This is a genomic window from Pseudomonas sp. LBUM1656 (genome assembly GCF_059716065.1).
Genome location: NZ_CP166800.1, coordinates 2,237,239 through 2,294,467, shown reverse-complemented (window position 1 = coordinate 2,294,467; position 57,229 = coordinate 2,237,239). Strand labels below are relative to the sequence as shown.

The following is a 57,229-nucleotide window of genomic DNA, read 5'->3' as shown; positions in this document are numbered from 1 at the left end:
AGAAACCCAGGGTGTCGGACAACGCCACGCCACTGAATCGGTTTTCGGTGTAGACCTTCGCATCCTGTCGCGTAGGCCTGCCCGGCGTGGGGGTTTCCACCGGGTTGTAGAGGTTACTGGGCGCCGCCGCGTAACGCGCGCCGCCATTCTCGAAGTCCATGTAGAAGTAGCTGGCGGCCAGGTTGACCTCATGGCTCACCGGGCCGGTATGAAACCAGTTGCGTACCCCTGCGGTGGCCGTCCGCACATTTTCATCGCGGGTGAAATCGCGCGGCTGCACGCTGAAATCGCCCCGGTCATTGGTGACTGCAACGGCATGCCGGAGAAAGTCATGGTTGCTTTTGCGCGCGCCCACACCGCCGTACAGCATGACGGAATCGCTGACATCAAACTCGCCGTTCACCGTGCCGAACGTGTCGTTGGTGCTCGCTTTGCTCCAGGGCTGTGCATAGTTATGGCGCACATCGCTGGCACGTGGAACCTGCGCGTTGGCGTTGACCTGCACGCGCTCCTGCGGCGCGTCGGTATCACGCTCGGTGCGCCCGATGTCCGTCGAGAGCCGCAGGCGTTCACCGCGAAAATCCAGGCCCAGCACGGCCATCTCGCGGTCGACATTCTGGTGGTCCCAATCGGTGTCGCCGGACTGTTTGACGCCGTTGAAACGAAGACCGAACTTGTTGTCTTCACCAAAACGACGACCGACATCCACGGCACCGCCGACCTGGCTGTCGGACGCGTAGCTGCCGGTGAACGAAGTGATGGGTTTGTCGGTTGCCCGCTTGGGCACCACGTTGATCCCGCCGCCCACGCTGCCCCGCGGCGAGATGCCGTTAATCAGCTGGCTCGGTCCCTTGAGGACGTCAACGCGGTCGGCCATCTCCATGTCGATCGAATAAGTCGGCAGAATGCCGTAGAGACCGTTGTAGGCGACATCACTGTTAAACAGGCTGAGCCCGCGAATGGTGAACTGCTCGTAGCGCCCACCCGCCGGGTTGGTGGCTCGAACTGACGGATCGTTGGCGATCAGGTCGCCCAAGGTCCGCGCCTGCTGGTTCTTGACCACCTCGCTGGTGTAGGTGGTCATGCTGAACGGCGTTTCCATGAAGTCTTTGGAGCCCAACAAGCCTTGCGAACCGCGACGCGCAACCTGGCCGCCGGCATACGGATCGCCGTCCACCGGGTCGATGGAGCCGAGAATCGAGGTGGCGCCCAGTTGCAGGCCGCTGCCTTCCGGCGCCGGGGTCAGGATGTAGGCCTGCTCGCCCACCGGTTGCAGTTGCAGGCCGGAACCCTGCAACAGCCGGGCAAAGCCCTCCTCCACGGCGAACTCGCCAGACAGACCGGGGCTGTTGCGACCGCTGACCAGCGCCGGGTCAACCGAGAGGTTGACGCCCGCCAGCCCGGCGAAACGGGTCAACGCAGCGCTGAGGCTGCCTGCCGGCACCTGATAACTGCGTCGAGGCGCGTCTTCGGCCCAACCGGCAGTGATGAACAACGGACAGGCACTGAGGCTCAGCAACAGGCTCAAGTGCATTAACGGGCGAAGGCGGGATGAAGCCAGACGCGGACTCGACGGGAACACTGCGGGCATTGAAGAAGCTCTCTTATTTCGTTCACTTGCCTTGAATGACAAGCGACGCGAAAAAAGGGGACACACTTCAAACACTATTTTTGCGCGGCAGCAGGGTTACCCAGTAACGCGTACGCGAATGCACCTCCAACGGCAGGCTGGCCGCCAGCAGCGCCAGGATACGATCGGTGTCTTCCAGACGAAAACTGCCGGTGACACGCAGGGATTCCAGCTCCGGTTCCCAGCGCAACACGCCTGGACGATAAGTGCTGAGTTCGCGCAGAAAATCCCCCAGAGGCTGGTTCTGCGCCATCAGCACACCGTCGCGCCAGCCTGGGGCGAGCACGTCGAAGGGCTCCACGGCGCCGACACCCGCAGCCTGAAGACTGACTTGCTGGCCGGCGCGCAAGGACAATACCGGTCCGTGCAAAGGCTGCAACTGCACCGCGCCGTTAAGCACCGACACCCTGCAACCCGTCTGCCACTGACGAACACACACTTCGCTTTGACTGACGACTACCTGGCCGAAGTGCGTCTGGATCGTCAGCGGCGAGGTGCCGGGGACTTTCAAGGCTATTTCGCCTTCCACAAGTTTCAGTAGCCGGTTTTTCAAATCGATATCGACGGCGCTCGCGGTGTTCAATTGCAGCGAACTGCCATCGGCCAACTGGACTTTCTTGCCCTCCCCGGTCGCCGTGCGCAGGTCCGCCCCCCAGACATCCAACGGCAACTGCCGACTGATCAGCCAGGCGGCCGGCACCAACGCCAAGGAGCCGACGGCGCGCTTGAGCACCGTGCGTCGGCTCGGCTGTGGCCGGTCCAGACTGGCCATCGCCAGTGTTGACGGCAGGTCGGTAAACCGTTGACGCAAGAGTTGCGCTTTCTGCCAGGCCTGTTCGTGACTGGAATGGCTGTCGCGCCAGCTCTGCAATTCGGCTCGGTCCCGCTCATTGGCGGTGCCCGATTCCATGAGCGCCAGCCATCGCGCGGCAGCCCGAATGACTTGGCGGGCGTCCGCCGAAGGGGCTGAACCGATCACAGGTCCACCAGCAGGCAGTGTTCGTAGGCTTGCGCCATGTAGCGCTTGATCGTGCGTTCCGAGACTTGCAGGCGCTCGGCGATTTCCTGATAGCCCACGCCTTCCAGTTGGCTCCAGAGAAACGCCCGTCGTACCGGGGTCGGCAACCCATCGAGCAATTCGTCGAGGGCTTGCAGGGTTTCCAACAAAATCCAGCGTTGTTCGGGGGATGGGACGCAGTCTTCAGGCAACAGCGCCAAGGCATCGAGGTAAGCCTGCTCGAGGCTGCGGCGTTTGTAGAAGTTGGTCAGCAGCCGTTTACCCACGGTCGCCAGGTAGGCGCGGGGTTCTTGAAGGTCTGCAATGCGCTGGGAACTGGCGAGCACGCGCACGAACGTATCCTGACTCAGGTCCGCTGCATCATGACCACTGCTCATGCGTCGTCTCAACCAGCTTTCGAGCCAGCCGCGATGGTCGCGGTACAAATCGTGGAAGGTTTGCTCCTCCGGCATCGCTGCATCGCTCATTTCAAGAAGCCCTGTGCCAAGGAGTTATCGTAAATGAGAGTGATTCTATTTAATGTCGGGTGTATGAAGGAAGCGCTTTATGCATCAGCTGAGCAGAAAGGTTCGTTTGGGAGGGCATGGAGGGAGAAAAGCCAAATCGCAGACACAAAAAACCCCGGTCTTTCGACCAGGGTTTTTGCTATCGACTCGAAGACAGCCAACGGCTTTCTTCGTAGCTCCAAGGCGTTCAGTGGGCCTTGAGGCAGATATGGCGCAGCGGACGGGACTCGAACCCGCGACCCCCGGCGTGACAGGCCGGTATTCTAACCGACTGAACTACCGCTGCGTATCGCTTTGGACTTTCGCCCAAGTAACTCGTCTGATTGAAAACTCAGAAGCTTTTCAATCTCGAACCAGATAAATCTGATTCGGAAAATATGGCGCAGCGGACGGGACTCGAACCCGCGACCCCCGGCGTGACAGGCCGGTATTCTAACCGACTGAACTACCGCTGCGCGTCGGTGGAGGCTTTTAAAAGCTTCCATCTTGCTTTCGCAAGACTCTCGGATTTGGTGGGTGATGACGGGATCGAACCGCCGACATTCTGCTTGTAAGGCAGACGCTCTCCCAGCTGAGCTAATCACCCGTTTGCATCTCCGAGGCCGCGAAATTTACGCAGGTAGCGAACCTAAGTCAATAGCAGGATTGAAGTTTTTCTGAAAAAGACAGAATCATGTCGTACGCAGTAGACCGCTTTCGCGAGCAAGCCCGCTCCCACTGGGGTTCTGCAGTGAACATCAGTTCTGTACTCGACGAAAACCAACTGTGGGAGCGGGCTTGCTCGCGAAGGCGGCGGCACATCCAACACAAATGCTGGCCAGGTCGCCGCTGGATTACTCGCTGTAAATCATCTTCTTGGTCATGCCGCCATCGACCACAAACTCCTGGCCTGTGACAAAACCGGCATTCTTCGACAATAACCACGCCACCATCGCCGCGACGTCTTCGACGGTCCCTACCCTGCCCGCCGGATGTTGGGCATGGTCGGCATCGGTCAGGGGTTCGGCACGTCGTGCCGCCGGATCCCGCGCATCGATCCAGCCGGGGCTGACCGCGTTAACGCGAATTTCCGGACCCAGGCTGATGGCCAACGCGTGAGTCAGGGCCAACAGACCGCCCTTGCTCGCCGCGTAAGCCTCTGTGTCCGGTTCGGACTGCCCGGCGCGGGTCGAGGCCAGGTTGACGATCGCACCGCTGTGAGCGCGCAGATACGGCGCACAGTGCTTGGCCAATAGCATCGGCCCACTGAGATTGACCGCCAACACGCGGTTCCAGTACGCCAGATCGAGGCTTTCCAGAGTGATGTTGTGCGGGTCGGCCACCGCCGCGTTACACACCAGCGCATCCAGACGCCCGAACTGCCCCAGCACCTCGGCGACGCCCAGCGCCACTTGCCCCTCGTTCGAGACATCCATGGCGATGAACCACGCGTTTGCGCCCAGCACCTTCGTCACTTTCGAACCGCGCTCTCGATCGAGGTCAGTCAGCACCACCTGCCAGCCTTCGCTGATCAGCCAGGCCGCGATCCCCAGCCCGATGCCGCGCGCGGCACCGGTCACCAGGGCAACGCGGCCATGGGTGCCCGTGCCCGGCGTGGACAACTCGATCACAAGGCAGCCAACCCGCGCGCCAGATCGGCTTGCAGGTCCGCCACGTCTTCCAGACCGACCGCGATGCGGATCAGGCTGTCACGAATGCCCGCCGCTTCACGCTCTTGCGGCGCCAGACGGCCGTGGGAGGTGGTGCTCGGGTGCGTAATGGTGGTCTTGGTGTCACCCAGGTTGGCGGTGATTGAAATCAGACGGGTTGCGTCGATAAAGCGCCAGGCGCCCTCTTTGCCACCCTTGACCTCGAAACTCACGACCGCACCGAAACCCTTCTGCTGACGCAGGGCCAGTTCGTGCTGCGGATGGCTCTCGAGGCCGGCGTAATGGACTTTCTCGATGCCGTCCTGCTGCTCCAACCACTCGGCCAGTTGCTGGGCGTTGGCGCAATGTGCCTTCATCCGCAGACCCAGGGTTTCCAGGCCTTTGAGGAAGATCCAGGCATTGAACGGGCTCAGGGTCGGCCCGGCGGTGCGCAGGAAACCCACCACTTCTTTCATCTGCTCACTGCGACCGGCGACAACGCCGCCCATGCAGCGACCCTGGCCGTCGATGAACTTGGTCGCCGAGTGCACGACGATGTCCGCGCCCATCTTCAGCGGCTGTTGCAACGCCGGGGTGCAGAAGCAGTTGTCGACCACCAGCATCGCGCCTTTGGCGTGAGCGATTTTCGCCAACTCGGCGATGTCCACCAGCTCGGCCAGTGGGTTGGACGGCGATTCGACAAACAGCAATTTGGTGTTGGCCTTAATCGCCGCATCCCAGCCGGACAGGTCCGCCAGAGGCACATAATCGACTTCGATACCGAAGCGCTTGAAGTACTTCTCGAACAGGCTGATGGTCGAGCCGAACACACTGCGCGACACCAGCACGTGATCGCCGGCGCTGCACAGGCTCATGACCACCGCCATGATCGCCGCCATGCCAGTGGCCGTGGCCACCGCTTGCTCGGCGCTTTCCAGCGCGGCAATGCGCTCTTCGAACGCGCGCACGGTCGGGTTGGTGTAGCGCGAATAAACGTTGCCCGGCACTTCGCCGGCAAAGCGTGCCGCCGCGTCGGCAGCGGTACGGAATACATAGCTGGAAGTGAAGAACATCGGGTCACCGTGTTCGCCTTCCGGCGTGCGGTGCTGACCGGCGCGTACGGCCAGGGTATCGAACGCTACGCCTTCGAGGTCGCTGTCCAGCCGACCGGCATCCCAATCCTGACTCATGCTGTCACTCCTTTCCCTATTCCCGTAAATGAAAAGCCAGATACAAAACCGGCCCCTCAGGGCCGGTAGAAACTCAGTTGTTGTACAGATCAATGATCGCGCTGACTGCCTGCGTCTTGACCTTGGAGGCATCGTTACGTGCCTGCTCGATCTTGTTCAGGTAAGCCTCGTCGACGTCGCCGGTGACGTACTGGCCGTCGAACACCGCGCAATCGAACTTGTCGATCTTGATCTTGCCGCCACCGACCGCTTCGATCAAGTCAGGCAAGTCCTGATAGATCAACCAGTCGGCGCCGATCAGGTCAGCCACGTCCTGGGTCGAACGGTTGTGGGCGATCAGCTCGTGTGCGCTCGGCATGTCGATGCCGTAGACGTTCGGGTAGCGAACGGCCGGGGCTGCGGAACAGAAGTAGACGTTTTTCGCGCCGGCTTCACGGGCCATCTGGATGATCTGCTTGCACGTGGTGCCGCGAACGATCGAGTCGTCCACCAGCATGACGTTCTTGCCGCGAAACTCCAGCTCGATGGCGTTGAGTTTCTGGCGTACGGATTTTTTCCGTGCTGCCTGGCCCGGCATGATGAAGGTCCGGCCGATGTAGCGGTTCTTCACGAAGCCTTCGCGGAACTTGACGCCCAGATGGTTCGCCAGCTCCAGGGCCGCGGTGCGGCTGGTGTCCGGAATCGGGATGACCACGTCGATGTCGTGCTCCGGGCGCTCGCGCAGGATCTTTTCGGCGAGTTTCTCACCCATGCGCAGGCGGGCCTTGTAGACCGATACGCCGTCGATGATCGAGTCCGGACGCGCCAGGTAGACGTGTTCGAAGATGCACGGCGTCAGGGACGGGTTGGTCGCGCACTGACGAGTATGCAACTTGCCGTCTTCAGTGATGTAGACCGCTTCGCCTGGTGCCAGGTCGCGAATCAGGGTGAAACCGAGCACATCCAGGGAGACGCTTTCGGAGGCGATCATGTACTCGACGCCTTCGTCGGTGTGACGCTGGCCGAAGACGATCGGGCGGATGCCGTGCGGGTCACGGAAACCGACGATGCCGTAACCGGTCACCATCGCCACGACTGCGTAACCACCGACACAACGGTTGTGCACGTCGGTGACGGCAGCGAACACGTCTTCTTCGGTTGGCTGCAACTTGCCGCGCTGGGCCAGTTCGTGCGCGAACACGTTGAGCAGCACTTCCGAATCGGAATTGGTGTTGACGTGGCGCAGGTCAGATTCGTAAATCTCCTTGGCCAGCTGTTCAACGTTGGTCAGGTTACCGTTGTGCGCCAGGGTAATGCCGTAAGGCGAGTTGACGTAAAACGGTTGGGCTTCGGCCGAGGTCGAGCTGCCCGCGGTCGGGTAACGCACATGGCCAATGCCCATGTGGCCGACCAGGCGCTGCATGTGACGCTGATGGAACACGTCACGCACCAGGCCATTGTCCTTGCGCAGGAATAACCGGCCATCATGGCTGGTCACGATACCGGCAGCGTCCTGGCCGCGGTGCTGGAGGACGGTTAGCGCGTCATACAGCGCCTGATTGACGTTCGACTTACCGACGATACCGACGATGCCACACATGCGACGCAACCCCTACTTAATGGATCTGAACTGAACACAACTCACTGAGGCGTTTTGGCCATCGGCAAGAGGTGCTCCTTGAACGGTATCTCAGCGGGTACGCTGATACCGCTGGCAAGCCACTGACTGCTCCACCCGAGGATCAGGTTTTTGGACCAGTCTGCGACCAATAGAAATTTTGGCACGAGCTGTGACTGTTGCCACCACCCGTCCTGCTGTACCGGCCCCAGGCTCAACAGCCCGACCGCCACGACCACCAGCAACACGCCACGCGCAGCGCCGAAGGCCATGCCGAGGAATCGATCGGTCCCGGACAACCCGGTGACGCGAACCAACTCGCCGATAAGATAATTGATCATTGCGCCTACGATTAACGTGGCGACAAACATGATGGCACAGCCCGTGATCACACGAGCCGATGGCGTTTCGATGTATCCGGCGAGGTACTCGGACAATGCACCACCGAACATCCAGGCGACGACTCCTGCAATGATCCAGGTCACCAGCGATAATGCTTCTTTGACGAAGCCGCGGCTCAGACTGATCAATGCGGAGATGGCGACGATTGCAACGATCGCCCAGTCAACCCAGGTAAATGGCACAGTGCAGCCTACAGACGGATAAGGCGGCGCATTTTAGCAGAGCCCATGGCTATCGGTAAGCTGCGATTGTCAGTGCATTTCAAATCGGGGCGATAGTTTTAACCGCGTTCAGGCTGGAAACGCACCACAAACCCCTTGAGGTTCTTCTGGCGGCCCAACAAGTCACGCAGACGATCGGCTTCGGCGCGCTCGATCAGCGGCCCGACAAACACCCGATTCTTGCCATCGGCCGTACGGATGTAGGCGTTATAGCCCTGACTGCGCAGGTCTTTCTGCAGGCTTTCGGCACTTGCACGGCTCGACAGGCTGGCCAGTTGCACCGACCAGCTGACCGACAGGCCATTTGCATCGACGCGGCTTTGAGTCGTGTCCGGCTTGCCCGGCGCAGCAGTGATTGGCTGAGACGGCGCGGTTGCAGGCTTGGCAGCCATAGCAGGAACAGGTGCAGGTGCTGGCGCGACCGGCTTGGCAGCAGGCACAGGCGCCACTGGCGCACTCGGTGCAATCGGCGCGGACGGTGCTTCTTGCTGAGCGATTTCATCATCGCTCGGCACAGGTTCTTGAGGCAACGCTTGCGGCTCAGGCACCACCACCGGCTCGACCTGAACTTGCGGCACCGCTGGCGCTTGCGGCGCAGCCGGGGCTTCGACCGTCACTTGACGCTGCTCATCCTCGCGGGAAAACAACATCGGCAGGAAAATCACCGCCAGCGCCACCAGAACCAGGGCGCCAACCATGCGCTGTTTGTATGCCTTATCCAGCAATGCCATTTGCCGCTTCCTCCGTGGAGCGCCGGGCCAGCCATTCAAGGGCCTCGGCAACACAATAAAATGATCCGAACAACAGAATCTCGTCGTCGCTCGTCGCCAGTGCACACTGCCCTTCCAGGGCGGCGGCCACACTGTCATAGGACGTTACCGCAGCGCCAAGGTTCTGCAACGCCGCCTGCAAATCGGCAACCGGGCGCGCACGCGGTGAATCCAGCGGCGCGACAGCCCATTGCTGGACACTAGCATTCAATTCACCGACAACACCATCCAGATCCTTGTCCGCCAACAATCCAAACACCGCCAGGCGCTTGCCGACCGGTGGACGGCTGGCCAGACGGCGCGCCAGATACTCGGCCGCATGCGGATTATGACCCACATCCAGCAACAGGTTCAGGCGCTTGCCCTGCCAGTCGAACTGACGGCGATCGAGACGACCGACCACCCGCGTTGCTGTCAGGGCATCAATAATCTGCGCATCCACCCACGGCAACCCGAGCAACAGGTAAGCCTGCAAGGCCAGTGCGGCGTTTTCCATTGGCAGATCGAGCAGCGGCAGATCGCGCAACTCAACCACACGCCCTTGAGCGTCTACACCGCGCCATTGCCAATTGTCATCGGTGATGCCGAGATCAAAATCGCGCCCACGCAGGAAAAACGGACAAGCCAGCTCGCGGGCTTTATCCAGCAGAGGTTGCGGAGGATTCAGATCGCCACAGAGCGCAGGCGCGCCCTGGCGAAAGATGCCGGCCTTCTCAAAAGCCACGGATTCACGAGTATCGCCCAGATAATCGGCGTGATCGACACCGATGCTGGTGACCAGCGCCATGTCGGCATCCACTACGTTGACCGTGTCCAGACGCCCGCCCAGGCCGACTTCCAGCACCACGGCATCAAGCCCTGCCTGCTGAAACAGCCAGAACGCCGCCAGGGTGCCCATTTCGAAGTACGTCAGGGACGTGCCGCCGCGGCCCGCCTCGACGGCAGTAAAGGCTTCGCACAGCGCGGCGTCAGTCGCTTCGACGCCATTGACCTGCACCCGCTCGTTGTAACGCAGCAGATGCGGAGAATTGTAGACACCGACGTTCAGGCCCTGCGCCCGCAGCAGCGAAGCCACGAATGCGCAGGTAGAACCCTTGCCGTTGGTGCCGGTGACCGTGATCACCCGAGGCGCCGGCTTGCCCAGTCCCATGCGGGACGCTACCTGTTGCGAGCGCTCAAGGCCCATGTCGATGGCCGAAGGGTGCAACTGCTCAAGGTAGGCGAGCCACTCGCCAAGGGTACGTTCGGTCATAGGTTGGCAGGTACCGGTGGAACCACGATCGGCTCGATAGGCGCGGCGACGAATTTCGGCGTCGGCAGGCCCATCATTTGTGCCAGCAGATTGCCCAGGCGTGGGCGCAGTTCCTGACGGTGAACGATCAAGTCGATCGCGCCGTGCTCCAGCAGGAACTCGCTGCGCTGAAAGCCTTCCGGCAGTTTTTCGCGCACGGTTTGCTCGATAACGCGCGGACCGGCGAAGCCGATCAGGGCTTTTGGCTCACCGACGATCACGTCGCCGAGCATGGCCAGGCTGGCGGAAACGCCACCGTAGACCGGGTCGGTCAGCACGGAGATGAACGGAATGCCTTCTTCACGCAGACGCGCCAGTACCGCGGAGGTCTTGGCCATTTGCATCAGGGAGATCAGGGCTTCCTGCATCCGCGCACCACCGGAGGCGGCGAAGCAGATCATCGGGCAACGGTTTTCCAGCGCGTAGTTGGCGGCGCGGACGAAACGCTCACCAACGATGGCGCCCATCGAACCACCCATGAAGGAGAATTCGAAGGCCGAGACCACCACCGGCATACCCAGCAGGGTGCCGCTCATGGAGATCAGCGCGTCTTTTTCGCCAGTCTGCTTCTGGGCAGCGGTCAGGCGATCCTTGTACTTCTTGCCGTCGCGGAATTTCAGACGGTCAACCGGCTCCAGGTCTGCGCCCAATTCGGCACGGCCTTCGGCGTCGAGGAAGATGTCGATGCGCGCGCGGGCGCCGATACGCATGTGGTGGTTGCACTTGGGGCAAACGTCCAGGGTCTTTTCCAGCTCCGGACGATACAGCACAGCCTCGCAAGACGGGCATTTGTGCCACAGACCTTCAGGCACCGAGCTCTTCTTGACCTCGGAACGCATGATCGAAGGGATCAGTTTGTCTACTAACCAGTTGCTCATGCTTTCTTTCTCCAGTACCGGCGGCCCGAACGCTCTGGTTCGCAGCCCCGCGTATGCCCTTGAGCTAAATTCATGTGTGTGGCGATGATCGATCGATTGCCGGGTCAGTGAACGTGACCGGCGTACAACCCAAAAATCCTCAGCCATGCGTGTGGACGGCGGCAGTGTGCCAGCCGTCACATCAACCTTGGACCTTGTAGGAGCTGTCGAGTGAAACGAGGCTGCGATCTTTTGATCTTGATCTTTTTAAAAGCAAGATCAAAAGATCGCAGCCTCGTTTCACTCGACAGCTCCTACAGGCTCCCGCGTACCGCCTTGATGAATGCCTGAATCTTTGCGTGATCCTTGATGCCCTTGCTCGCCTCTACCCCACCGCTGACGTCCACCGCGTAAGGCCGAACCCGGGTGATTGCCTCAGCAACATTCCCCGGCGTCAGGCCGCCAGCGAGGATGATCGGCTTGCTCAAGCCCTGCGGTATCAGAGACCAGTCGAAGGCTTCACCGGTTCCGCCGGGGACGCCTTCAACGTAGGCATCGAGCAGGATACCGCTGGCACTTGGAAACGCATCGCATGCCGCCGCGATGTCGTCGCCGGCCTTGACCCGCAGCGCCTTGATGTACGGGCGGTGCCAGCCTTCACAGTCAGCCGCGGTTTCATCACCATGGAACTGCAACAGGTCCAGCGGCACGGCATCGAGCAATTCGCCCAACTCGCAGCGGCTGGTGTTGACGAACAACCCCACGGTGGTCACGAACGGCGGCAGTGCCTTGATAATTTCGCGCGCCTGCTGAAACGTCACCGCCCGCGGGCTCTTGGCGTAAAACACAAACCCGATGGCATCCGCCCCGGCCTCGACCGCCGCCAACGCATCTTCTATGCGGGTAATCCCACAAATCTTGCTGCGAACGGCTGACATGTCGATAAAACCTCAGGGCAAATCCGAGAAAGTCCCGGATGGTAACAAAAGCGTTCGAGGGCGTCAGCCGTCAAGTTCAGAGAAGCCGGTGAGGAAGTGTGGGCCGATGTAACGCTCGGGCAATTCGAACTCGTCGCGATACTCGACCTGCACCAGATACAGGCCGTAGGGATGCGCCGTCACCCCTCCAGAACGACGGATCCGGCTTTCCAGCACTTCCTTCATCCACTCCACCGGACGCTCGCCGGCACCGATGGTCATCAATACGCCGGCGATGTTGCGCACCATGTGGTGCAGGAAGGCGCTGGCGCGAATATCCAGCACGATCATCTTGCCGTGGCGCGTGACACGCAGGTGATGCAGTTCCTTGATCGGCGACTTGGCCTGGCACTGACCGGCACGAAACGCGCTGAAATCATGGGTGCCGACCAGGTATTGAGCGGCCTCGGCCATGCGCTCGACGTCCAGCGGACGGTGGTTCCAGGTGATTTCTTCGTTCAGGTGCGCCGGGCGGATCTGATCGTTGTAGATCACGTAGCGATAGCGGCGGGCGATGGCCTTGAAGCGCGCATGAAAATGCGCCGGCATGACCTTGGCCCAGCTGACACTGACGTCGTGGGGCAAGTTGATATTGGCGCCCATGACCCAGGCCTTCATCGAACGCTCGACCTGCGTGTCGAAATGCACCACCTGACCGCACGCATGCACACCGGCGTCCGTACGCCCGGCGCAGAGCAGCGAAACCGGTGAGTCGGCGACTTTGGACAAGGCCTTTTCAAGGGTTTCCTGCACGGTAAGCACGCCGGAGGCCTGGCGTTGCCAGCCGCGATAACGTGAGCCTTTGTATTCAACGCCCAGCGCGATCCGGAAAAAGCCGTCGGCCGCCAGTTCGGCGGCCGGATTATCTATATTTGCCAAGGAGTGACAGCCTGCTGATGTGCGCAAAGGCGGGCATTATAAGGCTGCGGCATCGGGATGCCAGAGGCGCGTCATTTTTGGAACCTGTCGGGCGGGATTTGCGCCGGCACTGAGGGCCTCATCGCGGGCAAGCCCGCTCCCACAGGATCGGGACTGTCCGCATTACTTGTATCCGACCCGATCCCTTGTGGGAGCGGGCTTGCCCGCGATGGCAATCGCCCAAACACCATTACACCACCGGCTAAAAAAAAACGGCAGCCTCAATGGGCTGCCGTTCTGTTTACTGCTTACCGATCGCTCAAGCCAGATGCGAAAGCATCTCCTTGGCTTCGCTCTTCTGGCCAGCATTACCCTCGGCCACCACCTCATTGAGGATGTCCCGAGCCCCGTCGTTGTCGCCCATGTCGATGTAGGCCTGGGCCAGATCGAGTTTGGTGGCGACTTCATCGGTGCCGGAGAGGAAGTCGAAATCCGGCTCGTCTGCCGCCGAAGCCATAGCATCTTCTGCGGTAAAGGTCGGCTCACCCATGCTCTGGGACAGACGATCCAGCTCGGCGTTGACGTCTTCCAGCTCCGCTGCAAAGGCGTCCGGAGCATCAGGTTCGGCCGGTGTTGCGTCCATTTCATCGGCCAGCGACAAGTCGAAATCGGCTGGCAATTCCAGATCGTCCTGCGGAACTTCAGGTTTCACAGGCTCAACAGGCAAGTCCTTCACGCCTTCGTCGAGATCCAGCAGGAAATCGTCTTCCGCGAGCATCGCCGGCGACGGGTCTCCCCCCAGATCCATGTCCAGATCGAAGTCCGACAGGTCGTCGAGGTTTTCCTTGATTTCGGTCTGCTCTTTCAATACCGACTCGAAACTCAGGTCGTCGTCCAGCGGGAATTCTTCAAGGTCAGCGACCGATTCCGGCTCTGGCTCAACCACCGCCGGAGAAGCGGCTTCCAGATCATCCAGGCTCAGGTCGAAGGCACTGTCCAAGTCATCGGCCGGTGCTTGCGGCTCGTCCAGCAACAGGTCTTTGACGTACTGCGCGTCCAGCTCGGCGGCGATGGCGGCAGCCGCGAGACCACCCGCAGCGGCGATAGCCATGGCCGGGAAGCGGGTTTTAAGCTTCTCGACCTGGGCGAAGTTGTCACCGTTGGCTACCAGCTGGCGCTCCTGGGCGACAAATGCATCGCGATCGCCCTGCTGACCGTAGACTTCCATCAGCTTAAGACGCAGATCACTGCGCTGTGGCTCTTGTTTGATGCCGTCTTCGAGCAACGCGGCTGCCTGGTTCAAACGACCGGCGGCAATGTGCGACTGAGCCTTGGTCAGCACGTCGTCATCGCGGTCGGCTGCTGGCGATACCAGTGGCGCGGCGATCGGCGTTGTCATTACATCCGGGACTGGTGCCGGGACTGGGGCTGGCGCAGGTGGTGGCGTTGGTATCGGCGCGGGAGCGAGCGTTACGCTCGGCGGTGGCACTTCCAGGCCTTCGAAGCTGCTTTCCGGCAGTTCCTGCTCAGCGGAGAATTCCTTCTCTTCTTCCAGGGCACGTGCCATACGCAAGTGTTTCTCGGCTTCTTGCTGGGCCTTGCGGCGACGTGCCAGCAACAGCAGCAACAGCAACAGAACCACTGCACCGCCGCCCACCAGACCCAGCAGGACCGGATTGGTCAGCAGCTCGTTGAATTTCTGGTCATCGGAGGCCACTGGCGCCGGCTCGACTACCGGCTCGGCAGGCACCGGCGCCGGAACAGCTTCAGGTGCCGCTGCCTCTGAAGCAGGTGCAACCGGCTCAGGAGCCACTTCAGTCGAAGCCGCAGGGTTGGCAGCCAACTCCGCAGACATTGCCGGAGCGGTCGCGGCTGCAGCCGGTGCATCAGCAGCGCCTTCGGCCTGCAACTTGGCCAATTGATTGTTCTTCAGCTCGATCAGGCGTTGCAGCTTTTCCATCTGACTTTGCAGATCGGTCATGCGGCTTTTCAGTTCGGCATTGTCACGACGGGTCGTGTCGAGGCTTTCCTGGGTGACGGCCAGTTTGTTGCCCAAGGCTTTTGCATCGCCGGCAGGCCCCTTGCCACGGCCTTTGCCGGTGTCGGCAGAAACCAGACTCAGGTTGTCTTTCGCCGCTTGCGACGGGGCCACATCAGCGCGGCCACGCTTGGTGGCATCGAGTTGTTGTTGCCCGGTGCCAGGCTTCGCCACGTAACGACGCCCCTGGCGCCATGCGGTGTTCTGTGCAGCGACTTCAGCGATCGCTTTAGGCTGTGGCAGGTTGGTGCTCTGCGCCTGATCGGGCATGCGCAGCACCTGGCCGGTTTTCAGCCGGTTGATGTTGCCGTCGATAAAAGCATCCGGATTCAGCGCCTGGATGGCCAGCATGGTTTGCTGGACCGACCCGCCATTACGCGCCTTTGCGGCGATTTCCCACAGGGTATCGCGCGGCGTGGTGGTGTATTGAGCCGGTTTGGTAGCACCAGTCACCGGCGCAGTGACCGCTTGGGTCGGCGCAGGCTGCGCAGCCGCTTCAGCGGTCTGCGGGGAGAATTTGGACGGATCGAGCAGCACGCTGTAATCGCGCAGCAGACGACCATTGGGCCACATCACCTGAACCAGGAATTTCACCATCGGTTCGGACAGGGGTTTGCTGGACGTGACACGCAGGATGCTTTTACCGCTGGCGTTGAGTACGGGGGTGAACGTCAGGTCGTTGAGAAACGCCTGGCGATCGACACCGGCCTTGGCGAAATCTTCCGGTGAAGCCAGGCTCGGCACCACTTCCGCGGCGGTGAGGTCCTTGACGTCGAGCAGCTCGATTTCCGCCACCAGAGGTTGGTTCAGCGTCGACTTCAGGGTCAATTCCCCGAGCCCGAGGGCATGCGCCATACCGGAGGACAGCGCCGAGGCGGCCGCTATTGCTAACACCAGTTTGCGAACTTGAACCATAGCCTCATCCTTTGTTTGAACATTCCTCGGCCAGCGAGAAGGTGTTGATAGCCGCTGCCGTAAGGCATTGCGCGCGGCGACGAAGGGTCGTCACGCGCGATCATTTCATTCATGCCCTGGAAAGCCCCGCAGGGTGGCTCGCCATCAGCGATCCGGCCAAGCATAGCGCTCGGCAGGACTCATTCGAAAAATTGTTGCCAAGTATCTTTTACAGCAGGTCTTTTATCAACAATTCAGCCACCTGCACAGCATTGAGCGCGGCGCCTTTGCGTACGTTATCTGACGTCAGCCACACATTAAGTTCCGACGGGTCGTCGATACCAAGGCGAACCCGACCAACGTAGACCACATCCTGCCCCACCGCATCGCCTACCGCAGTCGGGTAATCGCCGGCTTCCACCAGCTCGATACCCGGCGCGTCTTCAAGCGCCGCGTTGACTTTCGCCAGGTCCACAGCACTCGCTGACTGCAAGGTCACGCTAAAGCTATCGCCAAAAAACACTGGGGCTTGAATGCAAGTGACGGAAATCTTTAATAAAGGCAGCGCCATGACCTGACGCAGCTCACGCACCAGGCGTTTTTCCAGCAGCGTATGACCCTGCTCATCCGGTTTGCCGACCTGGGCCAACAGGTTGAAGGCCATTTGCCGATCAAAGAAAGTCGGCTCCAGCGGACGCACGTTGAGCAGCTCGGCGGTTTGCCGGGCCAGCTCGGTCACCGCTTCGCGGCCCTGTGCGGAGACGGCCAGGCTGGCGGTCAGGTTGATGCGTTGCAGATCGAGCAAACCGAGCAACGGCGCCAGCACCACGGCCAGCGTGGTGGCGGACGGGCTTGGGCTGCTGACCTGGAACGGTTTTTTCAAACCGGTGAGTACTTGGGCGTTGGCTTCCGGCACGATTTGCGGTGCCTCATCCGCCGGCAGCGCGCCGGACAGGTCGATCAGCGAGCAACCCGCTGCACGGGCGCGCGTGGCGAAACTCAGGGTCACCGCCGGACCGGCGGCGAAGAACACCAGCTGGACTTTGCTGAAATCGAATTCATCGACTTCGCGCACCCGTACGTTTTTGCCGCGAAATGGCACCGAATGCCCAGCGGATTCGCTGCTGGCCAGCAGGTGCAGGTTGCCGACCGGGAAGTCGCGCTCTTCGAGAATCTGCACAAGCGTTTCGCCGACAGTACCGGTGGCGCCGATCACGGCAATATCAAAGGACTGGCTCATGGTTCTACCTCAGGCGAAACGGGGGGAGCGGCACTTTACCGGGTGGTGGGCATGCAGGCAATTTCTGCCGGGATTTGTGGCGGCTGTACCGGCCTCTTCGCGGGCAAGTCGAGTCGTCGCACCGCCGCTCCCACAGGTTTCAGTGGTGTACATAAACCTTGTGTTTGACACTGACCACTGTGGGAGCGGCGGTGCGACGACTCGACTTGCCCGCGAAGGCGGCCTATCTGGCAACCGATCAACCTCAGACTGCCGGGTATAAAAAAACCCGCACCTCTTTCAAGGCACGGGTTCTTTGTTTACTTCAATCGATCAACGCTCAAGCAGGATCCGCAGCATGCGACGCAGCGGTTCGGCAGCGCCCCACAGCAGCTGGTCGCCGACGGTGAACGCGCCGACGTACTGCGTGCCCATGTTCAGCTTGCGCAGACGGCCAACCGGTACGTTCAGGGTGCCGGTGACTTTCGTCGGGCTCAGTTCCTGAATGCTGGCGTCGCGGTTGTTCGGCACCAGTTTGACCCAAGGGTTGTGCTGGCTGATCAGCCCTTCGATGTCGGCGATCGGCACGTCTTTGTTCAGCTTGATGGTCAGCGCCTGGCTGTGGCAGCGCATGGCGCCGATGCGCACGCAGATACCATCGACCGGGATCGGGCTCTTGAAGCGACCGAGGATCTTGTTGGTCTCGGCCTGGGCTTTCCACTCTTCGCGGCTCTGGCCGTTCGGCAGTTCCTTGTCGATCCACGGGATCAGGCTGCCGGCCAGCGGTACGCCGAAGTTTTCGGTCGGGTACGCGTCGCTGCGCATGGCTTCGGCGACACGGCGGTCGATGTCGAGGATGGCGCTGGCAGGATCGGCCAGTTGGTCAGCGACAGCGGCGTGGGTCGCGCCCATTTGCTTGATCAGTTCACGCATGTTCTGCGCGCCGGCACCGGAGGCCGCCTGATAAGTCATGGCGCTCATCCACTCGACCAGACCGGCTTCGAACAGCCCGCCCAGGCCCATCAGCATCAGGCTGACGGTGCAGTTGCCGCCGATGTAGTTCTTGGTGCCCGCGTCGAGCTGCTGGTCGATGACCTTGCGGTTCACCGGGTCCAGCACGATCACCGCGTCATCCTGCATGCGCAGGCTGGAAGCGGCGTCGATCCAGTAACCCTGCCAGCCGGCTTCGCGCAGTTTAGGGAAGACTTCGCTGGTGTAGTCGCCACCCTGGCAGGTCAGAATCACGTCGAGGGTTTTCAGCTCTTCAATGCTGTAAGCGTCCTTGAGCGGAGCAATGTCCTTGCCCACGGACGGGCCTTGGCCACCGACATTGGAAGTGGTGAAAAACACCGGCTCAATAAGATCGAAATCCTGCTCTTCCAGCATCCGCTGCATGAGCACGGAACCGACCATACCGCGCCAACCGATCAGACCTACACGTTTCATCGCAACTACACCTTCTTTAAAAAGTGGGCCGCTGCTTTCATGGGTGAAAGTGGCAGCGGGCCCGAGAGATTACAGATTCCGCAGCGCGGCGACTACTGCGTCACCCATTTCCTGCGTACCGACTTTAGTGCAACCGTTCGACCAGATGTCGCCTGTGCGCAGGCCCTGGTCCAGAACCAGACTGACGGCCTTCTCGATGGCATCCGCCGCGTCCTGCAGATTGAAGCTGTAACGCAGCATCATCGACACCGACAAAATGGTCGCCAACGGGTTGGCAATGCCCTTGCCGGCGATGTCCGGTGCCGAACCATGGCAAGGCTCGTACATGCCCTTGTTGTTGGTATCCAGCGAGGCCGACGGCAGCATGCCGATGGAACCGGTGAGCATCGACGCCTGGTCGGACAGAATGTCGCCGAACAGGTTGTCGGTGACGATCACGTCAAATTGCTTCGGCGCACGCACCAGCTGCATGGCGGCGTTGTCGACGTACATGTGGCTCAGTTCGACTTCCGGGTAATCCTTGGCCACTTGTTCGACGATTTCGCGCCACAGTTGGCTGGACGCCAATACGTTGGCCTTGTCTACCGAGCACAGCTTCTTGCTGCGCACCATGGCCATGTCGAAACCGACACGGGCGATGCGACGGATTTCGCTTTCGCTGTACGGCAGCGTGTCGTAGGCCTGGCGTTCGCCGTTTTCCAGAGTACGGGTGCCGCGTGGCGCGCCGAAATAGATGCCGCCGGTCAGTTCACGGACGATCAGGATGTCCAGGCCCGCGACTATCTCCGGCTTCAGGCTCGAGGCTTCGGCCAGTTGCGGGTAGAGGATCGCCGGGCGCAAGTTGCCAAACAGACCCAGTTGCGCACGAATTTTCAGCAGGCCGCGCTCAGGGCGAATGTCACGCTCGATGGTGTCCCATTTCGGGCCGCCCACGGCGCCCAGCAGAACGGCATCGGCAGCGCGTGCACGGTCCAGGGTTTCGTCGGCCAATGGCACGCCGTGCTTGTCGATGGCGGCGCCACCGATCACATCAAAGCTCAGGTCGAAGCCCAATGCGTACTTGTCGTTGGCCAGTTCCAGCACCTTGACCGCTTCGGCCATGATTTCCGGACCAATACCGTCGCCTGGGAGAATCAGAATCTGCTTGCTCATGCTTTCCTCATGTCATCAGTCGGCGCGCCCGTGAGCGCGCCCGGAAAAATTCTATCGTTCTGCCATCAGTACCAGCACATCTGTACTGAACGAACCATCGGCCTCAATCTCAAAATATTCGCGTACTTCGTTGCCCATCGACTGCTGCAACTCGCGGATCGCCGCGCGCATCACCTCTGGCGTGCGCATGCGTTCGACCCAGGAGGTGTACTCCAGACGCAGGCGTTGACGCGTGGTGCTGCGAGTATGCAACCCCGCTTCGCTGACCTGACGCAACCACTCGCCGGCGGAATAATCGCGCACATGGCTGGTGTCGCGCAGCACTTCGACGCTTTGCAGGTAAGTGTCGAACAACGGACTGCCCGGTGACAACACGTCGACGAACGCCGCCACACCGCCCGGCTTCAGCACCCGGCGCACTTCGCGCAAGGCCAGACCGAGATCGCTCCAATGGTGCGCCGAGTAACGGCTGAACACGAAGTCGAACTCGCCATCGGCGAACGGCAGGTGCTCGGCGGCGCCGAGGACCGTGGTCACATTGCTCAAACCTCGATCAACGGCTGCGGCGGCGACCACGTCGAGCATCTGTTGGGACAGGTCGTAGGCCACCACTTCCTTGACCAGCGAGGCCACTTGAAAACTGACGTGACCGGCGCCGCACCCTAGATCCAGTACCCGTGCATCGCCCTGCCCGGCCAGTTCGGCCTGTAGCAATGCGAACTCGGTGCCTTGAGCGTGTACGGCGCTGCTCAGGTAGGCTGCGGCCTGTTCACCGAATTGCTTTTGGACTACCTGGCTGTGCTGGGCGGTGCTGGTCATGGGACTTCCTTTTTGGGGTGAGTCTTGGGGTGCCTCTACTGCCGCCATCGCTAGCAGGCTAGCTCCCACATTAGATCTATGGCGTACACAAATCCCTGTGGGAGCTAGCCTGCTAGCGATGAGGCCGCAGCGGCCTACATCAATCTCGGCTCAATCAAGCGTCGCGAAACAACCACGGCTGGCTCGCACGATGCTTGGCTTCAAACGTCGCAATCGCCTCGTGGTCCATCAACGTCAGGCCGATATCGTCCAGACCATTGAGCAGACAATGCTTACGGAACGCGTCGATTTCAAAGCTCAACACCTTGCCATCCGGACGGGTCACGGTCTGCGCTTGCAGATCAACCTGCAACTGGTAGCCAGGATTCGCTTCAACCTGCTGGAACAGCTCATCAACCTCAGCATCGCTCAAGATGATCGGCAGCAAGCCGTTCTTGAAGCTGTTGTTGAAGAAGATGTCGGCGTAGCTCGGCGCGATGATGCTGCGGAAACCGTATTCTTCCAGGGCCCACGGCGCATGTTCACGGCTCGAACCACAACCAAAGTTCTCACGGGCCAGCAACACGCTGGCGCCTTGATAACGCTCGGCGTTGAGCACGAAGTCCTTGTTCAGCGGACGCTTGGAGTTGTCCTGATACGGTTGCCCGACATCCAGGTAGCGCCACTCATCGAACAGGTTCGGGCCGAAACCCGTGCGCTTGATCGACTTCAAGAATTGCTTCGGGATGATCTGATCGGTGTCGACATTGGCACGATCCAAAGGCGCGACAAGACCAGTGTGCTGGGTAAAAGCTTTCATGCTGCGCTCCTTTAGATCAATTCACGGACGTCGACGAAACGACCGTTCACAGCGGCGGCGGCGGCCATGGCCGGGCTCACGAGGTGGGTACGACCACCGGCGCCCTGACGGCCTTCGAAGTTGCGGTTGGAGGTCGAGGCGCAATGCTCGCCCGACTCCAAACGGTCCGGGTTCATCGCCAGGCACATCGAGCAACCCGGCTCACGCCACTCGAAACCGGCGTCGAGGAAAATCTTGTCCAGGCCTTCCGACTCCGCCTGGGCCTTCACCAGACCCGAGCCCGGCACCACGATGGCCTGCTTGATGGTCGACGCCACTTTGCGGCCCTTGGCGATGACGGCAGCAGCGCGCAAATCTTCGATTCGCGAGTTGGTGCAGGAACCGATGAATACGCGGTCCAACTGGATATCGGTGATCGCCTGATTGGCGGTCAAACCCATGTATTTCAAGGCACGTTCGATGGAGCCACGTTTGACCAGGTCCATTTCCTTCGCCGGGTCCGGCACGTTCTGATCCACGGCCAGGACCATTTCGGGCGAAGTGCCCCAGCTGACTTGCGGCTTGATCTGGGTCGCGTCGAGTTCGACGATGGTGTCGAACTGGGCGTCTTTATCGGTCACCAGGTCTTTCCAGGCTTCAACGGCCAAGTCCCATTCCGCGCCTTTCGGGGCAAATGGACGGCCCTTCACGTAGGCCACGGTTTTTTCGTCAGCGGCCACCAGACCTACGCGAGCGCCGGCCTCGATGGACATGTTGCAAATGGTCATGCGGCCTTCGACCGAGAGATCGCGAATCGCGCTACCGGCGAACTCGATGGCATGGCCGTTACCGCCGGCGGTGCCGATCTTGCCGATCACGGCGAGGACGATGTCCTTGGCCGTCACGCCGAACGGCAATTTGCCTTCGACCGACACCAACATATTCTTCATCTTTTTGGCGACCAGGCACTGAGTGGCGAGCACGTGCTCGACTTCGGAAGTGCCGATACCGTGAGCCAGAGCGCCAAACGCGCCGTGGGTCGAGGTGTGGGAGTCGCCGCAGACCACGGTCATGCCCGGCAAGGTTGCGCCCTGCTCCGGGCCGATGACGTGGACGATGCCTTGGCGCACGTCGTTCATCTTGAACTCGACGATGCCGTATTCATCACAGTTGTCATCGAGGGTCTGAACCTGCAAACGCGAGACCTCGTCGGCAATGGCTTCGATGCCGCCCTTGCGCTCCGGGGTGGTCGGTACGTTGTGGTCCGGGGTCGCGATGTTGGCATCGATGCGCCAAGGCTTGCGCCCGGCCAGACGCAGGCCTTCAAAGGCTTGCGGCGAGGTCACTTCGTGGATGATGTGACGATCGATATAAATCAGCGCAGAGCCATCGTCGCGCTGTTTGACCAAGTGCGAATCCCAGAGCTTGTCGTAGAGCGTTTTGCCGGCCATCAGACGTTTTCCTCATCAGCTTGTTTCTATGCCCCGGGCTTTGACGATTTCAATAACCCTTTGGCTTGTGAGGTCGATCCTAGGGGGTTACATTAAATAACTCAAATTCATATTTTTTATGCTTTGGATAACCAACTGGAATACCGCAATGGACCTGGCCAACCTCAATGCCTTTATCGCGATTGCCGAGACCGGAAGCTTCTCCGGCGCGGGCGAACGGCTGCACCTGACGCAACCGGCGATCAGCAAGCGCATCGCCGGCCTGGAACAACAATTGAAGGTGCGGCTGTTCGATCGCCTGGGCCGTGAAGTCGGCCTGACCGAGGCCGGACGCGCCTTGCTCCCGCGGGCCTACCAGATCCTCAATGTGCTGGATGACACCCGCCGCGCCCTGACCAACCTGACCGGCGAAGTGACCGGGCGCCTGACGCTGGCCACCAGTCACCACATTGGCTTGCACCGTCTACCGCCTTTATTAAGGGAATTCACCCGACGCTACCCACAAGTGGCGCTGGATATTCAGTTCCTTGATTCGGAAGTGGCCTACGAAGAAATCCTCCATGGCCGCGCCGAACTGGCCGTCATCACCCTCGCGCCGGAACCCCACGCACTGGTCAAGGCCACGCCGGTGTGGGATGACCCGCTTGATTTCGTGGTCGCCCCGGAGCATTCGCTGGTCAGCAACGGAGCGGTCAGCCTGGCGGACATCGCCCTGCATCCGGCGGTGTTCCCTGGCGGCAACACCTTTACACACCACATCGTCCACCGGTTGTTCGAATCCCAAGGCCTGACGCCGAACATCGCCATGAGCACGAATTATCTGGAAACCATCAAGATGATGGTCTCGATCGGCCTGGCCTGGAGCGTGTTGCCGCGCACGATGCTCGACGATCAAGTTGCGCGAATACCTTTGCCGGGCATACAACTCACTCGCCAGCTAGGCTATATCTTGCACACCGAACGGACGCTGTCGAATGCGGCTCGGGCCTTCATGGCCTTGCTGGATGCACAAATCGATCTGCCAGGGACACAAGGCTAACGTGCGCTACTGCCATCGAGCCGCGAACCCCTGTGCCTAACGCCCAATTCAGCCCAAGGCCTGCCAATGCCGAAATCTGTTGACCGTATTCCGCCGATGCCCCGCATTCAGGCGCTTGACCCGAAACGGTCCGAGCAGAGCTGGGAAAGTGCGCCGCAGTTGCTGGCCGCCCTCAACGGCGCGCGTCTGGGCGCCTGGTATTGGGACATCGAGCGCGGGCAGATCAGCTGGTCGCGGGGCACTCAGGCGTTGTTCGGCTTCGATCCCCGGCAACCGTTGCCGGCCGATCTGGAATACCTGGACTTGCTGCCCCCGGAGGATCGGGCAAAAACCATCCGCGCCTTTCATGCCGTGATTGCCGGCGCCCCGCTGGAACAGGCGATGCACCACCGCATCCGCTGGCCCGACGGCAGCTTGCACTGGCTGGAGATCAACGGCAGCCTGCTGCCGGACAAACACGGCCGGCCACGGATGATTGGGGTCATTCGCGAAATCACCCACCAGCGCCAGCGCGAACAGGCGCTAAGCAGCTCGGAAAAACGCTTTGCCACGCTGTTTCACCTGTGCCCGAACATGGTACTGCTGACCCGCCAGGAAGATGGCCTGATCACCGAAGCCAACCAGTATTTCGAAAGTCTGTTCGGCTGGCCGGTGCAGGACGCGATTGGCCGAACCACCGTCGAACTGGGCCTCTGGGTGCACCCGGAACAACGGGACGTGCTGGTCAAGGCGACCAAGGCCAAGGGCGAACTGACCAGCATGGAGGTGCAGTTTCGCGCCAGCAATGGCCAGATCCACGACGGCATCCTCAGCGCACAGAAAGTCGAACTCGAAGGCCAGCCGTATCTGCTGAGCACTTTCCTCGACACCACGGAACGCAAAGCCGCCGAACACGCGCTGAAAGACAGCCAGGAACGCCTCGACCTGGCGCTGGATTCGGCGCAACTCGGCACCTGGGACTGGCACATTCCCAGCGGCATGCTTTACGGCTCGGCGCGTGCTGCGCAGTTGCACGGGCTGGAGGCCATACCCTTCCATGAGTCCTTCGACGCGTTTTTCGAAGGCGTGCCCGACGAAGAACGCGGCTCCATGCGCGACGCTTATCGCAGCCTGCGCGAAGGGCCGGCCGGCAATTATCAGCTGACCTATCGCGTGCAGCTACCGGACGGCAGTTCACGCTACCTGGAAAGTCGTGCCCGCCTCTACCGCGATGAACACGGCGCGCCGCTGCGCATGGCCGGCACATTGCTGGACATCACCGACCAGGTAGAACGTGAGCAGCGGCTGGTGGCCTCGGAAGAGAAATTCGCCACGCTGTTCCAGGTGAGTCCGGACCCGATCTGCGTCACGCGCCAGGACACCGGCCAGTTTATCGAGATCAACTCCAGCTTCACCCAAACCTTTGGCTGGAGCGCCGACGAGGTGATCGGTCGCAGCGCCGACGAGATAGGCCTGTGGGACGCTTCGTCGAAAAGCCTGCAGCGGATCGAGCAAGTCATCCGCGAACAGGGACTGAACAATGTAGCGATCGTCGCCCAGCACAAAGACGGGCAGCCCCTGACCTGCGTGATTTCCAGCCGGCAGATCAGCGTCGGCGAACAGCCCTGCATCGTCACCACCCTGCGCGACATCACCCAGCAGCAACGCTCTGAAGCGGCACTGAAGGCCAGCGAAGAGAAGTTTGCCAAGGCGTTCCACTCCAGCCCTGACGCGATCACCATCACCGAGCGCGATACCGGACGCTATCTGGAGGTCAACGATGGTTTTTGCCGCCTGACCGGTTACCGCGCCGACGAGGTGGTGGGCCGCACGGTGTATCAGGTCGGCATCTGGGCTGAAGAGAAACAGCGCTCGGCGCTGTTGGCCGAATTGCAGCTCAAGGGCCGGGTGCACCATCAGGAAATGCTCGGCCGCAATAAGCGCGGCGAGCTGCTGACCGTCGAAGTCTCGGTGGAGCCGATCACCCTCAACGAAACCGCGTGCCTGCTGTTGACCGCCCGGGACGTCAGCCTGCTGAAAAATGCCGAAGCGCAGATCCGTCACCTGGCCTACCACGACCCGCTGACCAACCTGCCGAACCGCGCGCTGTTGATGGACCGCCTGAGCCAGCAGATCGCCCTGCTCAAGCGCCACAACCTGCGCGGCGCGCTGTTGTTCCTCGACCTCGATCACTTCAAGCACATCAACGACTCCCTCGGTCACCCGGTCGGCGACACGGTGCTGAAAATCATCACGGCTCGCCTTGAAGCCAGCGTGCGCATGGAAGACACCGTGGCGCGCCTGGGTGGCGACGAGTTTGTGGTATTGCTCAGCGGTCTGGAGGGCTCGCGCAACGAAGTCAGTGCCCAGGTCAGTGACCTGGCCGACACCTTGCGCGAACTGCTGTCGGAGCCGATGTTCCTCGATGGCCAACGCCTGCAAGTGACGCCAAGCATCGGCATCGCACTGATTCCTGACCACGGCTCGACCCCGACTGACCTGCTCAAACGTGCCGACATCGCGCTGTACCGCGCCAAGGACTCAGGCCGCAACACGGCGCAGATGTATCACAACACCATGCAGAAGGCCGCCAGCGAACGTTTGCGCATGGAAACCGATTTGCGCCTGGCCCTTTCCCGGGGCGAGTTTCATGTGCATTACCAACCTCAGGTCGACGCCCGCGGCAACCGCATTGTCGGCGCCGAGGCACTGGTGCGCTGGGACCACCCGGAACTCGGCCCGCAATCGCCCACCGAGTTCATCAAGGTGCTGGAGGACAGCGGGCTGATTCTGGAAGTCGGCACCTGGATCATCGACGAAGCCTGTGGCGCCTTCAAAAAGCTGGTTGCCAAAGGTCTGGTGAACCCGCTCAGCTTCAGCCTGTGCGTGAACATCAGCCCGAGGCAATTTCGTCAAAACGACTTCGTCGAACGCATCGAACACAGCCTCGCCAGTCACGGCTTGCCCTGTTCACTGTTGAAACTGGAGATCACCGAAGGCATCGTCATCCAGAATCTGGAAGACACCATCAACAAAATGCGTCGCCTGAAAAAACTCGGCGTGAGCTTTGCGATGGACGACTTCGGCACCGGTTACTCCTCGCTGACCTACCTCAAGCGCCTGCCGGTCGACACGCTGAAAATCGACCAGTCGTTCATCCGCGATGCCACCACCGACCCCAACGACGCCGAAATCATCCGCGCCATCGTGGCCATGGCCCGTAGCCTGGAACTGAAAGTGATCGCCGAAGGGGTGGAAACGCCGGAGCAGCTGGAGTTTTTACAGGGGCTGGGCTGCCATTTTTATCAAGGGTATTTGCACAGTCGGCCGTTGCCGGTGGAGGAGTTCCAGAAACTCCTGAAATAACGCTTTCCTGTAGCAGCTGCCGAGCAGCGCGAGGCTGCGTTCGGCTGCGGAGCAGTCGTAAACCTGCAATTGAGTTTTAACTGAAACACTGCGGTACCTGGACTCACGACTGCTTCGCAGCCGAACGCAGCCTCGCGCTGCTCGGCAGCTGCTACAAAGTGTGCAAACGGTTGGAGATTGCTGACAAAAAAGGGCGCCAAATGGCGCCCTTCTTATTGCTCTGGTCTATTACTGCAGAGCTGGTTTCTGCGTCCCGTTGATAGGGATGCGTTTGGCTTTCGCCTCTTCCGGAATGACCCGCAACAGGTCGATGCTCAACAAACCGTTGCTCAGACCGGCGGCCTTGATTTCAATATGGTCCGCCAGACGGAAGGACAGTTTGAAGGCGCGCTGTGCGATGCCTTGGTACAGATAGGTAACGTCTTCGTTCGCGTCACGCTTGCCGCCACTGATGGTCAGCACACCTTTTTCCACTTGCAGTTCCAGGTCTTCTTCCTGGAAACCGGCGGCCGCTATGACGATGCGGTATTGGTCATCGCCGTGTTTTTCCACGTTGTAAGGCGGGTAGGTGCTGCCTGGCTCGTTGCGCAGGGCGGTTTCGAACAGGTCGTTGAAACGGTCGAAACCCACCGAGGAACGGAACAGTGGTGCCATCGAAAATGCAGTACTCATGATTCAAATCTCCTGAAAACATATCAGCAAGTTTTTTTGTCTCCGCGACCCGAATTCGGCATCGCGTAATCCCTAGATAGGGATCGCTGATTGCTTTTCAAGAGATTATTTGCAGATTTTTTCAGTTTTTTCTCAGGCTGCTTCAGCCACCTGAAGACCCAGCAAACGCGAGACCTGATCCAATTCGGTTTCCCGGCGAAGGACGGTGAACAGCTCGACCGCCTCAGGGTAATTGCGGGTCAACATCGCCAGCCATTGCTTCAAACGACCCGGCGATTGGCGGGCTGTCATCTGCGCCTTGGCTTGCAGCCAGAAGTCCTGAATCAGCGGCAGCAACTCCGCCCACGTCATCTCGACCACTTCTTCACCGGCCCGCGCCGCTGCGATTTGTCGGGCCAGGTCCGGGCGCGAAACCAGGCCACGACCGAGCATGATGTCTTCCACGCCGCTGATTTCGCGGCAACGGCGCCAGTCTTCAACGCTCCAGATATCGCCATTGGCGAACACCGGAACTTTGACCACTTCCTGCACACGGGGGATCCATTCCCAATGAGCAGGCGGCTTGTAACCGTCGGTTTTGGTCCGCGCGTGAACCACGATGTGCGCCGCGCCGCCTTCGGCGAGCGCGGTTGCGCAGACCAGCGAACCGTCCGGGCTGTCGAAGCCCAGACGCATTTTTGCCGTGACCGGAATGTGCGCGGGCACGGCGCGGCGGACGTGCTCAACGATTTGGTTGAGCAACTCAGGTTCTTTCAGCAGGACGGCGCCGCCACGGGACTTGTTGACGGTCTTGGCCGGGCAGCCGAAGTTCAGGTCGATGACCTCGGACCCCAATTCGCAGGCCAGCGCGGCGTTTTCTGCCAGGCACACCGGATCGGAACCGAGTAATTGCACCCGCAGCGGCACGCCGGACGCGGTGCGGGCGCCGGTCAACAATTCCGGGCCGAACTTGTGGTAATAGGCAGGCGTGAGCAGTTGATCGTTGATCCGAATGAACTCGGTCACGCACCAATCGATACCGCCCACACGGGTCAGCACGTCCCGCAGGATGTTGTCGACCAACCCCTCCATGGGCGCCAAAGCAATTTGCATGAAAAACACACTCAACGAAAAACGTGCGGCAGTTTACTGGTTTCAGGGCGCAGAAGGTATTTCGTCTGACCGGGCGATGGTGTTTGTGCTGACGCCTTCGCGGGCAAGCCACGCTCCCACAGGTTTTGCGTCGTTCACCCATTATGCGAACGACGCAAAACCTGTGGGAGCGTGCGGTGCGGCGATCCGACTTGCCCGCGAAGGGATCAATTAGATCGCGACTTGCAACGCCGGGCCGTAGCCTTCAATGAACTCGACGGGCATGCGCTTGGGCTTGCCGGTGGACAGTTCAATGCAAACGAAGGTGGTTTGCGCGCGCAGCAACGTGGTGTTGTCGCTGGGGCGCTTCAACTGGAAGTGGCGGGTCATTTTCAAGCGTTGATCCCAATCGACAATCCAGGTTGCCAATTGCAACTCGTCGCCTTCGTAGGCGGCGGCCAGGTAATCGATCTCGTGTCGCACCACCGCCATCGCCCGGTCCAGTCGACGGTACTCGACCAGATCCAGGCCCAGCCGCTGCGAGTGGCGCCAGGCGCAGCGTTCGAGCCAGGTCACGTACACCGCGTTGTTCGCGTGCCCCAGCCCGTCGATGTCCTCGGCGCCGACTTCCAGATCAATGATAAATGGCGTTGCCCGATCCCAGCCCATGCCCCACTCCCGGTCAGATTATTTCGACCGGGGCAGTGTAACGGATGCTCAGGCCGATTGGCGCGAATGCAGACTGCGACCGGACAGCAGTGATAACACGCCATCAATTACCCGAGGATCCGCCAGCACGCGCTGATGCCCGCCCTCCTCCAGGCGTAACAGCCGACTGTCGAACCAGGCCTCGTTGATCAACTGGGATTCCTTGACCGAAACATAGCAGTCATCTTCGGCGTGAACGATCAGCCCCGGCATATCGAGCTGATAGTGCGCAACATCCAGCGTCGCTGCGCGCATGCCAACGTCTTTCTCGACCTGGCGAATGAACGCCGAACGCGCTTTGGGCGGCAGTCGCACATAGCGGGCAAACCCGCGCAGCACGCCGAGAATCCGCGCCGGTGCGGCGATGGTGACCAGGGTTTCGGTGCGCAAGCCCAACTGCACGGCGAGCATCGCACTGGCGCCGCCCATGGAGTGACCGATGACCGCTTGCAGCGGCGGCAACTCGGCCGCCGCCTCGAGCATGGCCCTGGCAAACAGCACGACATTCGCCTCGCTACCCGGCGAGCGACCATGCGCCGGACCGTCCAGAGCAACGACCGTGTAGCCGGCATCGACCAGCGCTGTGATGAGACTCGCAAACTGCGTCGGCCGGCCTTCCCAACCGTGCATCAGCAACACGGCCGGACCTTGCCCCCAGCGCAGCGCCGAGAGACCGAAGCGCAAGGTGATCCGTTCGGATTTTGCCAGCAGCGGCAATTCCCAATCACGTGGCGGCAGATCCCGCGGCGTCATGAACGCCAGTCGCATTTTGCTCGCGACCAGTTTCGGCGCGAACCAGCCCAAGGTGCCATTAACGCCACGAACCCACTTCAACGTGCTCATCGCTCTCACTCCTCAGGCCAATGCCTTCAGGTCATAGCACCGCCGACTTGGCGGCGCGCAGCAATCGATCGGACAACTCTCCTGGCCCCAGCGCCCGCGCCAGGGCCAGACCGCCGACCATCAAGGCCATGTCGGCCAGGGCTTTATCGGTGTCTTCCGGGCTGGCCGCCAACTGCGCGACCATCATTTCCACATGCTCATTCAACGCCACACGAAACGCGTCCGGCAGGCGACCCAATTCACCGACAGACGCCGGGATCGGGCACGCTGACTCAGAAGAATCACGGTGTTTGCGTGACAGATAAAACGCAGCCACCAACGCGCGACGCTCTTCGCCGGTCAATTCGGCGTCCATGTCGGCGATCAAGCCACGCCGGTGACCGAGCAGTTGCTTGAACGCTTCCAGCATCATTGCGTCCTTGCTTTCGAAGTGTGCATAGAAGCCGCCAACCGTCAGGCCGGCTGCACCCATCACTTCGCCCACGCTCGGTTCGGCCGGGCCACGCTGAATCAGCGCTGCGCTGGCGGCCTTGAGAATGCGTTCGCGGGTTTGAGCTTTTTTATCGTTCATCGTTGCCTCCGAATATTACGACTAGAATATTATTCTCATAATAATTTTCCGCAAGTCGTGGATGTGACCGCTGGTCTGAAGAACAGTTTGAAAGAAAAGGGGGATTTGGCCAAACGCCAGACAAACAAAAGGGCCATTCAATAATTGAATGACCCTTATAAAATCCCGCAGAGCGGGTAATCGTGGCGTCCCCTAGGGGACTCGAACCCCTGTTACCGCCGTGAAAGGGCGGTGTCCTAGGCCACTAGACGAAGGGGACGCAAAACCTTCTATACAACTGATCAGTGCTGAGAGCTGATCGATTCAAGGCCGGTGTGGCCAGACCTTGAACTGTAAAATTGGTGGAGCTAAACGGGATCGAACCGTTGACCTCTTGCATGCCATGCAAGCGCTCTCCCAGCTGAGCTATAGCCCCGGATTTTTCGCCTCGCGGCGGAGCGACATCTTGCAACATCGCTTCTGTAAAACTGGCGTCCCCTAGGGGACTCGAACCCCTGTTACCGCCGTGAAAGGGCGGTGTCCTAGGCCACTAGACGAAGGGGACGCAAACCCTTCTATACAACAGATCAACGCTGAGCGCTGATCGCTTCAAGGCCGGTGTGGCCAGACCTTGAAGTGTAAATTGGTGGAGCTAGACGGGATCGAACCGTCGACCTCTTGCATGCCATGCAAGCGCTCTCCCAGCTGAGCTATAGCCCCTCATCGCTGAGGACGGGGCGAATCTTAATGGCGCTTCGGAAAGCTGTCAAACTTATTTTTAAAATATTTCAAAGTTTTTTGCCGACATAACAATCACTTACCGCCGAACCCCGTAAATCCGAGGCCATATACGCCCCTGTAGCAGCTGCCGCAGGCTGCGTTCGAGTGCGCAGCACTCGCGATTCGACCACCCTGCCCTTTCAGACAGAATGTGTAGCGGCCACAAAGGGCCGCTACGCAGCACAACGCAGCCTACGGCAGCTGCTACAGGGAACAGTGGGAATCAGGCGATGTTGCCCAGGAGTTTTTCCCACTCCTTGTTTTCCTTCTTCGACACGCCGCCCAGCAGGTCGATGGCCTGGCGCAGACGGAAACGAGTCAGGTCCGGACCGAGGATTTCCATCGCATCAAGCACCGATACCGAACTGGCCTGACCCGTGATCGCTGCGAACATCAGCGGCATGGCGTCACGCAGCTTCAGCTCGAGGGATTCGACCACCGCTTGAATCGTCGCGGTGATGCTGTCCTTCTCCCACTGACGCAGGCTTTCCAGCTTCCACAGAATCAGTTGCATCAGCTGACGCACCTGGTCGCCTGAGAGTTTCTTCGATTCGAACAGCTTGGCATCCGGGTTCACGCCACCGGCAAAGAAGAAACCCGCCAGCGGTGCAACCTGACTGAAGGTCTCGACGCGGCCCTGCACGTGCGGCGCGATCTTCATCATGTATTCAGGGTTGAGTGCCCAGGTTTGCAGGCGCGAAGCAAACTCTTCCACCGGCAGATCACGCAGCCATTGGCCGTTGAGCCACGACAGTTTCTCGATGTCGAAAATCGGCCCGCCGAGGGACACACGGCTCAGGTCAAAGTGGTCGACCATTTCCTGCAGCGAGAACTTCTCGCGCTCGTCCGGCATCGACCAGCCCATGCGACCGAGGTAGTTGAGCATCGCTTCCGGCATGAAGCCCATGCGCTCGTAGAACGTCACCGAGGTCGGGTTCTTGCGCTTGGACAGCTTGCTCTTGTCCGGGTTACGCAGCAGCGGCATGTAGCACAGCTCCGGTTGTTCCCAGCCGAAGTATTCATACAACAGGATCAGTTTCGGCGCCGATGGCAGCCACTCTTCACCACGCAGAACATGGGTGATGCCCATCAGGTGATCATCGACCACGTTGGCCAGGAAGTACGTTGGCAGGCCGTCGGTCTTCATCAACACTTGCATGTCCATACGATCCCACGGGATCTCGACATCGCCACGCAGCATGTCCGGCACCACGCAAACGCCTTCGCTCGGCACTTTCATGCGGATCACGTGAGGCTCGCCAGCGGCCAGGCGGCGCGCGACTTCTTCCGCAGAGAGCAACAACGCACGACCGTCGTAACGCGGGGTTTCGCCACGGGCCATTTGCTCGGCGCGCATCTGGTCCAGCTCTTCAGCGGTGCAGAAGCACGGGAAGGCGTGGCCCATCTCGACCAACTGCTGGCAGTACTTCTGATAGATGTCGCCGCGCTCGCTTTGACGATACGGACCGTGCGGGCCGCCAACGTCCGGGCCTTCGCTCCAGTCGATGCCCAACCAGCGCAGGGCGTCGAAAATCTGCTGCTCGGACTCGCGGGTCGAGCGCAACTGATCGGTGTCTTCGATCCGCAGGATGAACTCACCGCCATGCTGCTTGGCAAAGCAGTAGTTGAACAAAGCGATGTAAGCGGTACCTACGTGGGGGTCCCCGGTAGGCGATGGCGCGATGCGCGTGCGGACGGTGGTCATGGCAAGTCTCGAAATGAAGATAAAACAAAGGGCGAATGGTAACAGGCGACAGCCGCCCGGCTCCAGTCAGCAGGGCATTTAAGCCAAGGTTGCGTCTACAACGGGCCTGAGCCGCGATGAATGACGGATTATCAGCCGATGGCATTTACCCACCATCGACTGTATGCCAGATTCAGCTGCTGATAACTTTCCTTACAATTTCTCGACTACAGTTTGCCCCATGCCTGCCCAACTCAAGCGTCGCCTGTTCATATTCCTGCTGATCGTCCTGCTGATTGCCGGGGGCTTTTTTGCCCAGTGGTTCTTCAAGGGACGGTTTTATGAAAGCACCGACAACGCCTATGTGCAGGGCGAGATCACCCGTGTCTCCAGCCAATTGGGCGCACGCATCGATCAGGTGCTGGTGCAGGACAACCAGCACGTCGAGAAAGGCCAGTTGCTGATCAAGCTCGAAGGCGATGACTTCCACCTCGCCGTCGACCGCGCCAACGCCACCCTCGCCACGCGCCAGGCCGAACGCCTGCAAGCCCAGAGCAAACTCACCCAGCAAGCCAGCCTGATTGCCGCCAGCGAGGCGCAAGTCGCCTCTAGTCAAGCGAGCCTCGGGCGTTCGCAGATCGACTTGTCCCGCGCACAAACCTTGCGCAAACCCGGCTACGTGTCGGAAGAACGGGTGACCACCCTCTCCGCCGACAACCACATTGCCCGCTCGCAAGTGACCAAAGCCCAGGCCGACGCCCAAAGTCAGCGCCAGCAAGTCAATTCCCTGAGCGCCGAGATCAAGCGCCTCGACGCCATGATCGCCAATGCCAAGACCGACCTCGCCCAGGCCGAACTCAACCTGACCCGCAGCGAGATCCACGCGCCCATCAGCGGCTTGATCGGCCAGCGCGCGGCTCGCGAAGGCCAATACGTACAGGCTGGCGCTTATCTGATGTCGATCGTCCCGGACCAGGACATCTGGATTCAGGCCAACTTCAAGGAAACCCAGATCGGCCACATGCAGCCTGGCCAGAAAGCCATGCTGACCTTCGACGCCTACAGCGACACGCCGATCGACGCGCGTGTCGACAGTCTGTTCGCCGCCTCGGGCGCGCAGTTCAGCCTGTTGCCGCCGGACAATGCCACGGGCAACTTCACCAAAGTCGTACAACGGATTCCGGTAAAACTGACCTTCGCCGCGGACAACCCGCTGCACGGCAAGATTCGCCCGGGCATGTCGGTCACCGCCAAAGTGAACATCAAAGACGCCCCTGTCGATGGCCGGTGATCAACTGATCCGCCCGGTCGGCGAACCGACCCGGCGGGACTGGATTGCGGTGATGAGCGTGATGCTCGGCGCCTTCATGGCCGTGCTGGATATCCAGATCACCAACTCGTCTCTCAAGGATATTCAGGGCGCACTGTCGGCGACGCTGGAAGAAGGCTCGTGGATTTCCACCTCCTACCTGGTCGCGGAAATCATCATGATCCCGCTGACTGCGTGGCTGGTGCAGTTGCTGTCGGCGCGACGTCTGGCGGTCTGGGTTTCACTCGGATTTCTCGCCGCGTCCCTGCTCTGCTCCATGGCCTGGAGCCTGGAGAGCATGATCGTCTTCCGGGCTCTGCAGGGCTTCACCGGCGGCGCGCTGATTCCGCTGGCGTTCACCCTTACCCTGATCAAACTTCCGGAACATCACCGCGCCAAAGGCATGGCGATGTTTGCCATGACCGCGACGTTCGCGCCGTCCATCGGCCCGACGCTGGGCGGCTGGCTGACGGAAAACTGGGGCTGGGAATACATTTTCTACATCAACATTCCGCCGGGGCTGATCATGATCGCCGGCCTGATGTACGGCCTGGAGAAGAAAGAAGCGCATTGGGAACTGCTCAAAAGCACCGACTACATGGGCATCCTCACGCTCGGTGTCGGCCTCGGTTGTTTACAGGTGTTTCTGGAAGAAGGCCATCGCAAGGATTGGCTCGAATCGAACCTGATCGTGACCCTGGGCAGCATCGCGCTGATCAGCCTGATCACCTTTGTGATCGTGCAATTTTCCAAGCCCAATCCGCTGATCAACCTCGGCATCCTGGGTAATCGCAATTTCGGTTTATCGAGTATTTCCAGTCTCGGGATGGGCGTCGGCTTGTACGGCTCGATCTTCCTGTTGCCGCTGTACCTGGCGCAGATCCAGAACTACAACGCCCTGCAAATCGGCGAAGTGATCATGTGGATGGGCGTGCCGCAGTTGTTCCTGATTCCGCTGGTGCCGAAATTGATGAAATACGTGTCGCCGAAATGGCTTTGCACGCTGGGCTTCGGGCTATTCGGCTTGGCGAGTTTTTCGTCGGGGGTGCTGAACCCGGACTTTGCAGGGCCGCAGTTCAATCAGATCCAGATCATCCGCGCACTGGGCCAGCCGCTGATCATGGTGACCATCTCGCTGATCGCCACCGCTTACATCCTGCCGCAGGACGCGGGGTCGGCGTCGAGCCTGTTCAACATCCTGCGCAACCTCGGCGGTGCGATTGGCATCGCCCTCCTCGCCACATTGCTGGATGCGCGGACCAAAACGTATTTTGATTACTTGCGTGAATCCATCGTGCCGAGCAATCCGCAGGTGGCGGAGCGGATGGCGTCGATGACGGACCGGTTTGGCAGTGAGACGGCGGCATTGGGCAAACTGAGCGAGATTGCGCATCAGCAGGCGTCGATCATGGCTTATAACGACGCGTTTCACTTTGTGGGGATTGCGCTGGGGATCAGCATGATTGCGGTGTTGCTGACCAAGGCATTGCCAGCTGGATTGAAGGCTGGGGAAGCGCACTAATTGAACATTGCAGTGCTCATTCGGACGCCTTCGCGAGCAAGCCCGCTCCCACATTTGACCGCGTCCGCCCGGACACCTCGATCTAATGTGGGAGCGGGCTTGCTCGCGAAGAGGCCCTTATAGTCACCACAAATCTCAGACGGTGATCAACCGCTCCCGCAACTTGGTAATTTCATCACGCATTTGCGCCGCCGCTTCGAACTCCAGGTCGCGGGCGAGCTGGTACATTTTCTCTTCCAGCGCCTTGATACGCTTGGCGACTTCTCCCGGCGAACGCAGTTCGGCTTCGTACTTGGCGCTTTCCTCGGCGGCCTTGGCCATGCCTTTGCGCTTCTTGCTGCGCGAACCCGGCACGGTGGCGCCTTCCATGATGTCGGCCACGTCCTTGAACACACCCTTCGGTGTGATGCCATTGGCCAGGTTGAAGGCGATCTGCTTGTCGCGACGACGCTCGGTCTCGCCGATCGCCCGCTCCATGGAACCGGTGATGCGATCCGCATAGAGAATCGCCCGGCCATTGAGGTTACGTGCTGCTCGGCCAATGGTCTGGATCAGCGAACGCTCGGAGCGCAAGAAACCTTCCTTGTCCGCATCGAGGATCGCCACCAAGGACACTTCCGGCATGTCCAGGCCTTCACGCAGCAGGTTGATCCCCACCAGCACATCGAAGGTGCCCAGACGCAAATCGCGGATGATTTCGACCCGCTCGACCGTGTCGATGTCCGAATGCAGGTAACGCACGCGCACGCCGTGGTCGGCGAGGTAATCGGTCAAGTCTTCGGACATGCGCTTGGTCAGCGTGGTGACCAGCACCCGCTCTTCCAGCGCCACGCGCTTGCCGATTTCGGAAAGCAAATCGTCGACTTGGGTCAGCGCCGGGCGGATTTCGATCTGCGGATCCACCAGGCCGGTCGGGCGCACCAGCTGCTCGACCACGCGCCCGGCATGTTCCGCCTCGTAATTGCCCGGGGTAGCCGAGACGAAAATCGTCTGCGGGCTGATGCCTTCGAATTCGTCGAAACGCATCGGCCGGTTATCCAGCGCTGACGGTAGGCGGAAGCCGTATTCCACCAGTGTCTCTTTACGGGACCGGTCGCCCTTATACATGGCGCCGACCTGCGGCACGCTGACGTGGGATTCGTCGATCACCAACAAGGCGTCGGCCGGCAGGTAGTCAAACAACGTTGGCGGCGCCTGGCCGGATTCACGGCCCGACAGGTAGCGCGAATAGTTTTCGATGCCGTTGCAATATCCCAGTTCGAGGATCATTTCCAGATCGAAACGGGTGCGCTGCTCCAGGCGCTGGGCTTCAACGAGTTTGTTGTTGGAACGCAGGTAATCCAGGCGCTCCTGCAACTCGACCTTGATCCCTTCGACGGCGCCGAGCAGGGTTTCCCGTGGCGTCACGTAGTGGCTTTTCGGATAGAAGGTGAAGCGCGGCAACTGACGGGTCACTTCGCCGGTCAACGGATCGAAGGCGGAAATCTTCTCGACTTCATCGTCGAAGAGTTCGATGCGGATCGCTTCGAAATCGGATTCCGCCGGATGGATATCGATCACATCGCCGCGCACCCGGAACGTCGCCCGGGCAAAATCCATGTCGTTGCGGGTGTATTGCAGGTCTGCCAGACGGCGCAGTAACGCGCGCTGATCGAGCTTGTCGCCGCGATCCACGTGCAGAACCATCTTCAAATAGGTTTCCGGACTGCCCAGACCGTAAATGCACGAAACCGTGGTGACGATGATTGCGTCTTTGCGTTCCAGCAGCGCTTTGGTCGCGGACAGCCGCATCTGCTCGATGTGGTCGTTGATCGAGGCGTCTTTCTCGATGAAGGTGTCCGACGACGGAACGTAGGCTTCGGGCTGGTAGTAGTCGTAGTAGGAAACGAAGTACTCGACGGCGTTGTTCGGGAAGAACGCCTTGAACTCACCGTACAACTGCGCGGCCAGGGTCTTGTTCGGCGCCAGCACCAGGGTTGGACGCTGAACCTGGGCGATCACGTTGGCAATGCTGAAGGTCTTGCCCGAGCCGGTCACACCGAGCAACGTCTGGTGCGCCAGGCCGGCTTCGATGCCCTCGACCATCAGGCGGATGGCTTCCGGTTGATCGCCGGCGGGCTGGAAGCGGGTGACTAGCTGGAATTCAGACATGCATACCTCTCGATTCTCGAAGCAGGGTATCGCGCCAGCGCGGTCAAGCCGGCTGCAACGAGAAAGGCCGCAAACGACTCACGTCGCCCGTGGAAAAAACTGGATTGTGCTCAATGTGGTGCCGATTGCCCGCGCTTTCAAGACAAACGTCCTACATCCCTTGAAGTCTTTGATGCCGACATTCGACTAACGGTCGAAAAATAATCGAAAAAACTTAGCCTAAAAGCCGATTCGGCTGTCGCCATCAATCGCAGATGGCCTCTATACTAGCTCCCCGTTTGTGCACCGCTCTAGTGCATTCGGCTGGAGCGCGACACGTCCCTCCACTCTCCATTCAGAGCCGCCGCAAAAATGAGCCTGTTCTCCGCTGTCGAAATGGCACCACGCGATCCAATCCTGGGCCTCAACGAAGCATTCAACGCCGATACACGTACCACCAAGGTCAACCTGGGGGTCGGTGTTTACTGCAACGAGGAGGGGCGAATTCCACTCCTGCGCGCCGTTGTCGAAGCCGAGACGATTCGCGTCGCTCAACACGCGTCCCGTGGCTACTTGCCGATCGACGGCATTGCCGCCTACGACCAGGCTGTGCAGAAACTGCTGTTCGGCAATGACTCGCCACTGATCGCCGCTGGCCGCGTCATCACCACCCAGGCCGTTGGCGGTACTGGCGCGCTGAAAATCGGCGCCGACTTCCTCAAGCAACTGCTGCCGAACGCTGTCGTGGCGATCAGCGACCCGAGCTGGGAAAACCACCGCGCCCTGTTCGAAACCGCGGGTTTCCCGGTTCAGAACTATCGCTACTACGACGCTGCGACCCACGACGTTAACCGTACCGGCCTGCTTGAAGACCTGAACGCCCTGCCGTCCGGCTCGATCGTTGTGCTGCACGCCTGCTGCCACAACCCGACCGGCGTGGACCTGAGCCCGGCAGACTGGAAAAACGTCCTCGACGTGGTGAAAGCCAAAGGTCACGTACCGTTCCTCGACATGGCCTACCAGGGCTTTGGCGATGGCATCGACGAAGACGCCGCTGCCGTACGCCTGTTCGCTGAGTCGGGCCTGACGTTCTTTGTCTCCAGCTCGTTCTCCAAATCCTTCTCGCTGTACGGCGAGCGCGTTGGCGCCCTGTCGATCGTCAGCGAATCGAAAGAAGAAAGCGCGCGCGTGCTGTCGCAAGTCAAACGCGTGATCCGCACCAATTACTCCAACCCGCCGACCCACGGTGCAAGCATCGTCGCTGCTGTGCTGAACAGCCCGGAACTGCGCGCCCAATGGGAAGAAGAACTGGCGGAAATGCGCCTGCGGATTCGCGGCATGCGCACCCAGATGGTTGACCTGCTGGCGAAAAACGCACCACAGCGCGATTTCAGCTTCGTCGGTCGTCAGCGCGGCATGTTCTCCTACTCCGGCCTGACCGTTGAGCAAGTGACCCGCTTGCGCAGCGAGTTCGGCATCTACGCCCTGGACACCGGCCGCATCTGCGTGGCTGCGCTGAACCAGAGCAACATCGACGCGGTGACCAAGGCCATCGTTGCGGTGATCTGAGTCTCGTACGGTACGAAAAACGGGAAGCCTTTTGGCTTCCCGTTTTTTATTTGTGTCAGATAATTTTCAAAGCGTTGACCGAGGGCTCTAGACTGCACACATATCAAATGTGGGAGTGAGCCTGCTCGCGATGGCGTCAGTTCAGTCAATGATGTGTTGAATCAGCTACCGCTTTCGCGAGCAAGTCGGATCACCGTGCCGTCGCCCCCACAGGTTTTGTGTACACCCGAGAATTCTTGAGAACCCACATGAAAAACGATGACCTACGCGCCGACCGTGACGAACTGGACGATTTCGTCCCTCGCACCCCGGCAAAACGCGGCAACAACCTGGTGCTGCAAGTGGCTGCCGGCGTATTCCTCGGCGGCCTGGCCTTGTGGCTGGTGCAACTGGCCGCCACGATGCTGTACGCCAAACTGATGCTCGCCACGGTCACGTTCGGCGGTTAAGCCAGTTCGCTGGCACGCTGAGTGGCGGCGTCGTCATAGGCGACGTAAAGCGATTCGGCGACCTGACTCTTGATCGCTTTGGCGCTTTCCAGACCGAGGACGAAACCTTCAGCCTTGCCGCCCGCGCGATTCAAATCGTCAGCGGTGCTGGCCTGAGTGATTGCGTCGAACAGCTTCTCGGCGTGCGGGCCGACACCTTTGGGCAGGCTGATCTGAGCGATGCTCATGCGAACACCCCGCTGTCTTGAGGGGTGAGGATTGGGTGATTCATGGCACGTACCTTTTCGGCGAATGGCCGGCAGCGCGTGTAACCACTTCCGGGCGGCCATGGTAGACCTCTGAGGCGATTCTGGTAACCGCCCATGGCCGATAAACCACCGTCCGTCTCCATGAATCCATCAAATTGCTAACAGATGCTTGACTTCTCTTTTTGAATCAGTAACATACACGCCATTCCGCGATAGCTCAGTTGGTAGAGCAAGTGACTGTTAATCACTGGGTCCCTGGTTCGAGTCCAGGTCGTGGAGCCATACAAGGTTCCAGAGAAGGCTTCCAAAATCTCTGAATCACCCGAAAAACCCGCCTTCTGGCGGGTTTTTTCGTTTTGGCGTTCCGTCGGATTCCGGTGGGTACACCACACCGTGGTGGTTCTCCCAAAGTGCGATTAGCGTCCGGCGGCTCGCACGGTCACAGCGATGTGATGGATGCCTACTTCTACCAGAGTGCCCACTGCGGCAACTCATATCCCTTCGTAGGTGCTCTGCAGCAACCTATCCGCTTGGCTACTTCATTGCGCCAACCTGCGCCGTCTCTTTCTCCCGGAAAGAGACGGGCGCTCCTGTCTCGACGATGCCTGACAGCAAGCGGTGCTGACATTCAACAGTCCAGTAATCGTCATCCCCATGAAGCGGTTCTCCTATTTTCTAAGACCAAATTATCAATACCTTCGATTGCGTTAATAGTGAAAATCAGTACGAGCACGTTGAATGCCTACCAACTGGATGGTAGCTTATTATCAAGTTTGAAAAACTGTAATCACCACCATCCTTATGAGAATCCCATGCAAGATTGGAAGCAAACCCGCAAAGACATCAACACTCGCTTGGTAGAACTAAACGGCCTGTCTCCGGAAACAATGAAAGGCATGGCGGCGCTCGGCGCTGCCGGCGGCAAAACCAATCACCTGGACGCGAAGACCCGGGAACTGATCTCCCTCGCCGTGGCTGTGACCACCCGCTGCGACGGTTGCATCGCATTCCACGCCGCCGAAGCCAAGAAACTTGGCGTCACCAGTGAAGAAGTCGCCGAAGCACTGGGCGTGGCAATCAACATGAACGCCGGTGCCGCGTTGGTGTACAGCACACATGTGCTGGACGCATTCGATAAGTCGTAAATCAAACGCTGACTTTCAACCTGTTAACGACTTCGAGACTAATCATGAATAAGCTGCTCACCCCTTACGATCTGTCCGGTATTGCACTAAAAAACAGGGTCGTTATGGCCCCCATGACCCGCACCCGGACCCTAGACAACATCCCTAACGAGTTCACCGCGCTGTATTACGCACAGCGTGCTTCTGCGGGTCTGCTGATCACCGAAGGCCTGCCGATTTCCGACGAGGCCCGTGGCTACCTGTACACCCCAGGTATTTATGCCGACGAACACTTGCCAGGCTGGCGTCAGGTCACTGAAACGGTGCATGCCAAAGGCGGGAAAATCTTCGCGCAGTTGTGGCACGTTGGCCGAATGTCCCATGTTTCGGTGCATGGCCTGGTTCCGGTTTCTTCGTGTACTCAGCTGGCGGTCGATACCACGGTGTATGCCTGGATCGAGCCTGGCGAGCCCGGCCCTGTGCAACCCAGCGTGCCCCGTGCCTTGGAAACGGATGAAGTGAAACGGGTCATCGCTGACTTTGTGAAGTCGGCGCGCATGGCGATGGAGGCTGGTTTTGACGGCATCGAAATCATGGCCGCCAACGGCTTTCTGTTTGATCAGTTCCTCAGCAGCGCCTTGAACACCCGGACCGATCAGTACGGTGGCTCGATCGCCAATCGCCAGCGCTTTCTGCTGGAAACCATTGACGCGATTTCTGCCGAAATCGGCGGCTCAAAGATTGGCGTACGGTTCTCGCCGTTTGGCCGCCTGTATGACTTTGGCGTGTACGAAGGTGAAGCAGAAACCTGGATGAGCATGGCGGCAGCGCTCAATGAGCGCGAACTGGCCTACGTCCACCTGAACTACCAACCGACCATTGTCGCCGCGCAAACGCCGCCTGGTTTTAGCGCTGCGTTCCGTGAAGCCTACAAAGGCACCTTGATGGCTGCCGGTGGGTTCACCCAAGCCCTCGCTGAGTCGGAACTGGCCAAAGGTGAACTCGACTTGATCGCCTTCGGTACGGCCTACATCGCCAACCCCGACCTGGTAGAGCGCATGCAGAACGGCTGGCCATTGGCAGAGGGTGATCGCGCGACTTACTACGGTGTCAGCGATCGCATTGCCAAGGGTTACACCGACTACCCGGAATACGTTGCAGCCAAAGCCTGATTATTCGCTGCTTCATCACTGCCCACTTCAGACCTCAAGGAGCACACCATGCCTCTCGTTACCATCAAAGGCATTGAAGGCGTTTTTACCGACAAGCAGAAAGCCGAAGTCATCCAGAAAGTGACGGACGCCATGGTGTCTGTGGAAGGTGAAAACATGCGCGCCCTCACCTGGGTCATCTTCGAAGAGGTCAAAAGCGGAGATTGGGGAATCGCTGGCAAACCCGTGACTGCGCAGGACGTATTGAAACTGCAAGCAAGTAAATAAAAGGGGTCCCCCCCCAAAAAAAATGACTCCCTGGTCGGTGGGCACTCTCATGTCCAACGACCAGGGAGTTTTTTGTTGTGGCTGAACACGCGATTTATCGTGGAATGTTCCCAATAATTCTGATCATTTATGCTCACCCTTACCCGACAAATCCAGGGTTAACCAGGTGATGTTCCAGCACTGGTCGTTACGAAGCCCGAGAACGAGCGGATCGATTCCGTCACCCGAACCTGGAGATGCTGGAAGAAATGGCCGCGCAGCCGGTGGATGATACCGAGTTCAAATATGACGCCTACAAACGGGCCAACGCGCTGTTAACGGAAATATTCAACGAAGACCGCGCTTATCCCATCGATAACGGGTCCGGGTCAGATCCACAACCGAGGGATGAAAAAGAACGCCAGGCTGATCAGCCTGACCGCTGATGGAGGAGGTTCGGTTAAATCGCCTCTTCCAACTCCGCAAGAATGGCTTTTTTCATGGCTCCAACTGAACGGGATCCGGGCATGACCCGCAGCAGCCGCCCCTCATGGAACACCGCCAAGGATGGCACGGCCCGGATACCGTACATTTGCGCAATCGTCGGAGACACCGCCACATCAATCTTTGCAAAAGCCGCCAGAGAGTGAAGCTTTTCTTCCAAGGCATGAAAGACCGGTTTTACCTCCTGACAAGGCTTGCACCAGGACGCTGAAAAAAGCACGACGCTGCTGCCTTTGGCCACAAAGCGGGCGAACTGCGGAGCACTCAACTCAACGATACGGCTCATTTGGATCTCGCTCTCAATACGGATGAAGGGCGGCACAACCCGGTGCCGCACCGTTTCTGCTGATCAAATTTTGCAGCCATCTATGCCGCAGACTTGACCGCTGAATGCGTCAAATTCGACTTTCGACTTCTCCTGCATCTTGTTCAGCGCTTCAAGAAAAGCAGCCTCAGGCTGAGCACCGGACAATGAGAAGGCATTATCGAATACAAACAAAGGCACGCCCGACCCTAATTGCGCGGCGATATGCTCGTCCTCCTCCATCTCTACGCGCAACTCAACGGATGACCACGCCCGTTGGATTAACGCGCCCGAAACGCCTGCGGCCTTGGCTATGGCCTCCAGGCTGCCGCGATCAAACAGAGACTGACCACGGGAGGTGCTTTGCTCATACAGCGCCTCGACCAAGCGTTTTTTAACGGCTTCGTCCGCAACCGCCTTGACCAGTACGTGGGCATCTGCGGTATCGCCAAATAGCATGCTGTCAAAGCGGTAATCAAGCCCAGCGGCCCGGCCATATTTACTGACGGTGTTCATCATCGCGACAGCGGAATCCGGATTGCCGAGCTTGCGTTTAAGGGCAGCGATCATAGGCTCTGGCGCGTGATTCGCCGCCAGACGATAGGCCCTGGCGTTGACTTGTACATTGTCCTTTTCAGCAAATTTATCGAGCGCCTGCTCGAATCGACGCTTGGCTACCCAGCACCAAGGGCAAACAAAATCAGACCAGATATCCACTGCATATTTTTTCGAAGAAGTTTGCATGACTCGTCCTGTACTCAAAGAAATCAAGACCGCGTTACCAGCGTTTCAAGCAAATGATCGAAGCCTGCCAGCGGGTCGGTTGATCGGCCCAATGTCCAATCGATAAGGCTCGCGCCCTCCAGGCAGCTCAGCAGCATGAACGCGTAGGTCTCAACGGGCTTGTCCAGCGACCAGTTGCGCCGCCGGACCCCGTCATTGAGGGTGGCCTGAAGCCAATCGAGCTGGCTCTCAAAGAACACCCGAGTTAGCCCTTGCAGCGCTAGCGGCAGTGCCGCCATTTCTGCCGTCAGGGCGCCACACAAGGATCGAACTGAGGGTCGCATCGAAGCGTTTGATGTAGTCCTTGATCAGCTCCGCGCCCAGACTTTCCTTGGTCGGGAAGTGATGGGAGCTCTTCATCAGACCACACTCGCCCCTGTGGTCAGGCCCGAACAGCCATAATTCCAGCATCCACGTCCCAGATTGCGCCGGTCACCCAGGACGTCTTGTCCGACAGCAGGAACAGGATGGTATTGGCGACGTCTTCGGGAACGCCGACGCGTCCCAACGGGTGGAAATCGTTCAGCGACTTCATCGCTTCCGGGATCGCCTCTTTGTCCATGAACCCTTCATAGATCGAGGTGTGAACGATCCCTGGCGAGACAGCGTTGACCCGAATACCCGAGTGAGCCAACTCAATTGCCAGGTTGCGTGTCAGCGCATGCAAACCTGCCTTTGCCATGGAGTAGGCAGAGGCCGGCGAACCTGCCAATGCGGCCTGTGCACCGATGGAGCCGACGTTGACAATTGCCCCTTCAAGCTTGGCGGCCAGCATGTTCTTGACTACGGCCTGGGTGATGAAGAACGTCGCGCGGTTGAGCGACAGGTACATGTCATACTCGGCCTCATCGTGCTCGGTGAACGGCTTGGGAATAAAGATCCCGGCGGAGTTCACCATCAGACTGATATCGCGATGGTTGGCATTGATTTCCATACGAACGAAATTCATGCCCTCTTCAGTCATCAGGTTGGCGACGATCACCGACACAGGGCCCAGCGGGCTCAGCTCGTTACGCACCGCATCGGCCTTGTCTTGCTTGCTGCCGGTGAGCACTACGCTGCCGCCTGCCTTGAGCACCATGCGGGCCGTTTCCAGGCCCATGCCACTGGTACCGCCGACGACCAACAGTTTTTTGCCTTTAAAAAAATCGTTCATTGCAGACTCCGGTTATCCAGATTTCGTAAGGGTCGGCACCAGGGCTGCTAGCCGCCTACCGGTGCACCCTAGGTTTGAATCTGTTTGAAACAGGCGAATCAGCCCTCACGCACTTCGAGGGTCGGCACCATACGGATAGCTTTCGAAAAGTTGGCGTAGTTGACAGAGGTTTTGAGCACCACGTTGTGCAACTCTTCAACACGCTCACGGGAGGCGTCGGTATGCAGGCGAATCACTACACTCACTTCGTCGTAGCCCGGGTTGACGCTTTCGTCGATTCCCAGGAAGCCACGCAGGTCGAGGGTGCCGTCAGTCTCGATTTCAAGGCTGTGAATCTTGATCCCCATCATCGCGGCATTGGCGGCATAACCGACCGACATGCAGGCGTTGAGAGCAGCCATCAGCAGCTCTTGAGGGTTAGGCGCAGTGTTTTGGCCCAGCAATTCATTAGGCTCATCGGCGAGGATTTCGAAATCCCGCGAGTAGGTTTCACCGGCCAGACTGTAGCGATTGACTTTGGCCACAGAGCGAGTCTGGCCTTTCCACTGAGTCTTGACGTTGAAGCTCGCGTGGCGCTTGGTCGCATCCTCAGCAACGCCTTGGGCAAACTGCTGGAGTGCGGCGACATCGATACCATTCAGGTTGTTGCTCATGAGTTCGTTCCTCTTGGGATGGACCGGGCGTTTGGCCCGGAAGAGAAACAAGCCTACCAACTAGTAGGCTGGCTATCAATAGACTATTCTTCTTATAACTAATCGCCCAAAAAATAACTTAGACAGAGTTTTCCTGAATAGGAATAACTGTGAGTCACACACGGAGTGTAGACATGGGTAGGTCGCCGTAAACCAAATGCGAGACTAGACGTACGCTCGTCAGATTGAGTGCGTGCAAAAAGAATTCAGAGAGTGTGAGCTAAGCGGCTGAAACCACTTACGAGGCGGGCAAACGGACCGAGCCAGCAAGGGCAGAATCGGTCGTTCTATGGCGCAGAAAAAAGCTGATCGAACCTCAGTGAGGCGTTTCGGTAACCCGAAGTCCATCTAAAATGAAATCAAATCCAGAAGACTGTTCGTAATTGTCGCTCAGCGCCCAAGATACAAAGCTGCCACCTTCCAACGTATTCAAGATGAACCTGGCAACCTTCACGCCGTCCAGCTCAGCTTTGAGTTCCCCTGCCGCTTGGCCCAGTGCGATATTGGCCTGAAGCCAATTGAGATGAATTTCGAAAAAATCCCGCGTCAATTCCTTTAGGCTTTCAGGCAAAGCCAGCAATTCCGCCGCCAGAGCGCCGCAGAGCGGAAGCATCGCGTTTTTACTGCTTTGTGCGAACATCAAGGCGAAGGCATTGAGCCGATCGATAATGCCGGTATTTTCATCATTGATGCATTCCAGCTGATTCTTGAACCGGAACAGATAACTCTCAACGATGGCAATCGCCAGACTTTCTTTGGTGGGAAAGTGGTGGTGAATACTCGCCTTCTTGATACCAATGTCTTCCGCCAGATCGGCATAGCTGAAGGCTGCGTAGCCCTTGGTACGCAACAGAATCTCAGCGCTGCTCAGGAGGTCGGAGCGTGTACTCATGATGCCGTTTCCAAATTTATCAATGCGGCATCATAAATTAGTACTTCTTCATAAAACAGCGCTCAGATTGCGCACCTATGAACCACCCACTTGAATCGGCCTATAAATGAGACCTGCGCGGACTTGAATGGCGGTAAATCCGGTGCAGGTATCAAGCAACATGAGTGTTCACTGCAAGCTCATGCGCGGGCTCGGGCTCGGGCTTGATCTTGAACCAGAGGGCGTACATCGCTGGCAGGAACACCAGGGTCAGCACGGTGCCGGCAAACGTACCGCCAATCAGGGTGTAGGCCAGCGTTCCCCAGAACACCGAATGGGTCAGCGGAATGAACGCCAACATCGCCGCCAACGCCGTGAGAATCACGGGCCTCGCGCGCTGCACAGTGGCTTCGACCACGGCGTTGTAAGGTGACAGGCCGGCTTGCTCATTGGAGTGAATCTGTCCGATGAGAATCAGCGTGTTGCGCATCAGAATTCCTGACAAGGCAATCAGTCCCACCAAGGCGTTGATCCCGAACGGTTGCTGGAACAGCAGCAGAATTGGCACCACACCAATCAGGCCCAAAGGCGCGGTGAAGAACACCATCATCATTGCCGACATCGAGCGCACCTGAATGATGATGGTCAGCAACATCAGCGCAATCATGATCGGGAACAACGGCAGCAATGCCTTGTTCGCTTTACCCGACTCCTCGATCGAGCCGGCAAACTCAATCCGGTAGCCCGTCGGCAGTTTTTCGATGAGGGGCTGCAACTGCGTTATCAAGGCGTTGGAGACATCGGGAGGCTGAAGACCTTCAGCCACGTCACCGCGCACGGTTATCGTCGGCGTACGATCACGACGTCGCAGAATGGGCTCCTCCATGCGCACATCCACCGCCCCTACCTGGGACAGCGACACGCGCTGCCCTTGGGCGCCGGTCAGCGTGAAGGCGGCAATTTTCGACGGATCCAGACGCGTCTCTCCCGCCGAGCGAGCGACCACCTGAACCGAACGAATGTCCTCACGCACCTCGGTGACAGGCACCCCCGTGAGCAGGAATTGCAGCTGTTGCGCGACATCGGTCGAGGTCAAGCCGAATGCTTGCAGACGATCCTGATCCAGCGTGAGATGAAGTGCCGGTGTGCGCTCGCCCAAGTCGGTGTTGACGGTCCTCATCATGGGGCTGGCGGTCATGACCTCACGCACCTGCGCGGCGATATCCCGCAACACCGCGGGGTCGGCGCCCATCACCCGAAAGGCCACCGGATACGGTGAATAAGGACCAAATACCAACTGCGTCACCCGCACCCGGGCTTCAGGCGCCAAGCCATCGGCTGCGGCTTGCCTGAGGCGGAGCTTGAGCGCCTCGCGCTCTTGCTGATTCGCCGTCAGGACGACGATTTTTGCGAAGGATGGATCGGGTAGCTCAGGTGCCATCGCCAAATAGAAGCGCGGCGCGCCCTGGCCAATGTAAGCGGTGACGATCTTGGCTTCCGACTGCAGAGCCAACCACGCCTCGACCTTGGCCGCGGCCATATCAGTCTGTTCTATAGAGGTGCCGTAGGGCATCTGCACCTCAACCAGCACCTCCGGGCGGTCGGACGTTGGAAAGAACTGCTTCTTGACCACGCCCATACCCAGAATCGCAACAACAAACAAGCCAACGACCGATGTAGCCACCAGGCCTTTGCGGCGGATCACACTGCCCAGCAGGCGCCTGAAACGCTGGTAGTTCGGTGTACCGTAAATCGCTGTATGCCCGCCTTCAGGCACCTTGATCTGCGGCAGCAGTTTGACGCCCAGATAAGGGGTAAACACCACGGCCACCACCCAGGAAGTGATCAGCGCAATGCCAACGATCCAGAACATGTTCGCGGTGTACTCACCGGCGGTCGACTTGGCAAAACCGTTGGGCATAAAGCCGATCGCCGTCACCAACGTACCCGACAACATCGGCGCAGCCGTGTGGCTCCAGGCATAAGCGGAGGCCTTGATTCGGTCATAGCCCTCCTCCATCTTCACCACCATCATTTCAATGGCAATGATTGCATCGTCCACCAGCAGTCCCAGCGCCAGAATCAACGACCCCAGGGTAATTCGATCGAAGTCTTTGCCCGTGGCCGCCATGACAATGAACACGGCCGCCAGGGTCAGCGGCACCGCCGCGGCAACCACAACCCCGACACGCCAGCCCATGCTGAGAAAACACACCAGCAGCACCACGCCCAAGGCAGCAAAAAACTTCACCATGAACTCGTTGACGGAGGCACCAATATTTACCGCCTGATCCGTGACCTTGGTCAGGCTCATGCCCAAAGGCATCTGCTCGTTGATCGCTGTCGCTTCGGCCTCCAGCGACTTCCCCAGATCCAGACCGTTCCAACCATCGCGCATGACCACGCCGAGCAATAATGCGGGCTCGCCATTGTTGCGTACCAGGAACGTCGCAGGGTCCTCATAACCGCGCTTGACCTCAGCCACATCGGACAACTTGAGGGTTCTGCCCTGCACCGTCAGTGGGGTATTACGAATCTTCTGCAAGTCATCAAACGCGCCATCCAGGCGGATGAAAACCTGTGGGCCCTTCGCTTCAACTGAGCCGGCCGGCGTTATCATGTTCTGCGTGTTCAACGCACTGAAGATGTCTCGTGCAGAAATGCCCAGTGTCGCCAGACGCTCGTAGGACAACTCGACAAAAATGCGCTCGGCCTGTTCACCGATGATGTTGACCTTCTTCACACCCGCCACATGCAGCAGACGCTGGCGCAAGCTCTCGGCTTCGCGCACCAGCAGACGTTGCGGCTCGCCCTTGGCCTTAAGCGCATAGAGCGCGAAGGTGACATCGGAATACTCATCATTGACCATCGGGCCGATCACCCCGGACGGCAACCCCTTCTGCTCATCCAGGATTTTCTTGCGCGCCTGGTAAAACTCCTCCTGGACGGCTGAGGGCGGCGTGCTATCGAGCAGATAAACCGTGGTGAATGCCAAGCCGGGCCGGGTAAAGGTCTCGGTCCGGTCGTACCAACGCAGTTCCTGCATGCGTTTTTCCAGCTTTTCTACCACCTGGTCCTGAATCTCCTGGGCCGTCGCCCCTGGCCAGGCGGTGACCACCGTCATTTGTTTAATGGTGAATGCGGGGTCTTCCGCACGCCCCAGTTTGAAGAAGGCGTACAACCCACCCACAGAAATCAGCAGGATCAAAAACAGGGTGATTGAGCGCTCGCGTACTGCCAGCGCCGACAGATTGAAGCCGCTCATCGACTCACCTCAACCACCGCTTTTTGCGTCGCACCGGCAAGCTCAGTCCTGACCTTCTCTCCCTCATTCAATAAGTGCGCACCCAATGCGACGACACGATCACCCACCTGGAGATCACCCGTCACGCGCACGCTGGCCTCGTTATTCAGGCTTAGAACCTTGATCGGGCGCCATACCACATGCTCCGGTTCTCCCTCAACCACCCAGACACCCGGGCCTTTACCCGCGTCGTAGAGGGCCCCCATGGGCACCTGTAATTCCTTGGCATCAGCAACATCCGTGTCAGCGATAACCACTGAGATCGTCGAACCCAGGGTGGCATTGGAGAGCGCTCCCTCCAGCACATAACGCGCTTCAAACGTTCGGGTCTGTCGGTCGGCAGAGTCGGACAACTGGCGTAAACGCGCTTTACCTGCAGTCTGGTGCTGGCCGTATAGCTCAACCGTCCCCGAAGATCCCAAAGCAGGGCGCAACGTCTCGGGCAACTGGATCACCGCCTCGCGCTGCCCTGAGTGGGCAACACGCACCACCACCTGACCTGCGCCAATCACCTGCCCTGGCTCTGCCAAGGTGTCCACCACAACCCCATCAGCGTCAGCCAATAACGTCGAGTAACCGGTCGCGTTTTTCGCCACATCAGCCTGGGCCTGGGCAGCGTTGAGTTGGGCTTTCGCCGAGTCGGCAGCCGCTTTGAACCCTGCGTAAGCTGAAGCAGATACCGCTCCGACGGACACCAGATCACGGTAGCGAAGCTCGTCATCGGAGGCCTGCCGGGCTCGGGCCGTAGCGGCCAGCACCGCTTCCTGCTGCGCCCTCGCGGTCAGCGTCAGGTCGTTGGCATCGATGCGCATGAGTGGCTGCCCACGCTTGACACTCTGCCCAGAGTCCACCAAGCGCTCCAAGACTTTCCCTGGCACCCGAAAACCGAGATCGCTCTGAACTCGAGCCGCGACGATACCGGTGAATACCCGCGCCGCAGGCGCGGAGGGTTGAACCACGGCGATGCGCACCAAGGGCACTTGAAGGCGAGGATCGGCAGGCGCGGCCTCGTTACAGGCCGCCAGGGCAAACGGCATCAAGACAATGAAAATGAGTGACAGGCGGTGGCGCTGGATCATAAAGACCTCTCGGTAGCGGATACGCCATGCTTATTCAAGTGACCAATTCTGTCAATAGTCACTAGCAAGGCAAATGAACATCGCCCACTTGGTCAGAGCAAAGCAGAGAGGCTTGATATCTGGTTTTTTTCAGGCGCACACGCTGATACGGATGCGCAGCGCATCCGCCAGCTGAGGGTTAAGGCATCAGACTGCGCAGAACAAGATTGGAGATGAGAGAAGGGGCTTCTTCAACAAAATCGAGGTTGTACTGCAATAGCAGAGGATTGATGAAGGGTCGCAGAGCGAGATGAATCGACTCTACCGTCTCATCCAGCGGTGTCTTGCGTTCAAATTCACCAAGCTCTCGCCCCTCACGCACGATTTGCAACACCAAGCCCTTGATCCGAGCGTCATAGACTTGTGAGCTGGGCCAGCGCTCCGACGCGGCGAACGCTGCGATCTCGTAGAGTTTACGGTCGTTAAAGAACAGGCTCACACCTGTAGCGATCAAAGTTTTGACCAGCCGCCGAAAACGTTCAGTCGGCGAGATGCCCTCTACATTGATGGCCTGCTCCACTGCCGCAACGATTTCAGTCAGGCAGTTTGTACAGATTGCTTCACCAATCGCCTGCTTGGATTCAAAGAATTTGTAGATGTAAGCCTTGGAAAAGCCGATGGCCTTGGCCAGGTCAGAAACCGTTGTTTTGCCATAACCGTACTGACTGAAATGCTCGTTGGCCGCCGCGACAATCTGGTCTCGAATGTCGTGATCGGCTGGGCCACGGGCGCTGGGTGAAGAAACTGATGGCTGATTCATACGAGCAGCTTACTCATCCCAAAGGTGGTTGACAACTTGTGACCAAATTGTAATATCGTCACAAACCGACCCTTTCGCAGGTATCGCATGCACCCTCCTCCTCGTTTTGCCGTCTTACTGTGTCTGGGTATGGTTGCAGGTTGCACAGTGGGCCCCGACTACTCAGAACCCAGTGTGGAATTGCCCGAGCATTTCTCGGCGCAAACGTCCAAGGCACGACAAGTAGGCGCCGCAAATGCCGATCTCGCTGCTTGGTGGAACGCATTTAATGACCCGATACTCAATCAGCTGATAAATCGAGCACTTGAACAGAACCTCGATTTAGCCCAGGCAAACGCTAGGATCGAGCAGGCTCGCGCCGGTTTGGGCGCAGCTAACGCAGCCCTCCTGCCGTCGGCTACCGTCAATGGTCAAGCGGCCAGAGCCCGTCAGTCATTGGAGACTCCGTTGGGCCAAGTGCTGAATTCAGACCCTTCCTATAATCGCTACGGCAATGCCTATGAGGCGAATTTGAATGCTGGCTGGGAGCTGGATGTGTTTGGCGGGCTGCGCCGCAGCCAAGAGGCGGCCTTCGCCGATTATCAGGCCTCACAAGCCGGGGCGATTGCCACACGCCTGGCAGTGGTCGCGCAAACAGCCGACCTTTACATCAGCATCCGTGGCCTGCAAGCACGCATGGAAATTGCCCGGCAGCAAGTAGACACACGACAACAACTGCTCACCACCATCGAACACCTCTACGCAAAAGGCCTGGCGGCTGAACTGCAGTTGAATCAGACCCAAGGCGCGCTGAATCAAGCGCAGGCAACCGTGCCTGTACTGCAAGCAGGCATTGACGCGGCAATGAATGCGCTGGATGTCATGTTGGGCAAGGCGCCCGGCACCTATAGCGCGCAGTTGACCAAGCCGGCGCCCATCCCTGATGTGCCACGCCTCTCGGACATGGGCGCGCCGGCCGACCTGCTGCGTCGGCGTCCAGACTTGATCGTCGCTGAGCGCCGGCTTGCGGCATCCAACGCACGCATCGGCGAAGCCATGTCCGAGTACTACCCCAAACTGTCTGTGGGGGCGCTGCTCGGCAGTGCGACCTCGGTATCCAGCGCAAACCTGTTCAGCAATGGCGCCAGTCAGGCTTCGGCGGCACTGGGATTACGCTGGAGGCTGTTCGATTTTGGCCGCATCAACGCTCAAATTGATTTGGCGAAAGGTCAAGAAGCCGAAGCCTTAGCCGCTTACCGCCAGTCCGTTCTGCGGGCCTGCGAAGATGTCGAAAGCGCTTTTTCGGCGCTGATCAACCGCGAGCGACAATCAACACAACTCACCCAGGGCGAGTCGGCGTATGCGAAAGCCCGAGCGAAGTCGTTTGTCGCCTATGAAAAAGGCGTGGTCAGCCTGATCGAGGTACTGGATGCCGATGAACACCTGTTAGCGGCATCTGATGGCAGAGCTCAGGCACAAACTGAATCGGCTCGCGCTGCAGTGGCCACGTTCAAAGCATTGGGCGGCGGTTGGCAGCGAGAAGACTCAGATGCTCGCGTTGCCTCAAAGACACGGTAGAAATGTGACCTGCGTCATCCCTCTTAACGGGCTTAACCCTGTCCTTGAAATACAAAACGCCCGATGCGGTGCATCGGGCGTTGGGGTGAAACAGGTGTAAACCTATTTCAGGACTAGACACTGTCAGAAAATCAAAAGGCCGATCTGTCTAATCTACAGATCGGCCTTTTTTAACCCGCGCGCCTATCAGACATGCTCACTGCTTTTGGCATGAGCCGCTCGATGCTCGCTCGAATCATGAGCCGCTTCCTCCACCGGGATCTCATTCCCGTCGCAGTCCCGCAGTTTGCCTTCGCTGAAGTAATCCCCTTCACGCAACGCCGCCAGGTCCTGGTAACGCAGAACCCGTTCAGTACCGGCCGCAAACACCGATTGCTGATCCGAGTTACCGGCGGTGAGGTGGTTGAAGGTCAGGTTGAGCACGATGGCCATGATCGCCGAGGAGCTGATGCCCGAGTGGAAGATGGTCGCGAACCAGCTGGGGAAGTGGTCGTAGAAGTTCGGTGCGGCGATCGGGATCATGCCGAAGCCGATGGAGGTGGCGACGATGATCAGATTGACGTTATTGCGGTAATCAACCTTGGACAGCGTGCGAATACCACTGGCCGCCACGGTGCCGAACAGCACGATGCCAGCGCCACCCAGTACCGAGGTCGGTACCGCGGCGATGACCCGACCCATGAACGGTAGCAAACCGAGTATCACCAGGAACAAGCCGCCGGTAGCGACCACAAAACGGCTCTTGATGCCGGTCACGGCCACCAGCCCGACGTTCTGGGCGAAGGCGCTTTGGGTGAAGGAGCCGAAGATCGGCGCAATCATGCTCGACAGCATGTCGGCGCGCAGGCCGTTGCCCAGGCGCTTGGAGTCAACCTTGGTGTCAATGATTTCACCGACGGCGAGGATGTCCGCCGAGGTTTCTACCAGGGTCACCATGACCACGATGCACATCGACAGGATTGCGGCGAAGTGGAAGGTCGGCATGCCGAAGTGGAACGGTGTCGGGAAGCCGAACATCGGGCCTTGCGTGACCGACGAGAAGTCCGCCATGCCGAGGAACACTGCGATGATCGTGCCGATGACCATCGCCAGCAGGATCGACAAACGGGAGATGGTCGCGCTGCCGATCTTGCTCAGCAGCAGCACCAGCACCAGCGTCACCGCCGCCAGACCGATATTCGCCATGCTGCCGAAGTCCGGGGCATGGCTATTGCCGCCCATGGCCCAGCGTGCGGCCACCGGCATCAGCGTCAGGCCGATAGTGGTGATCACAATGCCCGTCACCAGCGGCGGGAAGAACTTGGTGATTCGCGAGAACACCGGCGTGATCAGTAAACCGATCAATGACGCGGCGATCACCGCCCCGAGAATCGACTGGAAGCCACCCTCCCCGCCACTGCTGACAATCGCCACCATCGTCGCGACGCCCGAGAAGGAAACGCCCTGTACCAGCGGCAACTGACACCCGAAAAACGGTAAACCGAGGGTTTGCAGTAATGTCGCCAAGCCCCCCGCAAACAATGAAGCAGCAATCAACAAACCGATGTCCGCCGGCGAGAGCCCGGCCGCCTGGCCGATGATCAAAGGCACCGCGACGATGCCGCCGTACATGGTCAGAACATGTTGCAGGCCGTAAGCCATATTCGCGCCGACCCCGAGGTTTTCGTCCTCAGGCCGTTGGTGTGAAACATGGGGCGTTTTCATGTTGGGGGGTTCCCTGGTTTTTTGTTATGCGCACACTGTATGCAAGACTCAGGACAAATGTCTATAGAGTTGTATACAACTCATTAGTCATATTATGGACATGTGTCCATGCTGCCCTTTGGTTACGCGGTTTCCCCCTGCAAAAAATCTTGAAATACATCCTTCATTCGCGCTCTCCCCCGCCCGCTAGTCTTCTGCATGCCAAGCGACCGCCGGCACGGACGCCCACTCGCTTATACATATAAAGTATGCATAATGAAGTCATTCGAAATTCAGTATCACAAGGCAAAAAACGCGGCCAACAAATTAAAGCATCGCGGCATCAGCCTCGCTGAAACAGAACCGGTATTTTACGACGAACGAGCACTGACGATTCAGGACAACCATCACGATGAACAGCGGTGGATCGTCATGGGAATGGATGCCAAAGCTCGCTTGCTGGTCGTTGCGTACACCTATCGCGATCCGAATTTCGTACGAATCATTTCCGCGCGTATCGCTAACAAAAACGAGCGTCGCCGCTATATGGAGGATTGACCGATGAAAGACGAATACGACTTCAGCAATGCCAAGCGTGGAGCGGTTGCCTCCAGCAAGGGTAAAACCCGAATTACGATCATGCTTGATGACGTCGTCATCGAAGCGGCACGGGCCTTGGCTGAGAGCGAGGGGTATGGCTACCAGACGGTGATCAACAACACCTTGCGCCAGACGTTGCTCAGCAACAGAGAAAAAACTACCGAGCACGATCAGTACGCCGCAGTTGCGAATGCCGGACATTTCAAAGCAGGAGTAACAGCATCTGAACTGAAGAGCCTGGAGAAAAAACTGTCAGAGGTCTTGAGCGAAATCCATCGTGTGATTGAGCCTTGAGCCTGTAACGGCTCCAGACCCAAGGGGAACGGAGCCTGATCCCCATTCAAGGCTTAAGGGCAGATGATTTGACTCTGCCCTCTCGGGGCGACGGCTAGGCCGCCTGAATCAACCGCCCAAGCACTTGCCTCAACCCCGCATGCTCCGGCACCCGAATCCCGAACTCTCCCTCTAGCAACCCGATCAACTCCTCCACATCCGCCACCTGCCGCCGCTCGCTTTCGCTGCCTACCCGATGAATCGCAAAACTGCCGTTGTTCAACGTGCGCCTCCAGCCATCCCCGGTGCGCGCGACCATCAGTTGTTTGGCAAACGATGATTCCGGATGGGTCGAGACGTACCAGTTGCCGACGGCGTAATCGATGTCTTCCTGGCGCTGCAGGTCGAAGATGTACATCGG

General features: G+C 59.3%; 51 protein-coding genes, 8 tRNA genes and 1 pseudogene (2 of these 60 running past the window's edge). 15 read left to right on the top strand and 45 right to left on the bottom strand.

The window, feature by feature from the left end; all coding sequences use genetic code 11:
* The 22 genes from ACA072_RS10340 to leuC all read right to left on the bottom strand — a co-directional run.
* Positions 1-1,591 carry the 5' portion of a TonB-dependent siderophore receptor gene (locus tag ACA072_RS10340; protein ID WP_497624200.1) on the bottom strand. 833 nt of this gene lie to the left of the window's left edge, so only the first 1,591 of its 2,424 coding nucleotides appear in the window; its start codon is at positions 1,589-1,591; the stop codon falls past the left edge of the window.
* Between the two features lie 67 nt (positions 1,592-1,658).
* Positions 1,659-2,609, bottom strand: a complete 951-nt coding sequence (locus ACA072_RS10335) for a FecR domain-containing protein (protein WP_497624199.1) — start codon at positions 2,607-2,609, stop codon at positions 1,659-1,661.
* Positions 2,606-3,115 carry a sigma-70 family RNA polymerase sigma factor gene (locus ACA072_RS10330; protein ID WP_497624198.1) on the bottom strand — a complete coding sequence of 170 codons (510 nt, stop codon included), beginning with the start codon at positions 3,113-3,115 and terminating at the stop codon, positions 2,606-2,608. Before ACA072_RS10330 ends, ACA072_RS10335 begins: the two co-directional genes overlap by 4 nt.
* A 248-nt stretch (positions 3,116-3,363) precedes the next feature.
* Positions 3,364-3,440 (bottom strand) — tRNA-Asp (locus ACA072_RS10325).
* A gap of 92 nt (positions 3,441-3,532) precedes the next feature.
* A tRNA-Asp gene (locus ACA072_RS10320) sits at positions 3,533-3,609 on the bottom strand.
* Positions 3,610-3,664: 55 nt separating this feature from the next.
* Positions 3,665-3,740 (bottom strand) — tRNA-Val (locus tag ACA072_RS10315).
* A gap of 247 nt (positions 3,741-3,987) precedes the next feature.
* Complete coding sequence (locus tag ACA072_RS10310) at positions 3,988-4,764, bottom strand: SDR family oxidoreductase (protein WP_497329362.1); 777 nt, start codon at positions 4,762-4,764, stop codon at positions 3,988-3,990.
* Positions 4,761-5,972, bottom strand: a complete 1,212-nt coding sequence (locus ACA072_RS10305; RefSeq protein WP_497624197.1) for an O-succinylhomoserine sulfhydrylase — start codon at positions 5,970-5,972, stop codon at positions 4,761-4,763. The genes ACA072_RS10310 and ACA072_RS10305 overlap by 4 nt, the downstream gene beginning before the upstream one ends.
* A gap of 73 nt (positions 5,973-6,045) precedes the next feature.
* The gene (gene purF, locus ACA072_RS10300; RefSeq protein WP_046026886.1) at positions 6,046-7,551 is read right to left on the bottom strand and encodes an amidophosphoribosyltransferase; all 1,506 of its coding nucleotides are present in this window, start codon (positions 7,549-7,551) and stop codon (positions 6,046-6,048) included.
* 41 nt (positions 7,552-7,592) lie between these two features.
* Entirely contained in the window at positions 7,593-8,153 is a 561-nt protein-coding gene (locus ACA072_RS10295) for a CvpA family protein (RefSeq protein ID WP_109633196.1), read from the bottom strand.
* Positions 8,154-8,251: 98 nt separating this feature from the next.
* Positions 8,252-8,923, bottom strand: coding sequence for an SPOR domain-containing protein (locus ACA072_RS10290; RefSeq protein ID WP_497624196.1), 672 nt, complete (start codon positions 8,921-8,923; stop codon positions 8,252-8,254).
* The gene (gene folC / locus ACA072_RS10285) at positions 8,907-10,214 is read right to left on the bottom strand and encodes a bifunctional tetrahydrofolate synthase/dihydrofolate synthase (protein ID WP_497624195.1); all 1,308 of its coding nucleotides are present in this window, start codon (positions 10,212-10,214) and stop codon (positions 8,907-8,909) included. Before folC ends, ACA072_RS10290 begins: the two co-directional genes overlap by 17 nt.
* A complete protein-coding gene (gene accD, locus ACA072_RS10280) occupies positions 10,211-11,131 on the bottom strand; it encodes an acetyl-CoA carboxylase, carboxyltransferase subunit beta (protein WP_462026535.1) in 921 nt (306 codons plus the stop codon). Before accD ends, folC begins: the two co-directional genes overlap by 4 nt.
* 293 nt (positions 11,132-11,424) lie before the next feature.
* On the bottom strand, positions 11,425-12,048 hold the full coding sequence (locus tag ACA072_RS10275; protein ID WP_497624194.1) for a phosphoribosylanthranilate isomerase: 624 nt from the start codon (positions 12,046-12,048) through the stop codon (positions 11,425-11,427).
* A 63-nt stretch (positions 12,049-12,111) separates the two neighbouring features.
* Positions 12,112-12,966: a tRNA pseudouridine(38-40) synthase TruA gene (truA, locus tag ACA072_RS10270; RefSeq protein WP_497624193.1), complete on the bottom strand. Its 855-nt coding sequence runs from the start codon at positions 12,964-12,966 to the stop codon at positions 12,112-12,114.
* A 298-nt stretch (positions 12,967-13,264) separates the two neighbouring features.
* Positions 13,265-15,898, bottom strand: coding sequence for a FimV/HubP family polar landmark protein (locus ACA072_RS10265; RefSeq protein ID WP_497624192.1), 2,634 nt, complete (start codon positions 15,896-15,898; stop codon positions 13,265-13,267).
* Between the two features lie 208 nt (positions 15,899-16,106).
* Complete coding sequence (locus tag ACA072_RS10260) at positions 16,107-17,117, bottom strand: aspartate-semialdehyde dehydrogenase (RefSeq protein WP_497624191.1); 1,011 nt, start codon at positions 17,115-17,117, stop codon at positions 16,107-16,109.
* 312 nt (positions 17,118-17,429) lie between these two features.
* Positions 17,430-18,542 carry an aspartate-semialdehyde dehydrogenase gene (asd, locus tag ACA072_RS10255; RefSeq protein WP_462026531.1) on the bottom strand — a complete coding sequence of 371 codons (1,113 nt, stop codon included), beginning with the start codon at positions 18,540-18,542 and terminating at the stop codon, positions 17,430-17,432.
* A gap of 69 nt (positions 18,543-18,611) precedes the next feature.
* A complete protein-coding gene (leuB, locus tag ACA072_RS10250; protein ID WP_497624190.1) occupies positions 18,612-19,694 on the bottom strand; it encodes a 3-isopropylmalate dehydrogenase in 1,083 nt (360 codons plus the stop codon).
* A 51-nt stretch (positions 19,695-19,745) separates the two neighbouring features.
* Positions 19,746-20,513 carry a class I SAM-dependent methyltransferase gene (locus ACA072_RS10245; protein ID WP_497624189.1) on the bottom strand — a complete coding sequence of 256 codons (768 nt, stop codon included), beginning with the start codon at positions 20,511-20,513 and terminating at the stop codon, positions 19,746-19,748.
* 154 nt (positions 20,514-20,667) lie between these two features.
* Positions 20,668-21,312: a 3-isopropylmalate dehydratase small subunit gene (leuD, locus tag ACA072_RS10240; protein ID WP_497624188.1), complete on the bottom strand. Its 645-nt coding sequence runs from the start codon at positions 21,310-21,312 to the stop codon at positions 20,668-20,670.
* Positions 21,313-21,323: 11 nt separating this feature from the next.
* Positions 21,324-22,742, bottom strand: coding sequence for a 3-isopropylmalate dehydratase large subunit (leuC, locus tag ACA072_RS10235; protein WP_497624187.1), 1,419 nt, complete (start codon positions 22,740-22,742; stop codon positions 21,324-21,326).
* Between the two features lie 148 nt (positions 22,743-22,890).
* Here leuC and ACA072_RS10230 point away from each other — a divergent pair, with 148 nt between their 5' ends.
* Both ACA072_RS10230 and ACA072_RS10225 read left to right on the top strand, forming a co-directional pair.
* Positions 22,891-23,781: a LysR family transcriptional regulator gene (locus ACA072_RS10230; protein WP_497624186.1), complete on the top strand. Its 891-nt coding sequence runs from the start codon at positions 22,891-22,893 to the stop codon at positions 23,779-23,781.
* A gap of 66 nt (positions 23,782-23,847) precedes the next feature.
* On the top strand, positions 23,848-27,126 hold the full coding sequence (locus ACA072_RS10225; protein WP_497624185.1) for a sensor domain-containing protein: 3,279 nt from the start codon (positions 23,848-23,850) through the stop codon (positions 27,124-27,126).
* Positions 27,127-27,354: 228 nt separating this feature from the next.
* On the opposite strand, the gene ACA072_RS10220 is transcribed toward ACA072_RS10225, so the two are convergent.
* Both ACA072_RS10220 and ACA072_RS10215 read right to left on the bottom strand, forming a co-directional pair.
* Positions 27,355-27,798, bottom strand: coding sequence for an Hsp20 family protein (locus tag ACA072_RS10220; RefSeq protein ID WP_461980763.1), 444 nt, complete (start codon positions 27,796-27,798; stop codon positions 27,355-27,357).
* A gap of 132 nt (positions 27,799-27,930) precedes the next feature.
* Entirely contained in the window at positions 27,931-28,890 is a 960-nt protein-coding gene (locus ACA072_RS10215; protein WP_497624184.1) for a tRNA dihydrouridine synthase, read from the bottom strand.
* On the opposite strand from ACA072_RS10215, the gene ACA072_RS10210 reads away from it, so the two are divergent.
* The gene (locus ACA072_RS10210) at positions 28,889-29,104 is read left to right on the top strand and encodes a hypothetical protein (protein ID WP_497624183.1); all 216 of its coding nucleotides are present in this window, start codon (positions 28,889-28,891) and stop codon (positions 29,102-29,104) included. The genes ACA072_RS10215 and ACA072_RS10210 overlap by 2 nt on opposite strands.
* Here ACA072_RS10210 and ACA072_RS10205 read toward each other — a convergent pair.
* The 8 genes from ACA072_RS10205 to gltX form a co-directional block, all read right to left on the bottom strand.
* Positions 29,101-29,538 carry an acyl-CoA thioesterase gene (locus ACA072_RS10205; protein WP_497624182.1) on the bottom strand — a complete coding sequence of 146 codons (438 nt, stop codon included), beginning with the start codon at positions 29,536-29,538 and terminating at the stop codon, positions 29,101-29,103. The two genes, ACA072_RS10210 and ACA072_RS10205, sit on opposite strands and share 4 nt — an antisense overlap.
* A 48-nt stretch (positions 29,539-29,586) precedes the next feature.
* Entirely contained in the window at positions 29,587-30,420 is an 834-nt protein-coding gene (locus tag ACA072_RS10200; protein ID WP_497624181.1) for an alpha/beta fold hydrolase, read from the bottom strand.
* A 31-nt stretch (positions 30,421-30,451) separates the two neighbouring features.
* Positions 30,452-30,991: a TetR/AcrR family transcriptional regulator gene (locus ACA072_RS10195; RefSeq protein WP_008028313.1), complete on the bottom strand. Its 540-nt coding sequence runs from the start codon at positions 30,989-30,991 to the stop codon at positions 30,452-30,454.
* Positions 30,992-31,174: 183 nt separating this feature from the next.
* A tRNA-Glu gene (locus ACA072_RS10190) sits at positions 31,175-31,250 on the bottom strand.
* Positions 31,251-31,330: 80 nt separating this feature from the next.
* Positions 31,331-31,406 (bottom strand) — tRNA-Ala (locus tag ACA072_RS10185).
* Positions 31,407-31,459: 53 nt separating this feature from the next.
* Positions 31,460-31,535: transfer RNA gene (locus ACA072_RS10180), tRNA-Glu, on the bottom strand.
* A 79-nt stretch (positions 31,536-31,614) separates the two neighbouring features.
* Positions 31,615-31,690 (bottom strand) — tRNA-Ala (locus ACA072_RS10175).
* A gap of 283 nt (positions 31,691-31,973) precedes the next feature.
* Complete coding sequence (gltX, locus tag ACA072_RS10170) at positions 31,974-33,455, bottom strand: glutamate--tRNA ligase (RefSeq protein WP_461980755.1); 1,482 nt, start codon at positions 33,453-33,455, stop codon at positions 31,974-31,976.
* 220 nt (positions 33,456-33,675) lie between these two features.
* Between gltX and ACA072_RS10165 the strand changes: the two genes are divergently transcribed.
* Entirely contained in the window at positions 33,676-34,725 is a 1,050-nt protein-coding gene (locus tag ACA072_RS10165; protein ID WP_497624180.1) for an HlyD family secretion protein, read from the top strand.
* Complete coding sequence (locus tag ACA072_RS10160) at positions 34,715-36,265, top strand: MDR family MFS transporter (protein ID WP_497624179.1); 1,551 nt, start codon at positions 34,715-34,717, stop codon at positions 36,263-36,265. Before ACA072_RS10165 ends, ACA072_RS10160 begins: the two co-directional genes overlap by 11 nt.
* Before the next feature lie 135 nt (positions 36,266-36,400).
* Here ACA072_RS10160 and uvrB read toward each other — a convergent pair whose 3' ends face one another.
* Positions 36,401-38,416 carry an excinuclease ABC subunit UvrB gene (gene uvrB / locus ACA072_RS10155; RefSeq protein ID WP_497450985.1) on the bottom strand — a complete coding sequence of 672 codons (2,016 nt, stop codon included), beginning with the start codon at positions 38,414-38,416 and terminating at the stop codon, positions 36,401-36,403.
* Between the two features lie 351 nt (positions 38,417-38,767).
* Between uvrB and ACA072_RS10150 the strand changes: the two genes are divergently transcribed.
* Positions 38,768-39,964 (top strand): amino acid aminotransferase, encoded by a 1,197-nt coding sequence (locus ACA072_RS10150; RefSeq protein ID WP_497624178.1) that lies wholly within the window; start codon positions 38,768-38,770, stop codon positions 39,962-39,964.
* Between the two features lie 248 nt (positions 39,965-40,212).
* A complete protein-coding gene (locus ACA072_RS10145) occupies positions 40,213-40,413 on the top strand; it encodes a hypothetical protein (RefSeq protein WP_497450983.1) in 201 nt (66 codons plus the stop codon).
* Here ACA072_RS10145 and ACA072_RS10140 read toward each other — a convergent pair.
* On the bottom strand, positions 40,410-40,640 hold the full coding sequence (locus ACA072_RS10140) for a hypothetical protein (RefSeq protein WP_285435658.1): 231 nt from the start codon (positions 40,638-40,640) through the stop codon (positions 40,410-40,412). The genes ACA072_RS10145 and ACA072_RS10140 overlap by 4 nt on opposite strands.
* Before the next feature lie 227 nt (positions 40,641-40,867).
* Here ACA072_RS10140 and ACA072_RS10135 point away from each other — a divergent pair.
* From ACA072_RS10135 to ACA072_RS10115, 5 genes and pseudogenes are all read left to right on the top strand, one after another.
* Positions 40,868-40,943: transfer RNA gene (locus ACA072_RS10135), tRNA-Asn, on the top strand.
* Positions 40,944-41,473: 530 nt separating this feature from the next.
* Positions 41,474-41,806 carry a carboxymuconolactone decarboxylase family protein gene (locus tag ACA072_RS10130; protein ID WP_014860758.1) on the top strand — a complete coding sequence of 111 codons (333 nt, stop codon included), beginning with the start codon at positions 41,474-41,476 and terminating at the stop codon, positions 41,804-41,806.
* Between the two features lie 44 nt (positions 41,807-41,850).
* Positions 41,851-42,957, top strand: a complete 1,107-nt coding sequence (locus ACA072_RS10125; protein ID WP_497624177.1) for an alkene reductase — start codon at positions 41,851-41,853, stop codon at positions 42,955-42,957.
* Positions 42,958-43,005: 48 nt separating this feature from the next.
* Entirely contained in the window at positions 43,006-43,224 is a 219-nt protein-coding gene (locus ACA072_RS10120; protein WP_497450980.1) for a tautomerase family protein, read from the top strand.
* Between the two features lie 182 nt (positions 43,225-43,406).
* Positions 43,407-43,649: pseudogene (locus ACA072_RS10115) on the top strand (glutathione-regulated potassium-efflux system protein KefC); the annotation flags it as partial.
* A gap of 14 nt (positions 43,650-43,663) precedes the next feature.
* Here the strand turns inward: ACA072_RS10115 and ACA072_RS10110 are convergent.
* From ACA072_RS10110 to ACA072_RS10070, 9 genes are all read right to left on the bottom strand, one after another.
* Positions 43,664-43,993, bottom strand: a complete 330-nt coding sequence (locus ACA072_RS10110; protein WP_497624176.1) for a thioredoxin family protein — start codon at positions 43,991-43,993, stop codon at positions 43,664-43,666.
* A gap of 63 nt (positions 43,994-44,056) precedes the next feature.
* Positions 44,057-44,755, bottom strand: coding sequence for a DsbA family oxidoreductase (locus tag ACA072_RS10105; protein WP_497624175.1), 699 nt, complete (start codon positions 44,753-44,755; stop codon positions 44,057-44,059).
* Positions 44,756-44,778: 23 nt separating this feature from the next.
* Positions 44,779-45,033, bottom strand: coding sequence for a hypothetical protein (locus ACA072_RS10100; protein ID WP_497624174.1), 255 nt, complete (start codon positions 45,031-45,033; stop codon positions 44,779-44,781).
* A gap of 143 nt (positions 45,034-45,176) precedes the next feature.
* A complete protein-coding gene (locus ACA072_RS10095) occupies positions 45,177-45,950 on the bottom strand; it encodes an SDR family NAD(P)-dependent oxidoreductase (protein ID WP_497450976.1) in 774 nt (257 codons plus the stop codon).
* 98 nt (positions 45,951-46,048) lie between these two features.
* Positions 46,049-46,603, bottom strand: coding sequence for an OsmC family protein (locus ACA072_RS10090; protein ID WP_497624173.1), 555 nt, complete (start codon positions 46,601-46,603; stop codon positions 46,049-46,051).
* Positions 46,604-46,958: 355 nt separating this feature from the next.
* A complete protein-coding gene (locus ACA072_RS10085) occupies positions 46,959-47,534 on the bottom strand; it encodes a TetR/AcrR family transcriptional regulator (RefSeq protein ID WP_497624172.1) in 576 nt (191 codons plus the stop codon).
* Between the two features lie 151 nt (positions 47,535-47,685).
* Positions 47,686-50,778 (bottom strand): efflux RND transporter permease subunit, encoded by a 3,093-nt coding sequence (locus ACA072_RS10080; RefSeq protein ID WP_497624171.1) that lies wholly within the window; start codon positions 50,776-50,778, stop codon positions 47,686-47,688.
* Positions 50,775-51,896 carry an efflux RND transporter periplasmic adaptor subunit gene (locus ACA072_RS10075; protein ID WP_497624170.1) on the bottom strand — a complete coding sequence of 374 codons (1,122 nt, stop codon included), beginning with the start codon at positions 51,894-51,896 and terminating at the stop codon, positions 50,775-50,777. Before ACA072_RS10075 ends, ACA072_RS10080 begins: the two co-directional genes overlap by 4 nt.
* Positions 51,897-52,074: 178 nt before the next feature.
* On the bottom strand, positions 52,075-52,695 hold the full coding sequence (locus ACA072_RS10070; protein ID WP_497624169.1) for a TetR/AcrR family transcriptional regulator: 621 nt from the start codon (positions 52,693-52,695) through the stop codon (positions 52,075-52,077).
* An 87-nt stretch (positions 52,696-52,782) separates the two neighbouring features.
* Between ACA072_RS10070 and ACA072_RS10065 the strand changes: the two genes are divergently transcribed.
* Positions 52,783-54,252: an efflux transporter outer membrane subunit gene (locus ACA072_RS10065; protein WP_497624168.1), complete on the top strand. Its 1,470-nt coding sequence runs from the start codon at positions 52,783-52,785 to the stop codon at positions 54,250-54,252.
* A 186-nt stretch (positions 54,253-54,438) separates the two neighbouring features.
* Here ACA072_RS10065 and ACA072_RS10060 read toward each other — a convergent pair whose 3' ends face one another.
* On the bottom strand, positions 54,439-55,956 hold the full coding sequence (locus ACA072_RS10060) for a nucleobase:cation symporter-2 family protein (RefSeq protein WP_497450969.1): 1,518 nt from the start codon (positions 55,954-55,956) through the stop codon (positions 54,439-54,441).
* A 255-nt stretch (positions 55,957-56,211) separates the two neighbouring features.
* Here ACA072_RS10060 and ACA072_RS10055 point away from each other — a divergent pair, with 255 nt between their 5' ends.
* Positions 56,212-56,493 (top strand): BrnT family toxin, encoded by a 282-nt coding sequence (locus ACA072_RS10055; RefSeq protein ID WP_461980735.1) that lies wholly within the window; start codon positions 56,212-56,214, stop codon positions 56,491-56,493.
* Positions 56,494-56,496: 3 nt separating this feature from the next.
* The gene (locus ACA072_RS10050) at positions 56,497-56,829 is read left to right on the top strand and encodes a BrnA antitoxin family protein (protein ID WP_497624167.1); all 333 of its coding nucleotides are present in this window, start codon (positions 56,497-56,499) and stop codon (positions 56,827-56,829) included.
* Positions 56,830-56,923: 94 nt separating this feature from the next.
* On the opposite strand, the gene ACA072_RS10045 is transcribed toward ACA072_RS10050, so the two are convergent.
* Positions 56,924-57,229, bottom strand: partial view of an arylamine N-acetyltransferase family protein gene (locus ACA072_RS10045; RefSeq protein ID WP_497624166.1) — the end only. It continues 522 nt past the right edge of the window; 306 of the gene's 828 nt are visible here — the last part of the coding sequence; the start codon falls outside the window, past its right edge — the gene reads right to left on this strand; the stop codon is at positions 56,924-56,926.

Excerpts from the sequence above, each read along its gene's own strand:
- folC (WP_497624195.1), bottom strand. The coding sequence starts at position 10,214 with ATGACCGAACGTACCCTTGGCGAGTGGCTCGCCTACCTTGAGCAGTTG.
- ACA072_RS10165 (WP_497624180.1), top strand. The coding sequence starts at position 33,676 with ATGCCTGCCCAACTCAAGCGTCGCCTGTTCATATTCCTGCTGATCGTC.
- ACA072_RS10260 (WP_497624191.1), bottom strand. The coding sequence starts at position 17,117 with ATGAGCCAGTCCTTTGATATTGCCGTGATCGGCGCCACCGGTACTGTC.
- ACA072_RS10230 (WP_497624186.1), top strand. The coding sequence starts at position 22,891 with ATGGACCTGGCCAACCTCAATGCCTTTATCGCGATTGCCGAGACCGGA.
- ACA072_RS10085 (WP_497624172.1), bottom strand. The coding sequence starts at position 47,534 with ATGAGTACACGCTCCGACCTCCTGAGCAGCGCTGAGATTCTGTTGCGT.
- gltX (WP_461980755.1), bottom strand. The coding sequence starts at position 33,455 with ATGACCACCGTCCGCACGCGCATCGCGCCATCGCCTACCGGGGACCCC.
- ACA072_RS10210 (WP_497624183.1), top strand. The coding sequence starts at position 28,889 with ATGAAAAACACACTCAACGAAAAACGTGCGGCAGTTTACTGGTTTCAG.
- ACA072_RS10275 (WP_497624194.1), bottom strand. The coding sequence starts at position 12,048 with ATGTCAGCCGTTCGCAGCAAGATTTGTGGGATTACCCGCATAGAAGAT.
- leuB (WP_497624190.1), bottom strand. The coding sequence starts at position 19,694 with ATGAGCAAGCAGATTCTGATTCTCCCAGGCGACGGTATTGGTCCGGAA.
- leuC (WP_497624187.1), bottom strand. The coding sequence starts at position 22,742 with ATGGCCGGCAAAACGCTCTACGACAAGCTCTGGGATTCGCACTTGGTC.
- uvrB (WP_497450985.1), bottom strand. The coding sequence starts at position 38,416 with ATGTCTGAATTCCAGCTAGTCACCCGCTTCCAGCCCGCCGGCGATCAA.
- ACA072_RS10070 (WP_497624169.1), bottom strand. The coding sequence starts at position 52,695 with ATGAATCAGCCATCAGTTTCTTCACCCAGCGCCCGTGGCCCAGCCGAT.
- ACA072_RS10130 (WP_014860758.1), top strand. The coding sequence starts at position 41,474 with ATGCAAGATTGGAAGCAAACCCGCAAAGACATCAACACTCGCTTGGTA.
- ACA072_RS10200 (WP_497624181.1), bottom strand. The coding sequence starts at position 30,420 with ATGAGCACGTTGAAGTGGGTTCGTGGCGTTAATGGCACCTTGGGCTGG.
- leuD (WP_497624188.1), bottom strand. The coding sequence starts at position 21,312 with ATGAAAGCTTTTACCCAGCACACTGGTCTTGTCGCGCCTTTGGATCGT.
- ACA072_RS10095 (WP_497450976.1), bottom strand. The coding sequence starts at position 45,950 with ATGAACGATTTTTTTAAAGGCAAAAAACTGTTGGTCGTCGGCGGTACC.
- ACA072_RS10050 (WP_497624167.1), top strand. The coding sequence starts at position 56,497 with ATGAAAGACGAATACGACTTCAGCAATGCCAAGCGTGGAGCGGTTGCC.
- ACA072_RS10125 (WP_497624177.1), top strand. The coding sequence starts at position 41,851 with ATGAATAAGCTGCTCACCCCTTACGATCTGTCCGGTATTGCACTAAAA.
- accD (WP_462026535.1), bottom strand. The coding sequence starts at position 11,131 with ATGAGCAACTGGTTAGTAGACAAACTGATCCCTTCGATCATGCGTTCC.
- ACA072_RS10205 (WP_497624182.1), bottom strand. The coding sequence starts at position 29,538 with ATGGGCTGGGATCGGGCAACGCCATTTATCATTGATCTGGAAGTCGGC.
- ACA072_RS10195 (WP_008028313.1), bottom strand. The coding sequence starts at position 30,991 with ATGAACGATAAAAAAGCTCAAACCCGCGAACGCATTCTCAAGGCCGCC.
- ACA072_RS10305 (WP_497624197.1), bottom strand. The coding sequence starts at position 5,972 with ATGAGTCAGGATTGGGATGCCGGTCGGCTGGACAGCGACCTCGAAGGC.
- ACA072_RS10145 (WP_497450983.1), top strand. The coding sequence starts at position 40,213 with ATGAAAAACGATGACCTACGCGCCGACCGTGACGAACTGGACGATTTC.
- ACA072_RS10065 (WP_497624168.1), top strand. The coding sequence starts at position 52,783 with ATGCACCCTCCTCCTCGTTTTGCCGTCTTACTGTGTCTGGGTATGGTT.
- ACA072_RS10055 (WP_461980735.1), top strand. The coding sequence starts at position 56,212 with ATGAAGTCATTCGAAATTCAGTATCACAAGGCAAAAAACGCGGCCAAC.
- ACA072_RS10150 (WP_497624178.1), top strand. The coding sequence starts at position 38,768 with ATGAGCCTGTTCTCCGCTGTCGAAATGGCACCACGCGATCCAATCCTG.
- ACA072_RS10330 (WP_497624198.1), bottom strand. The coding sequence starts at position 3,115 with ATGAGCGATGCAGCGATGCCGGAGGAGCAAACCTTCCACGATTTGTAC.
- ACA072_RS10110 (WP_497624176.1), bottom strand. The coding sequence starts at position 43,993 with ATGAGCCGTATCGTTGAGTTGAGTGCTCCGCAGTTCGCCCGCTTTGTG.
- ACA072_RS10265 (WP_497624192.1), bottom strand. The coding sequence starts at position 15,898 with ATGGTTCAAGTTCGCAAACTGGTGTTAGCAATAGCGGCCGCCTCGGCG.
- ACA072_RS10160 (WP_497624179.1), top strand. The coding sequence starts at position 34,715 with ATGGCCGGTGATCAACTGATCCGCCCGGTCGGCGAACCGACCCGGCGG.
- ACA072_RS10060 (WP_497450969.1), bottom strand. The coding sequence starts at position 55,956 with ATGAAAACGCCCCATGTTTCACACCAACGGCCTGAGGACGAAAACCTC.
- ACA072_RS10075 (WP_497624170.1), bottom strand. The coding sequence starts at position 51,896 with ATGATCCAGCGCCACCGCCTGTCACTCATTTTCATTGTCTTGATGCCG.
- ACA072_RS10215 (WP_497624184.1), bottom strand. The coding sequence starts at position 28,890 with ATGCAAATTGCTTTGGCGCCCATGGAGGGGTTGGTCGACAACATCCTG.
- asd (WP_462026531.1), bottom strand. The coding sequence starts at position 18,542 with ATGAAACGTGTAGGTCTGATCGGTTGGCGCGGTATGGTCGGTTCCGTG.
- ACA072_RS10140 (WP_285435658.1), bottom strand. The coding sequence starts at position 40,640 with ATGAGCATCGCTCAGATCAGCCTGCCCAAAGGTGTCGGCCCGCACGCC.
- ACA072_RS10120 (WP_497450980.1), top strand. The coding sequence starts at position 43,006 with ATGCCTCTCGTTACCATCAAAGGCATTGAAGGCGTTTTTACCGACAAG.
- ACA072_RS10105 (WP_497624175.1), bottom strand. The coding sequence starts at position 44,755 with ATGCAAACTTCTTCGAAAAAATATGCAGTGGATATCTGGTCTGATTTT.
- ACA072_RS10080 (WP_497624171.1), bottom strand. The coding sequence starts at position 50,778 with ATGAGCGGCTTCAATCTGTCGGCGCTGGCAGTACGCGAGCGCTCAATC.
- ACA072_RS10290 (WP_497624196.1), bottom strand. The coding sequence starts at position 8,923 with ATGGCATTGCTGGATAAGGCATACAAACAGCGCATGGTTGGCGCCCTG.
- ACA072_RS10245 (WP_497624189.1), bottom strand. The coding sequence starts at position 20,513 with ATGACCAGCACCGCCCAGCACAGCCAGGTAGTCCAAAAGCAATTCGGT.
- ACA072_RS10225 (WP_497624185.1), top strand. The coding sequence starts at position 23,848 with ATGCCGAAATCTGTTGACCGTATTCCGCCGATGCCCCGCATTCAGGCG.
- purF (WP_046026886.1), bottom strand. The coding sequence starts at position 7,551 with ATGTGTGGCATCGTCGGTATCGTCGGTAAGTCGAACGTCAATCAGGCG.
- ACA072_RS10220 (WP_461980763.1), bottom strand. The coding sequence starts at position 27,798 with ATGAGTACTGCATTTTCGATGGCACCACTGTTCCGTTCCTCGGTGGGT.
- ACA072_RS10100 (WP_497624174.1), bottom strand. The coding sequence starts at position 45,033 with ATGGCGGCACTGCCGCTAGCGCTGCAAGGGCTAACTCGGGTGTTCTTT.
- ACA072_RS10090 (WP_497624173.1), bottom strand. The coding sequence starts at position 46,603 with ATGAGCAACAACCTGAATGGTATCGATGTCGCCGCACTCCAGCAGTTT.